Source organism: Acidovorax radicis, assembly GCF_020510705.1.
Taxonomy (GTDB): Bacteria; Pseudomonadota; Gammaproteobacteria; order Burkholderiales; family Burkholderiaceae_C; genus Acidovorax; species Acidovorax radicis_A.
Genome location: NZ_CP075184.1, coordinates 686,139 through 742,528, shown reverse-complemented (window position 1 = coordinate 742,528; position 56,390 = coordinate 686,139). Strand labels below are relative to the sequence as shown.

Here is a 56,390-nt window from a genome sequence, read left to right as displayed (position 1 = left end):
AATGCGTTTTCGGGCTTGATCGAGTTCTTCCTTTTGGCGCTCAAGACCCACCAGCCGTGCGTAACGGGGCTCCAATTGAGCCATCAAGCCTTTGGCCCAGCGATGCTTGTTGTACACATAGATGCCACCCGCGACCAAAGGCAGCAGGACCAGCAAAATAGAGATCCCCACGAACAGGGCATCGCGCGAGAGACGAACAGGTTTCACGGACGCCCTCCTGAGGCGGGGGTCACCCCAGCAAGAGGCGCACCAGGCGCGGAGGCGGGTGCAGCGGGCGCCGTAGCCTGCGGCGATTCAGCGGGCTTGCGACTCATATCAGATACCCCATAAGTCTGGGGATCCACCATAAATTCGATGCTGAAATTTTCCATCGCCGAATTGTTGACGCGGGTGGCCGCCGCAGGTGCCTTCACCTCACGGATGCCCGGTTGCTGGCCCAGCTTCTGCATCAAAGAAGCGGTATCGGAGGTCAGCCCATTCAAGGACACTTTTGCACCTGACAGATTCAGCACCTGAACCGCAGAATCATCAGGCAAGACTTGCGTGAGTGTGTCGATGACGCGCAAAGGGTCAATACGCTCACTCAAAATATCGGACAACGCATTCAGTTTGGTCGATGCCAACACCACCTGCTCGCGATCACGAACCACGGGGGCTGTGCGCTTTACCACCTCTTCATAGGCGCCTGCCGCTTGCAACGCCCGCATGCGCAGCTTCAACGTCGGTGTCACGGCAATCGCTAACAACAATGCCAGTGCACTCAATAACAACGCGTACCCAAGGTTGCGTTTTCGCCGTGTCGATTGCATACGGCGCTCCAATCCCCAGCCAGGCAACGCCGCGTAGCCCTGCGGCGAGACGGCAACCCAGAGCTCGGGAGTCGCGACCTGCGGGCCCTGATGAACACGCCAATCATTTAAATACTGATCAACCTGCTTGCGCGACGCCAATGCCAGCACGTGTCGTGTCGATGTCGAGAGGCTGTCGGGTGATATCTGTTTACCGATCCACACCATATCGCCGAGAGGAAATGGACTGAATGTGCGGGCCTGCAATGCCAGCGCATTTTCAATATCGTTGCTCGCCATGGCGGCAGGCAATTGCACGGTACGAACCAGCACCATCTCGGGCGGAAGCTCCAGTGCAGTGAATTCCACCTTCTGCAGCCGACCCGGTCCTTTTTGCACCGTCTCAGACGACTGATCGCCGCGGCGATGGGACTGACTTCCATCGGCATGGAACAAATGAACGGGCACCGAGGGCGTCAGCCAGGCGAACAATGGCCACCGCTGAGCGCGCTCCCAAGCCTTGCGGGTGTCATGCAACACAGTACTCAAATCAATCCCGAGGAACCGGGCATCAGACGAAAAAACAGGCATGTGAGTGTCTATATTCAATTCTCAGACGCCGTGGCCTGTATGCTGGTAGAGAGACTGTAGGTGGACCAGGGGGTGCCATCAGCCGTTGGCGTCATGACGTCGACATTGCGAGACACCAAAACAGACTTACCCGAACCCAACGGCACAAATGCCGTGACGTTGACCCGCGTTGAATAGGAATTGTCCGTCAGGCCGGCGTCCAGACCCGACATGTCAATGCCGGCCTCGCCGCTGAGTCGCTTTGCATGGATCATTTCGACCACACGCCTATCACCATTGGCCAGCACTAACAGTACGGGAACCGGAGCGGCATTCGCATTCACTTTGCTGGAGCCGCGTCCGTCAAGCGTGATAAGCGGCGCGAGTCTAGCATACAGGTCATAGTGAAGCCCAGGCACTTTCAAGAGATCCTCTGGTGCTTCAAAACGCATCAATCCGCCTTTGCTGTCACGTTGCTGCCGGGCATCGATAATAGTTTGGGCAAGCGCTACCGCTTCATTTGGCGCCAGTCCTCCGGCAACAAAAAGCAAGCGCGTAAGCAATGCAAGGTCGGCCCGATTGGGATCGATGAAGCCCGTAAGGGGCGTGATCTGCGCCACCATGGTTCGCCCTTCGTACGTCACGCTCGCCTGAGTCCAACGGTCCGGAACTCGATCTGCTGCGCGCAGCTTTTGCAGCATCAATTGCAACACCGCGTCGCCCACTGCCTGGGCCGCAACCAGGTCACGTCTGTCAGCCAGCGTTTTCGCCTCCTGACGGACACCGGCAGACAAGCTTGCGACCATGACGCTCAGCGCGGCCACAAGCCAGAGCACCGCAATCAGCGCCATTCCTCGGTGGTTTGATGGTGCACTGGAACGACGCCATTCACCACCCAGTGTGCAAGTTGACGAAATCGGGACGTTCATCGCGCGGAAAATGGGGTGACTCATTTGATATCACCGCCAAAAACGGGTCCCCGCGCCCGAGGATCGCTAGCCACCAACGGGCGTAATGCGATGACAAAATCTGGCAAGGGGCGTTGCCGGTCCTGTTCGCTGTACAAAGTGATTCGGATACGCTGGGGCACTTGATCAGGAATCATCCAGTGCGTCGTCCATGTCGGAGGCTCCGCCCGTGCATCCTGATACATAACTTGCCATTGATTGACGCCATTGAGCAGCACATTCGTACTGGCTTGCGCCCAGTCCGGTTCTGCAGAAGGGTCCGTCCAAGGCAAATATTGAAAGACCAAGGACTGCCCACCCTGCCCCGAGGCGGCCAACTGAAGCCGCATAAGGGTGCGCCCCCCCGTTGCATACCCTGCAGGCATGACCCCTAACCACGTCACCCGAGATTCTTCACCCTCAAAAAAGTACTGACTTCCGCCTTCTGCATAGGGGTAGGTTCTCTTTTGCAACGAGATACGACTTAGCGAAGACTGCAGAAAGCCCGAGACGATTCGAAGGTCATCAGAACGAGCAAGCGCATGATCTACGCGTTCGCTCGCCTGCGAAGTCGTTCGCAGGGCAGACGCCATCGCCACAACCAGCAACGACATCAGCGCCATGACCACAAGGAGCTCCAGCAATGTGAACCCTGCGCTGCGTTGCCGATTGCACGCACCAGTCGCCGTGAACCTGCCACCTGGGATATCACCAAACGAATCCATCATGGCCTGATACCTTGCGGGGGGTTCCGCTCTGGCCTCAGGGTACTCAGCGCCAACGTTCGCCCCCCCTGCCCGCGCTCATCACCCCAATGGATGGCAATGGAGATTTGATAAAGAGGCGGTATTTTCGGCCCCTGCACGTCCGTGCCATACGGCTGAGACTGGATTACCCAGTGGTAACCGGCGCTATTTCCCTCCTCGTTCCAGCCACCTGCGGGTACGGAATCTCTCAGTGCCAGGAGCGATTGAGCCAGAACAACAGCACCTTGATAGCGTTGCACTTGGTCAATCGACTTAACACTACCCCCCAATGCGCGATAGAACATGCCCAGTGCGAGCGCCATGATAGAAAAAGCGACCAGAAGCTCCAAGAGCGTAAAACCAGAAACGGATCGCACTGCCCTCCCGCGACGGGAACACGGTGCATGTCTGGCACGGCGAACGCACAAACTCATGGCAACAAGGCCTCTTGGGTAACGCGTCCTGACAACCAATCCACCCGCAATCGAACGCCACTTCCGGTATTGCGAATGATTTCGACACTCCCGCCCGACGACCCGCCCGACGGTAGAAACCGAATGAGCAGTCGCCCGTGGGATTGCTCGCCTTCTAGTGCGGCCACCACAGCCTTCATTTGCAACGACTCAGGCACTGCGACCAACGGGCTGGCGTCAAGCCCATATCTGCGCTGAGGCAGATCAATGACGAAATATGCGCCTCGCCCAGAGGTGACGGCTTGATCGCGAGCAGCCTTCAACTGGCTCAACGCAGTACGCACGGTGTCTCGATATTGGGCACTCTCCCGCATGCGGTCCATAGCCACGGGCACCAGCCCCACGACCAGCGCCATGATGGCAAAAACGACCAACAATTCGATCAGAGTGAATCCGCTGACGCGGCGTACACGGCCCGTCATCGGCGTAGCCCTCTATCGATGCACCCCGGCACGGATGCCCGAAAGAACGTCACGCGAGCACTAAATGCTATTTGGTGTTGCGTACATCTGCCGCTTCACCTTCACCACCCGCCGCATTGTCTGAGCCGAGCGACAGAATCTCGACTCCGGTGGGTGTATTGTTGTAACGGTATGGGTTGCCCCACGGATCAGCGGGCAGCCCCCCCTTTAGGTAGGGGCCATTCCAGCCGTTGGCGGATTGCGGCTTTGTCACCAACGCGCCCAATCCTTCTTCGTTGCTTGGGTAACGCCCCACGTCGAGCTTGAACAACTCCAGCGATTTATCAAGATCGGAAATCTGCACGCCTGCAGTTTTAGATTTGGCCCCTCCTAGAGAATTGAGTACTTTTGGCCCGACCAACCCCGCAAGCATGGTGAGAATCGCCAAAACCACCAACAGCTCGATGAGCGTAAAACCTTTAACTTTGGCCTTGTTGCATATATTGCCCGGCAGAGACAGGCGTCGATCTGCGCGAGCACGGTGTTGGGACATTGACTTACCTCCAGAATCAAAAAAATTATACGGCCAAGTCATTTACAGACAGGATCCCCAAAAGGATGGACACGATGATTGCGGCGATCAAAACACCCAGCACCAAAATGAGTACCGGCTCCACCAACGTGAGCAGCCGCTTGATGCCGATTTCCACTTCGCGGTTCAGTATGTGCGCGAGTTCCAGCATCATGGGGCCAATACGCCCCGTCTCTTCTCCGACACGAATCAGATTGATGGCCAAGGGTTCAAAAATTCCCGTTGAGGTAATGGCTTGCACAACCTTGCCCCCCTCTTTCACAATGGGCGCCACACTCGCAAGGGCCTGCTGAAGCACGGTATTCCCCACTGTCTCGGTTGCGATATGCAGAGCGGTCAGCATAGGAACGCCGTTCCCCAACAGAGTTCCTAGCGAACGGGAAAAAAGGGTGAGTTCGTATTTGAGCGCAAGACGGCCAACCAACGGCATCTTCAACAGCTGCGCCTGCCACCATTGCCGACCGCGGGGTGAACGAAACCAGCGCATGAGCAACGAGCCGACCCCAAACGCCACCAACGCGATGACCAAGCCGTAGCTCTTGAATGCATGGCCCAATGCCATCACCCATTGCGTGGGGAGCGGCAAGGCATCCCCCATATCGGTAAAGAGCTTCTCAAACTGAGGGACAACAAAGCCCAGCATTGCCACGAGAGACAGCACCGCCACACCGAGCAAAATGGCAGGATAGATAGTGGCCGAGACGACACTTTCGCGCAGAGCGCGTTGGCGCTCCATATGTTCAACGAGTCGCTCCAACACTGCGGACATTTGGCCACTGGCTTCACCGGAGCGAATCATGTTGATGTAAAAATCGCCGAACAGTTCGCGATGCGCAGTCAACGCACGGCTCAGAGGCGTACCGCCCTTGACTGCATCTAAAACACCTTGCAGCAACTTGGCAACACTGGGTTTGTAGCTCATGTCGATAAGCACACGCAGAGCATTGTCCAATGCCAAGCCGGCCCTCAGCATGATTGACAACTCAGAAGTCAGAGCCAGTACATCGGAGGTTTTAACCGGGCCCTTGGCGACCCGCGACTTGGGCTTCGCCAGCATGGCAGCAACAGGGCCTCTCGCCCCCGGCCCTTTCGCTGCCACGTTCGCGGCGCCCTCATTGATCTCAAGCGGTGTCAAACCCTGCTCGCGCAACTGTTTCAGTACCGCAGACTCAGTGTTTGCACTCGAATGCCCCTCAACGGCTTTTCCGTCAGCCGAAATCGCGCGCCATACGTAATCAGGCATCGGATTGATCCTGGGTCACCCGAGCGATTTCATCCAGCGTGGTCACTCCGGCCGCGACCTTTCGCAAACCATCTTCGTGGAGGCTGACCATGCCGCCTTGTGCGGCAAGCGCATTCAGCGCATTGGCATCAAGGCCATCAATAATTGCGCGGCGCATCGGCTCATCGAGCGTCAATAGCTCATGGATGCCCGTGCGTCCGCGATAACCCGTATCGCGACATTGGTCGCACCCTCGCGCACGATAGATGGGCTTTCCCGGCACAGCAAAACGCAGCAGACCTGTTCGCTCCAGCACCTCCGCGTCCGGCTCATACGGTTCCTTGCAATGAGAACACAAGGTGCGAACCAGGCGTTGTGCCAACACGCCATTGACAGACGAGGTGATCAAATAGCTCTCGACCCCCATGTCCTGCATCCGGATCACAGCGCCAGCCGCCGTATTCGTATGCAACGTAGACAACACAAGATGGCCCGTCAACGCAGACTGCACAGCAATTTGCGCAGTTTCTCCGTCACGCATTTCACCAATCATGATGATGTCGGGGTCTTGCCGGAGGATGGACCGCAGCGCATTCGCAAAGGTCAGATTGATTTGCGGATGCACCTGAATCTGGTTGATACCCTCGAGCTGGTATTCCACCGGGTCTTCGACGGTGATGATTTTCTGAGCCGAGGCGTCGATCTTGGCGAGCGCGGCATACAGCGTCGTGGTCTTGCCCGAGCCGGTAGGCCCTGTGACCAGCAGGATGCCGTGCGGACGCGCCAAGAGGGCGTTGAATCTCGTCAGCGTGTCCTTCTCAAACCCCATTTTTTCCAACTCAAGACGCACACTGGCACGATCAAGCACGCGCATGACCACGCTTTCACCGTGCACGGTGGGCACGGTGGAGACCCGCAGGTCCAGTTCGCGCCCCTTGACACGGGTCTTGATGCGCCCGTCTTGCGGCAGGCGGCGCTCCGCAATGTCCAGGTGCGCCAGCAGCTTGACTCGCGAGTTGACGGCGGCGGACAGGCGCGGCGGGACCAACTCCCCAGGATGGATCACACCATCAACGCGGTAACGCACATGCAGGCCATCATCGAACGGCTCCAGATGGATGTCGGAGGCCCGCAGGTCGATCACGCGGCCAATGATGGTGTTGACCAGGCGAATGACAGGGGCCTCGCTGGCCAGGTCTTTAAGGTGTTCAACAAAGTCGCCGCCGTCAGAGCCATCGCCGAAGCCGTCGTCTTCATCATCAGTGGCTTCTTCGACCGGCTCCGCCAGGGCTTTTTCGATGTCGCTTTCAAGCGCCAGGTGCGGCCGGATGACGCAGCCGGTAGCCAAGTGCAAGGCCTTGACTACGAAGGCGTCCTGCGGCACGGCCATGGCCACGTGCAACTCGCCGTTTACCAAGCGCAGCGGATAGATGGAATTGGCCTGCAAAAACTCGGGCAGCAGCCCTTCGACCTCTGGCATCAGGTCCGGAAAACCAGCGGCCGGTACCAAAGGAATACCCAGCTGAACAGACAGCGCCTGCGCCACGTCAGCATCCGATACAAGCCCCAGGCGCACGAGCACCCGGCCAAGCATGCTGCCCATTTCTTGCTGTGCAGACAGCGCGCGGTCCAGATCGCGCGCGCTGAGCTTGCCGGCCTGCACCAGCAGCTCGCCGATCTGAGGGCGCAGTGCAGCGTTGTCGCCCCATGGCTCAGCCACGGCCGAAATTGTGTTTGTCGTCATGAATTGTCTGAGTACGGGCCTGTGTTGCGCGCGCCGGCACTATATGGGGACGGCATGGCGCGCCACAGCGGCCTGCCATGAATGGGCGTGAGTGTAGCCCGGGCGGTCGGAGGCGGTCGGCACCGTCGCGTACCGTCCCTCGACAGGCGTAAAAAAATCCTTTGCAGGGCGCCCATTTTGCTATCATTTTTATAACAATAGCGCTTGCACCGTAAGCGCCATTGGCACATTTCATTCATTCCTTCGCTACAAACCAACCACCCCGCCAAAAACTCCAAGCGACTGCGGGACTGGGGCTTTGCCATACATTCGCCCATTCTCACTTCACGTCACCAGACTGCATCACCTGCCATGACCCAACGAGCCACGCAACGAAAAGTCAATATCGCCATCGCTATCGCCGCCTGTGGTGTGCTGACTGCAGGCGGCGCCGGGCTGGTGTTTTTGCACGGTCACGACAATACGAAAGCCCGTGCCCACGCGCCCCTGTTGCTCGCACCCATGATCGGCGTGATCGACTCGTGTGTTCTTAAACAAGAAGGTGCGCCTTCACAAAACCCGGCCGATCTGCAGACCGCCTGCACGGGCCCCAACGGCTCTGCCGCAGCACTAGTGGAATCCACACTCTCGCAGTTGCAGCCTCACGGCAGCGATCCTGGCCCCTACCCGCTGGGTTACACGTTACCGGTGCCTCTGTTGCAGCTTTTTCGGCAAGACCCTCAAGGCTGGGTCATTGATAGCAATATCGTCGCTCGGCTGGTGCGCACCGTGCGGGATACAGACCGGCCGCTGATCCTGTATTTGTTTTCCACGCACTTCGCCACCGACGCACCGCTGGAGAAAGCCCTGGCACAGGACCCGGCCAACCTGGCACAGACACGCGATGGTCCACTTGCGCAAGGCCGCTACTACGACGCGGCCATCAACAACTGGAGCTTCGCCAGCACCCAGACCGAATTGACCCAGCGCCGCGTGCAGGCCACGCAGGCGTTGCTCGGTGCGATGTGCCACCTGCCCGCCAACGACATTGCAAAGATCAAGGGCGTCACACTGCTCGGTGAACTGCATCATCTGTTCCCCGGCTTTGAGTCTGGAATGGGGTTCGGCATGCCCTACCGCGTGACCGATTACAGCCCGCAGTCCATCGCAGGCTTCCGGCAGTTTTTGCAAAAGGACTTTCGGCGCATTGAGCAACTCAACCGCGTGTTGGGGTCGAACTACGCGTCGTTCGAAGAAGTGCAGCCCCCGTCGCGAGACATTCGGACAGAACCCTTGCAACGTTTTACCGAACATATCGACTCTTTTGCCCACGGCAGTTTTCCCGTTGCGGGGTGGGTGTATATCAAACAGCCCCCCGGAGCGGCGCCCGCCTGGGTTCATGTCTACCGCGATGGCGTATTTGCAGGTAAAACCAAAGTCAACCAGGGGCGGCAGGATGTGCTCGCGGCCAAACCAGAGTTTGGCGATGCCAACACTGGCTGGCGACTGGACCTGGACTTCCGCAATCTCCCCACTGGCCTGCACCGCATTGACGTGTTTCTGGAACAACGCCCCGGCCAATTGACCCCCCTGGGAACACGCCAGATTGCCATCATGGATCGGCAGCAGAGCACGCCCCACCTGCTGCCCCAAAAGCCTCTGCCACCCACCACCGCACCTGACCCGACGTTACAGGCCCACATTGACATGCCGACCGATCAGGCTGCGTATTACTACAACCCATTGGTGCCTCTATGGCACGCCTTTAGGCAGCAGCAGGTGGTGGACTATCTGAAGTTCTTTAACGGCGTGGTCAACGAATCGTGCTTGGTCGGCACGCCGCATTACACACACCAGATCATCCCGTTCACCAACCCCAGTTGGGACGCCAACAAATATGCCATTCAGGCATCGCTGCAACCCATGGGGGATATCCGACTGGGGGTCAGCCTATATGGTGATGCCACGTACGGCACCACTTTCTCGCAGTGGTATCAAACCGCTGCGCACCACGGCTATGGGGTGACGGAGTTCCACCCGCTTAGAGCCATGGGCACAGCTGCCATGCAGCGGATGCTCGAAGAACATGCGAAGCAAGGGGCGGAATTCCTGTCATTTTTTGTGGAACCGCGCTGGCAAGGAAAGCTCGTAGCGCGTGATCACAATTTGTTTTCTCTGGATCCTGACAATGAAAAATTCGGATCGGATCACCTGTACCGGTCTATGCAAAACATCATGACCCATACCCGGCCATAGCGAGAGGCATGGCGACCGTAGCCCATCAGGAGAACAGATCAGCCTTCGCCAAGCCAAGCCCTTGCGCATCTTTGATCGACAGGTTGGGTGTGCCTTCGAAGTGCCAATCAATCGCCAGCGTTGCGTCATCCCACGCGATGCAACGCTCATGCACCGGCGCGTAGTAATCGGTGGTCTTGTACAAAAACTCCGCTGTTTCGCTGAGCACAACGAAGCCATGCGCAAACCCAGGCGGCACCCAGAGCTGGCGGTGGTTGTCGGCGCTTAGCACCTCCCCAACCCACTTGCCAAAAGTTGGGGAGCTTTTGCGAATATCGACCGCCACGTCGAACACGGCGCCCTGCGCCACGCGCACCAGCTTGCCTTGCGGTTGCTGGATCTGGTAGTGCAGGCCCCGCAGCACGCCCTGTCTGCTGCGGCTGTGGTTGTCCTGCACAAACTGGTGGTTGGTGCCAGTGGCTTCGTTGAAGGCTTTCTGGTTGAAGCTCTCAAAGAAGAAGCCGCGTTCGTCACCGAACACTTTGGGCTCGATCAGGACGACATCGGGAATGGCAAGGCGGGTGGCTTTCATGCGGGATTTCAGTAGATTTTTTCTTGAACGATTCGCAGCAGATACTGCCCATAGCCGTTTTTGGCCAAAGGCTGTGCCAGGCGCACCAGCTGCTCGCTGTCGATCCAGCGCTGGCGCCAGGCGATTTCCTCGGGGCAGGCGATTTTCAGGCCCTGGCGCCGTTCCAGCGTGGCGATGAACTGACCCGCCTCCAGCAGGCTGTCGTGGGTGCCCGTGTCCAGCCAAGCGTAGCCACGGCCCATGATCTCGACGCCGAGTTGGTCTTGCTCCAGATACAGGCGGTTGAGATCGGTGATCTCCAGCTCGCCCCGTGGCGATGGCTGCAGGCTCTTGGCCATGTCGACCACATGCCGGTCGTAAAAATACAGGCCGGTGACGGCATAGCTGCTCTTGGGGTGGGTCGGCTTTTCTTCGAGTGACAGCACCTTGCCACGGGCATCGAACTGCGCGACACCATAGCGCTCTGGATCATGCACGTGGTAGGCGAACACGCTCGCCCCCTCCGTGCGTTGCATGGCACTTTCGAGGAGCTCGTGAAAGTCGTGGCCGTAGAAGATGTTGTCGCCCAGCACCAAGGCACTGGGGGAGCCGCTCAGGAATTTTTCGCCAATGAGGAAGGCCTGCGCCAGGCCGTCGGGGCTGGGCTGGACGGCGTACTGCAGGTGGATGCCCCATTGGCTGCCGTCGCCCAGCAGTTGTTCAAAGCGCGGTGTGTCCTGCGGGGTGCTGATGATGAGGATGTCGCGGATGCCCGCCAGCATCAGGGTGCTGAGCGGGTAATAGATCATGGGCTTGTCGTACACCGGCAGCAGCTGTTTGCTGATCGCCAGGGTGGCCGGGTGCAGGCGGGAGCCGGAGCCTCCGGCGAGGATGATGCCCTTGCGGGCTGCTGCTGTGCTTGCTGTCATGGAGTTGCCGTCAGAGGATTTCGGTGAGCATGCGCGCCACCCCTTCGCGCCAGTGCGGAAGGCGCAGGCCGAAGGTGGTTTGCAGACGGGTCACATCCAGGCGCGAGTTGTGCGGTCGCACAGCGGGCGTGGGGAAGGCACTGGTGGGCACGGGAGCGACCTCCGTTGCTTTTAATTTGATAGCTGGTTGCGCTTGCGCAGCAAGCACCAGCACCTCTTTTGCATACAAATGCCAGTTGGTCTCACCGGCTGCGACGCAGTGGTACAGGCCGCCGTCTTGCGGGTGGCGCTGCAGGTGACGCAAGGCGTGGGCGGTGACATCGGCCAGCAGGTCGGCACCGGTGGGGGCGCCCCACTGGTCGTCGATGACGGTCAGGCGCTCGCGCTCTTGTGCCAGACGCAGCATGGTCTTGGCGAAATTTCCGCCACGGGCGGCGTAGACCCAACTGGTGCGCAGGATGAGGTGTTGAGCACCCGATTGCGCGATCAACTGCTCACCTTCGAGCTTGGTGCGGCCGTAGACGCTCAGCGGGGCGGGCGTATCGGTCTCCACCCAGGGGCGGCTGCCGCTGCCGTCAAAGACATAGTCGGTGCTGTAGTGCACCAGCCACGCACCCAATGCTGCGGCCTCCTGCGCAATGGCGCCCGGCGTGGTGGCGTTCAGCGTGCGGGCCAGCTCAGGCTCACCCTCGGCCTTGTCCACGGCGGTGTGGGCGGCAGCATTGACGATGATGTCGGGCCTCAAGCTGCGCACCGTGTTGGCCACGCCCGCCGGGTTGGCAAAGTCGCCACAGTGCTCAGCGCTGTCGAAATCGAGCGCGGTGACCGCGCCCAGCACCGAGAGGCTGCGCTGCAGTTCCCAGCCGACCTGACCGTTTTTTCCAAAGAGCAGGATGTTCATGCGCTGGCGCCCGCTACAGCGGTGGCGGTCGCCTCTTGCGCGTACTGGGCCTGTACCCAGTCGCGGTAGGCCCCGGTCTGGACATTGGCGACCCACTCCGGGTGGCCCAAGTACCACAACACTGTCTTGCGGATGCCGGTATCGAAGGTCTCGGCGGGCTTCCAGCCCAGCTCGCGCTCGATCTTGCTGGCATCGATGGCGTAGCGGCGGTCGTGGCCCGGGCGGTCCTTCACGTAGGTGATCTGGGTTTTATAGCTCTGACCGTCGGCACGGGGGCGCAGCTCGTCGAGCAAGCTGCAGACCATGTTCACGATCTCGATGTTGGGCTTCTCGTTCCAGCCGCCCACGTTGTAGGTCTGGCCGGGCGCACCGGCCTCCAGCACGCGGCGGATGGCGCTGCAGTGGTCCTTCACGTAGAGCCAGTCGCGCACCTGCATGCCATCGCCGTACACCGGCAAAGGCTTGCCCGCCATGGCGTTGACGATCATCAGCGGGATCAGCTTCTCGGGGAAGTGGTAGGGCCCGTAGTTGTTGCTGCAGTTGGTGGTGAGCACCGGCAGGCCGTAGGTGTGGTGCCAGGCGCGCACCAGGTGGTCGCTGGCGGCCTTGCTGGCGCTGTAGGGGCTGTTGGGCTCGAAGCTGCGGGTTTCGGCAAAGGCAGGATCAGTGGGGGAGAGCGAACCGTACACTTCGTCGGTCGAGACGTGCAGGAAGCGGAAGGCGGCGCGCTCGCCCTCGGGCAGCGCGCTCCAGTAGGCCCGCACGGCCTCCAGCAGCCGGAAGGACCCCACGATATTGGTCTGGATGAAATCCTCAGGGCCGTGAATGGAGCGGTCCACGTGCGATTCGGCCGCGAAGTTCACCACGGCGCGGGGCTTGTGCTCGGCCAGCAGGCGGGCCACCAGCGCGGCGTCGCCGATGTCGCCCTGCACGAAGGTGTGGCGCGGGTCGCCCTGGACACTGTCTAGGTTGTGCACATTGCCCGCATAGGTGAGTTTGTCGAGGTTGACCACGGGCTCGCTGGAGGCGGCAAGCCAGTCAAGAACGAAGTTGGCGCCGATAAAACCCGCGCCGCCAGTAACCAGAATCATAGGGAGGGCCGTGTGAAGTGCCTGCTCGGCAGAACCCGCGATTATCCCACCCCACCCGCCCCCGGCGTAACAGAGTTCAACACGGGCGATAGACGTGCGGCCAGCGGTCCTCAGAAGTGAATCCCGCGCATCATCTGCTGCAGCGCCACGGCCTCCGCCGACAATTGGGGCTTGGCGTTTTTATCGCCCTTGGCGGCCGTGGAATCCGGGAACATGCGAAAACTCGTGTTCATGGTGATCTGTGCCACGCGGGGAACCAGCGCGTGCAGCAACTGCCCGGTGATGCCCAGGCGCGTGGCGATGCGCACGGGCTTGAAGATGCAGGCCTGCGCAATCATGTCGGCCGCCTCTTCGGGCGCGAGCGTGGGCACGTTGTTGTAGATCTTGGTCGGCGCGATCATGGGGGTGCGCACCAGCGGCATGTTGATGGTGGTGAAGGTGATGCCCTGATCGGCAAACTCGCTCGATGCGCAGCGCGTCCAGGCGTCCAGGGCCGCCTTGCTGGCCACGTAGGCCGAAAAACGCGGCGCATTGGTCAGCACGCCGATGGAGCTAATGTTGACCACGTGGCCCTTGCGCCGATCCACCATGCCCGGCAAAAAGCCCATGGTCACGCGCAGGCAGCCAAAGTAGTTCAGCTGCATGGTGCGCTCATAGTCGTGAAAGCGGTCGTAGCTTGACTCGATGGCACGGCGGATAGAGCGGCCTGCGTTATTGATCAAAAAGTCCACGCCGCCATGGTTGTCGACAAGCAGTTGCACGAAGCGGTCGCAATCGGCCATGTCGGCAATGTCGGCCGAATAGGCGATGAACGCATAGCCCTTGGCCTTGGCCTCAGCGCAGGCCTCGTCCAGCTTGTCCTGATCGCGCCCGCAGATGATGGTGGTGGCGCCCGCCTCCGCAAACTTGTGCGCAGCGGCCAGGCCGATGCCGGACGAGCCCCCGGTGATCAGCACAACCCTGCCGCCCACCGTGCCCTTGAGCGTGCGGTCGATGAACAGTTCGGGGTCCAGATGGCGCTCCCAATAGTCCCACAGGCGCCAGGCGTAGTCCTTGAGGTTGGGGCAGGCCACGCCCGAGCCTTTGAGCGCCGCCAGGGTCTCACGGCAATCAAAGCGCGTGGGGTAGTTCACGAAGGTCAGCATGTCTTCGGGCAGGCCCAGGTCCTTCATGACGGCATTGCGCACGCGGCGCACGGGCGCCATGGCCATCAGGCTTTTCTTGATGCCCTTGGGGATAAAGCCCAGCAACGCAGCATTCACAAACAGGTTCATGCGCGGCGCATGGGCGGCGCGGCTGAAGATGTCCAGCACGTCACCCACACGGTAGCCTACCGGGTCCACCAGGTGGAAGCATTTCTTGGCGATGTGCGGCTGGTGGCTGATGACGTTGAGCGCGTTGACCACGAAATCCACCGGCACGATATTCACGCGCCCGCCTTCCAGCCCCACGGCGGGCAGCCAGGGCGGCAGCAGTTGGCGCAGCCGCTGGATGAGCTTGAAGAAGTAATACGGCCCGTCGATCTTGTCCATCTCCCCCGTTGTGCTGTCGCCCACCACCATGGCGGGGCGGTACACCGTCCACGGCACCTTGCAGTCGTGGCGCACTATTTTTTCGCTCTCGTGTTTGGTCTGAAAGTACGGGTGGTCCAGCCCTTCGGCCTCTGCAAACATGTCTTCGCGGAACACGCCTTCATACAGGCCTGCGGCAGCGATCGACGAGACGTGGTGGAAATGCCCCGCGTTGACGGCCTTGGCCAGCTCGACCGTATTGCGCGTGCCTTCGATGTTCACGGCCACCTGGGTCTCTTCGTCAGCGCCCAAGTCGTACACGGCTGCCAGGTGGTAGAAATGATCGACTTGGCCCTTGAGTTTTTTGATGTCTTCGCCCGCAACGCCCAGCTTCTTGGCCGTCAGATCGCCAAACACCGGGACGGCGCGGGCCGCCCCCACGCCCCAGAAGCCACGCAGATCGGCCACCTTGTCGGCGCTCTCCTTGCGGATCAGGAAGTGCACCACGGTGCCTTTGCGCCCCAGCAACTTCTTGACCAGCCGCTTGCCAATGAACCCCGTTGCCCCCGTCACGAAATACTGCATGGAAAACTCCTCTGAGAGAATTTCATTCTTGCCCAAGGCCTGCATGCGCCGATTCAGCACAAACCCGCGCCGATACTGGGTGTGCGCGTGCGCACCAAAGCGCCGAGGAGCCTGTCGGACTTGGAGCGTCGAAAGCGAAAATGGACCCCAGCGAGGACAGTTTTTGCCGGATTTGCAGCCCCATAGCCCGGCTATGGGGCAAGAAGACGGTGAAAAATGGACCGCTGCGGTCCATTTGCAGCCGACGATTTCCAAGTCCGACAGGCTCCTAGATGTCACGCTCTACGTTTTTTAGAAGCCCGTGCCTAAACCTTCTGCGCGGCGCGGCGTAAAGTGCATCCACGAGTCAGGGCAACCCGCGCTGACCGACCGACCCAACCGCATCACGGAGGCCCCATGGTCAAGAAACTGCAGAAACTCAGCGCCGACAACAAGAAAAAGAGCAACGCCCAACTGTCCAGCACCGTCAAGGACTCGGCCCAGCAGATCTGGCTGGCAGGCCTGGGCGCGTTCTCCAAGGCGCAGGAAGAAGGCGGCAAGGTGTTTGAAGCCCTGGTCAAGGAAGGCCTGACCATCCAGCGCAAGACCCAGGCCGTGGCCGAAGAAAAGATCACCGAAGCCACCAGCCGCGTGACCACCATGGCCACGGATATTGGCTCGAAGGCACAGGGCCAATGGGACAAGCTGGAGAACATTTTCGAAGACCGTGTCGCCAAGGCCCTGTCGAAACTCGGCGTGCCATCCGCCCGCGATCTTGAGGCGCTGAGCGCCCGCGTAGATGCCCTCGGCAGGGGAGCCAAGGCGGCAGCAGCAAAACCTGCACCCAAGGCCGCTGCTCCGACCAAGAAAGCACCTGCCAAGAAGGCCGCCCCGGCCAAGGCTGCAGCAAAGCCCGCCGCCAAGGCCGCACCACCCAAAAAAGCGGCCGCAAAGAAGCCCGTCGCACGGGCCGCAGCCAACACTCCATCAGCCAACTGATTACCCGCCGCCGACAAGCGGGTCCCTGCCTCTGATGCAAGCGGCCAATGCGCGACAGCGTGTTGGCCGCTTTTTTGTTGGCGAAGTCCGTGAGCCGCGCTAGCAGCAGCCCAGGGGGTTGCACACAGCGGCAGGCCCCCCGCGGCATGCTGCATGCCGCACTGCAGCATGACCGCGTGGGGTAGAGTAGGCCTGAGAGCCTGTTTAAAGCCAACGAAACAACGACGCCAAACAACGCGAGGGGGCCTGCACACATGGTGAAGAAAGCGCCGCGCCGCACCGCAGAACGCATTCTGGAGGTGACCCTGGAGCTGTTCAACCGGTTCGGCGAACCCAACGTCTCCACCACCCTGATCTCGGCCGAGCTGCGCATCAGCCCCGGCAATCTCTATTACCACTACCCTGCCAAAGATGAGCTGATCAACACGCTGTTTGATCGGTATGAAAGCGCGCTCGCCGAACTGCTGGCCGCCGCCGACGGCGTGCGCAATGTGGAGGACGCCTGGTTCTTCATGCACACCCTGTTCGAGCTGATCTGGCAGTACCGCTTTCTGTACCGCGACCTCAATGATCTGCTGTCCAAGAACCGGCGCCTGGAGACCCACTTCCAGACCATTCTGAAGAACAAGACGCGCGCAGTGCGGGAGATGCTGGACGGCATGGGCCGTGCCGGTGCGCTGCACATCGACGCCCGAGAACTGGAGGCCACCGCGACCAGCATGGTGGTGGTGCTCACGTACTGGCTCAGTTTTGAATACGTGCGCGACCCACGCCGGGCACTGGAACCCGAGAGCGCACAGGCGGCATTGATGCGCGGGGCACACCATGTGCTGAACCTGCTCATGCCTTATCTGCACAGCGACCAGCGCGCCCACCTGCTGGAACTGGTGGGTGCGTACACAACGGCACCTGGCTGACCGCACCCATCGGCAAACGCGATCCCATCCCGCTCCCGAGCCCCCAGGCCGCCACACCCAGACCCCAGACACTTGCGCCCCGAACAATAACCAAGGAGACACACACCATGGCCAAATGGACCCCTTTCCCGCACGCGGGTGACTACAGCTTCGACGCGGCGAGTGTCAAGAAACAATGGGCACGCCTGCATGGCGGTGACGCGGAGCCCTGCCCCAAAGACGCCGCGGTGCTCGACGCCTGGGCGCTTTTCCACAACGGCGATTTTCACCAGGCCAATGAGGCCGGCATCGCTGCCGGGGGCGCGGGCATCACGGTGGCCAACAAAGCCACCGCGATCTACGCGAACTATCTGGAACCCAAAGAGAAGACGCGGCTGGACCTGTTCACCCAGGTGGCGGAGCGCGCCGCCGCGCAGGCGGCCGAGGAGCCCAACAACGCCAATGCCTGGTATTGGCACGCCTACGCACTGGGCCGCTACAGCCAGGGCATCAGTGTGGCCAAGGCCCTGGCGCAGGGGCTGGGCGGCAAGGTCAAGGACTCGCTGGAAAAAGCCATTGTGTTGTCACCCCAACACGCCGACGCACACATTGCGCTCGGGGCCTTTCATGCCGAAGTGATCGACAAAGTGGGCTCTCTGATCGGCGGGATGACTTACGGCGCCAAAAAAGACACCGGCCTCAAGCTGTTTCAGGAGGCGCTCAAGCTCAACCCGGGCTCTGCCATCTGCATGGTCGAATATGCCAATGCGCTGGTCATGCTGGAGGGTGACAAGCGCATGAAGGAAGCCACTGAGCTCTATGAAAAAGCCGCCGCCACCACGCCCGTCGACGCCATGGAGCGGCTGGATGTAGAGATGGCGAAGACGGAACTGGAGGAATAACCCCCCTGTGGCGCTCTGCGCCTTGGTATCCGCCGCCAGCACGGCAGCTCTGACGCGGGCCGCCGCGCCAGTTTCACGACCCGCAGACCGCGCGCAGCGCCCTGGGGGACCAGGCTGCGATCTGATTACCCGCCAAAGCGGCGAAAGGCGATTTCCAGAAGGCCATCGAAGATCAGGTTGTCCACCAGCTCGAAGGGACGGGTCATGCTGGGCGACATCTTCCAGCCCGCGCCCCCCGTCATGAGGCACGCAGGCTCTTCGCCACAGTGCTGCAAAACATGCTGCACCATGCGCTCCACGGCGCCTGCAATGGCATAGGTGCCGCCGCTGGTGAGTGCATCGCTGGTGTTGGACGGGAACAGGCGCACCTCGCCCGTGGGCACATGCAGCCCAGCGGTGCCGGACTCCAGGGCGCGCAGCATGATGCCGTGGCCCGGCAGGATGAGCCCCCCCAGAAAATGCCCTTGCGCATCCACACATTCCACCGTGACCGCCGTGCCCACCATCACCAGCACCAGCGGGCGTGCCGGGCCCTGCGCCAGCACATGGTGGCGCGCACCGATCATGGCCACCCAGCGGTCTGACCCCAGGCGCGAGGGGTGGTCGTAGCCATTGGTCAGCCCGGCCTCCTGTGCGGACGAAACCACCCAGGAAGGCGTGACGTCCCACAGCTCCATTTGCTCTTGCACGCGGCGTTTGACCGCATCGCCGGCCACCACGCAACCGAGCATGCGATCCGGCGGCGGCAACGAGGCCCAGCTTCCCTCTGCGAGCTTGTCGATGTTGTCCAGAAACTCGGCGCCGTGGGCCAGCAGTGCGGCCCCGGGGCGGGGGGCGTCATACAACGCCCATTTGAGACGGGTGTTGCCGACGTCGATGGCCATGAAAGTCATGCGGCGGATTATCCCGAGTTTTGCCCGGCCTGCGGTGCAGGGGCTGCGGCGGCCTTCACCACGCGGTTTGACGGAGATGCCCGCAGGGCTCCGCCAATTCGCGGGGGGAACAGGCGCCTGCCGAGTGATTCCGACAAGATCTGTGCGGGCCAGAAGCTGCACACTTCGCCGCCGAACACATCAATACCCGCTTCGACAAAAATAGCGGGGAGCGTTTATCCATCAAGCGCCAACAGCTATATTTTCAGGAGCAAACAGAAACCGATGGCCCGGCCATCAGCCCTGCCGCCACGGCAGGCCCTGAAAACGCCAGCCCCCGCGTTGGCCGCGGTGGCCCTGTGCGTCGGCGTCGCCCTCGAAACCCTCCAGGATGTTGTAGGCCTTGTAGCCCAGTTCGGTCGCCCGGCGTGCCGCCGCGATGGAGCGCACACCACTGCGGCACAACATCACCAGCGTGGCGCCCTCGGGCGCTGCCATGTGCAGCTGGGCGTCGAAATGGGGGTTCATGGCCATGCCGGGCCATTGTTTCCACGCCACGGCCGCCGCGCCCGGCACCACGCCCACCCAGTCACGCTCCGCATCGCTGCGCACGTCCACCAGCACGGCCTGGCCAGCCTGCACCCACTGCCACGCCAGTGGCGCCGGGACGTCGCCCGCATAGCCGTCAACGGCGGGGTTTGCTTGTTGTGCGGTCATCCCAAGTTCCTTTCATGGCGAACAGGCCCTGCCGCCATCATGTCCACAGCGGCGCGGGTTCGTCGCGCAAATGGTTGCGCAGCTGCGCGTAGTCGGGCACCACCGTGGCGACGGTGTCCCAAAAGCGCGGGCTGTGGTCCATCACGCGCAGGTGGGCCAGCTCGTGGGCCACCACATAGTCGATAACGGCCGGGCGGTAATGCAGCAGGCGCCAGTTCAGCCGGATGGAGCCGTCGGCCTTGGCGCTGCCCCAGCGGGTGTTGGCGCTCGACAGACGCAGACTGGCCCAGCGCACGCCCAGCAGGGGCGCAAAGTGGTCCAACCGGGTGGTGAAGTGGCGCCGTGCATCGCGCATCAACCAGGCCTGCACGGCATCGCGGATCTGCGTTGCACTGGCACTGTGGGGCAAGCCAACGTGCAAGCTGGGCGCTGCGGCCGTGGCACCCACATCGCCGTGCGCCAAAGCGGCCACCAGTGCCCCGCCCTTGCCCGCAAAGCCATGGCTAGGGTCCAGCACCAGCCTCAGCGGCTCGCCCAGATAGGGCAGCACAGCCCCATTGGCCCACACGATGCGGCCACCCTCCATGCGCTGCTGGCGCTCGCGGGCTTCGGCCAGCTTGCGCACGATCCATCCGGATTTCTCGCGCAGGGCAGCGTCCACTGCGCCCAAGGTCACCCAACTGGGCGCACGCACCGACAGGCCGTCCGCCCCCACGGTAAACCCGATGGTGCGACGCCGCGCGCGCTGCAAGGCATAGGCCACCACCGCGTCGCCCAGCAGCACCTCGCGGCTGGCCTGCGGGTGGCGGAATTCAGCCGGTGTCATCACCGAGGGCAGAGACACAGGTGCAGGCACATGGGCAGGCGCATGGGCAGGCATGCCTGCATTTGCTACAACTTCAGGAGCATCTTGCGCTTGATGGGCAAGCGCAGGCGGTGTTTTTGGCTGAATTTTTGGCTGGCGCCCAGCCTGCAACACGGGCGGCTCACCGGGCGTGGGCGGCGCAACCGGTGTATCGAAAAGGTCGAGTGCAAGCTGCACAAGCCGCTGCATCACGGTGGGCTTACTTTCCAGCGGCTGCGTCTTGCGATGCCTCGCCAGACGCCGCGGGCGTCACTGCCGACGAGGGCGCACCAGCCGGCACTGCGTTGGCAGGGGCGGGGGTTGGGTAGGCGTCCGGGTCCAGGCGCCGCATCTCGGCTTCGATCCAGGCCTGCACCTCACGCATCAGCTCGTCGGGCTGTCGGCCCACACTGGAGATGGGTTTGCCAATGGACACGTCCACCACCCCGGGTCGCTTGATGAAGGCCTTGCGCGGCCAGACGCGCGCCGACGTCACGGCAATCGGCACCACCGGCACGCCGGTGTCGATGGCCAGGCGGGTGCCGCCGCTTTTGTATTTGCCCTGCTGGCCACGGTCGATGCGCGTGCCTTCGGGGAACATGATGATCCAGATACCCTTGGCCAGCAGGTCCTTGCCCTGTTGCACCACCTTGTTGAACGCCGCCGTGGTCTGGCGGCGGTCGATGTGGATCATGTCCAGACGACCAATGGACCAGCCAAAGAACGGCACGCGCAACAGTTCTTTCTTGAACACATAGGCCAACGGGCGGGGCATGATGGCCGGCATCAGAAAGGTCTCGTAGGTGGACTGGTGCTTGACCAGCAGCACCGCCCCCTCGTTCTCGCCCTGCGGCAGGTTTTCCATGCCGATCACATGGGTCTTGATACCCAGGATCACCCGCGCCCCACTGATCGACAGCGACAGCCACGCCCGCGCGATGCGGTACACCGGCCGCCCCCGCATGCCAAACAATGTGCACAGCATGATGGCCAGCGTGTAGGGCACCACGGTAATGCCCATCCACAAAAGATGAATGACGGAACGGATGAAAGCCATGTTTAGAGTCTTTTTGGCCACTAGCGCTTATATACAAAGCGCCACCAGCTATTAATTAGATAGCATCAAGCAGAAAAGATACCCTGCCCTGGCAATGGTAAGGGCGCGGAGGATGTAGCGACGGGCGTCACCAAAGGCGAGCCGCTTTGCAGCACCGGCAACACTGGCAGCAGTTGGTCCACAAAATCACCAAGGCTGGCGTGCACGCGCGTGCCCGGTGCCACCCCGGCTGGCAACGGCCCACCCGGCGTCAGGTGGGCCGACTCCCCCGTGCACACCAGATGCACCTGCGCACCCAACGCCTCACCCGCCTGCACATGGGCCACGCAGTTGCCCACCACGTGTACATCGGGGCGCTCGACGCCATATCGGTCGCAGATCTGTTCCAGCAAGCCGGGCGCTGGCTTGCGGCACCCGCAGTCTTCGTCGGCCGCATGGGGGCAATAAAACACCGCATCGATGCGCCCCCCCACAGCGGCGAGGTGCCGGTGCATCTTGGCGTGAATGGCATTGAGCGCCATCACGTCAAACAGGCCACGACCCAGCCCGGGCTGGTTGGTGGCCACCACCACATGCCAGCCCGCGTGGTTCAGCCGGGCCACGGCTTCAAGCGCGCCGGGCACGGGGATCCACTCGTCGGCGCAGGTGATGTAGTCCCCCCCCATCAGGTTGAGGGTGCCGTCGCGGTCAAGGATGGCAAGTTTCATGGGCGGTGTTTCCCTGGTGAGCGCAGCAGCCAGCCTATCAGGTCGGGCGATCGCGTCAAACGGCCAAGCGCGAGAGATCGGCCACGCGGTTCATCGCCAGGTGCAGGCTCTTAAGCAGGCCCTGGCGGTTCAGGCGCAGATCGAGTTGCTCGGCGTTGACCATCACGTCGTCAAAAAACGCATCCACCGGCGCACGCAACACAGCCAGCGTTTGCAGCGATGCGGTGAAATCACCGGCTTCGAATTGCGCATTGGCCTCGGGCACAAAACGCTGCAGCGCGGCGTACAGGTCCTGCTCGGCGCTTTCCTGCAGCAGCTGGGGGTTGACGTGGGGGTCGACCGCACCTTCGGCCTCGGCTTTTTTCAGGATGTTGCCGATGCGCTTGTTGGCAGCGGCCAGGGCCGGGCTTTCGGGCAAGGCGGCAAAGGCACGCACGGCCGCGAGCTGTTTTTCGACCAGCGCCAGACGCTGCGGGCGCAGGGCCAGCACGGCGTCCACCTCTTGGGCGCTGAAGCCCTGCTCGCGCAGGCTGCCGGCGAGGCGGTCGTAGATGAAGTCGGCCAGCGCCGCCGATGCGTCGGTGATCTTGTCGCCAAACGCGGGCACGGCACCGGCCAGCAGCGCGTTCAAATCCAGCGGCAGGTCTTTTTCGACCAGCATGCGGATCACGCCCAGCGCATGGCGGCGCAGCGCAAACGGATCGCGGTCACCCGTGGGCAGGTTGCCAATGCCGAACATCCCCACCAGGGTTTCCAGTTTGTCGGCCAGCGCCACCACCACACCAGCGGTGTTGCGGGGCAGTGCGTCGCCCGCAAAACGGGGCTTGTAGTGGTCTTCAATGGCGTAGGCCACGGTCTCGCCCAGGCCATCGTTGAGCGCGTAGTAGCCGCCCATGGTGCCTTGCAGCTCGGGGAACTCGCCCACCATATCGGTCACGAGGTCGGTCTTGGCCAGTTGTGCTGCCAAGTCGGCATCTGCCACCAAAGCGGCATCGCCCAGCTGCGTGGCAATGGCTTTGGCTATTGACCTAACGCGCTCCACGCGCTCGCCCTGCGTGCCCAGCTTGTTGTGGTACACGACCTTGCCCAGGCCTTCGACGCGCGAGGCCAGGGTCTTCTTGCGGTCTTGGTCAAAGAAGAACTTGGCATCGGCCAGGCGCGGGCGCACCACGCGCTCGTTGCCACCGGTCACAAAGCTGGTGTCTTCAGGGCTGATGTTGCTGACCACCAGGAACTTGTTGGTCAGCTTGCCTGCGGCGTCCAGCAGCGGGAAGTATTTCTGGTTGGCCTTCATCGTGAGGATGAGGCACTCTTGCGGCACGCCCAGGAACTGCTCTTCAAACTGGCAGATGACCACGTTGGGCCGTTCGACCAGCGCGGTCACTTCGTCCAGCAGGGCCTCGTCTTCGATGGGGCGGGCGCCGTTACCCACCTTCGCAGCGGCCGCAGCCAGCTGGCGTGCGATCTCGGCCTTGCGCTCGGCAAACGATGCGATCACCGCGCCGTCTTTTCGCAGCGTGGCGGCGTAGCTGTCGGCGTCGGCCAGCACCACGGGCGACACGGCGGCTTCAAAACGGTGGCCGGTAGTGCTGTTGCCAGCCGTCAGGCCCAGCGCCTTGACGGGCACCACGGTGCTGCCATGCAGCGCCACTAGGCCGTGTGCGGGGCGCACAAAGTTCACGCTGGTCCAGCCGGGCAGCTCGCAGTCGGTTTCGAGCTGGTAGCTCATGACCTTGGGGATGGGGAGCTTGGCAATGGCTTCATCCAGCGCCTTTTGCAAACCGGCCTGCAGGGTGGCACCGGGCACCACGCTGTCGTAGAACAGGGCTTCGGCCTTGCCGTCCTGCGCGCGCTTCAAGGCGGCCACGGCGGCTGCGGGGTTGGACACATCGGCGCCCAGCGCCTGCAGCTTTTTGAACAATGCAGGAGACGCGTTGCCCGAGGCATCGAGCCCCACCGACACCGGCATTAGCTTTTGCTGCACGGCCCTGTCAGCCGCCTGGGGCAGCACAGCCGCCACATGGGCCGCCAGACGGCGCGGCGCGGCATAGGCCGTTACCACAGCATCAGCGGCGGCCAGACCCTGGGCCTTGAGCTGGTCGGCCAGCACCGTGGCAAAGGCATCGCCCAGCTTCTGAAGCGCCTTGGGGGGCAGTTCTTCGACAAACAGTTCAACGAGGAGGTTTTGGGTTGTCATCGTCATTTCTCTCACGCTGCCTTTTTGACCATCTGTTCCACCCACTCGCGCGGTGCCATGGGGAAACCCAGGCGCTCGCGGCTTTCGTAGTAGCTTTGCGCCACAGCGCGGGCCAGGTTGCGGATGCGGCCGATGTAGGCAGCGCGCTCGGTCACGCTGATGGCGCCGCGCGCATCCAGCAGGTTGAAGCTGTGCGCGGCCTTGAGCACTTGCTCATAGGCGGGCAGCGCCAGTTGCTGCTCCATCAGGTGCTTGGCCTGCTTTTCATGCGCGTTGAACGCGGTGAACAAAAAGTCCGCGTCGCTGTGCTCGAAGTTGTAGGTGGACTGTTCCACCTCGTTTTGCTTGTACACATCACCATAGGTGAGCTTGGAGCCGTCGGCGCGCTCGGTCCAAGTCAGGTTGTAGACGTTGTCCACACCCTGCAGGTACATGGCCAGGCGTTCCAGACCGTAAGTGATCTCGCCCGTGGCGGGCTTGCAGTCGATGCCGCCCACTTGCTGGAAGTAGGTGAACTGCGTCACCTCCATGCCGTTGAGCCAAACTTCCCAGCCCAGGCCCCAGGCGCCGAGCGTGGGGTTCTCCCAGTCGTCCTCGACGAAGCGGATGTCGTTCTTTTTGAGGTCAAAGCCCAGGGCTTCGAGCGAGCCGAGGTACAGCTCCAGGATGTTGGCCGGCGCGGGCTTCAAGACCACCTGGTACTGGTAGTAGTGCTGCAGGCGGTTGGGGTTCTCGCCATAGCGGCCGTCCTTGGGGCGGCGGCTGGGCTGCACGTAGGCAGCCTTCCAGGGCTCGGGCCCGATGGCGCGCAGGAAGGTGGCGGTGTGCGAGGTGCCTGCGCCCACTTCCATGTCATAGGGTTGCAAAAGGGCGCAACCCTGCGCGTCCCAATAGGACTGCAACTTCAGGATGATTTGCTGGAATGTCAACATGGCGTCTGTGGCTGGGGCACTGGCAAGCCAGGGCCGGGCAAGTAAGGGGGACAAGAAGAAAACGCGGTGCGTGCGCCAAACCCAACGCCCGCCGCCCCAAAAGGCAACAAGGGCGGGCATCGCGCGCGAAACCAGTGATTTTACGGCGCGCAGCCGCAGGTGCTGCGGCAGCACCAGCAACATCGGCCCGCACCCATGAAAAAAGGCCGGAGCCCTTTTGGAGCCCCAGCCTTCCCAACCAGTCACGCGAGCTATAAGCCGGTGCGTGCCGGTGACCACCTTTGCGGGCAGCCCGTCGGCGCACATATGGTGCGCCAAGTCTTATCTGAAATAGCCTATCGCTACGCAGTTCGCCACCCGTCGAAACTGTCGCGAACCAGGCCAGCGCCCCCGCGCAAGAGCCGCCCCGCCGCGCTGGGGGCGTCCCCCTTCAGGGGGAAGGCGCGAAGCGACTCAGGGGGTCTTCTTAATACTCCCAGAAAATGCGCTGCAGCTCTTTGCTGTCATTGGTCTTGGTCAGGGCGACCATGGCCAGAATGCGGGCCTTTTGGGGGCGCAGGTCATGGGCCACCACCCAGTCGTACTTGTCGTCGGGTTGTTCGGCATTGCGCAGCACAAAGCCATCCGGCACGCGGGCCGAGCGGATGATCTGCACGCCCTGGCCGCGCAGGGCCTTGAGCGAATCCACGGCCTGCGCTGCCACCGAGCCGTTGCCCGTGCCGGCATGGATCAGTGCCTTGACGCCAGCCTTGCCATAGGCTTCGATGCCTGTGGTGTTCATGTTGCCGTAGCCGTACACGATGTCCACGGCGGGCAGCGCCTTGATATCGTCGATGTTGAACTCGGAGTTGGTCGTGTGGCGCTTGACCGGGGCGCGGAACCAGTAGTTCTTGCCCTCCACCACCATGCCCAGCGGGCCCCACTGGCTCTTGAAGGCCTCGGTCTTGATGTTGATGGTCTTGCTCACGTCGCGACCGCTCTGGATCTCGTCGTTCATCGTGACGAGCACGCCCTTGCCAGCGGCGTCCTTGCTGGCGGCCACGGTCACGGCGTCGTACAGGTTCAGCGCGCCGTCGGCCGACAGGGCCGTACCAGGGCGCATGGAGCCCACCACCACGATGGGCTTGGTGGTGTGCACCACCAGGTTCAGGAAGTACGCGGTTTCTTCGAGCGTGTCGGTGCCGTGGGTGATGACGATACCGTCCACATCGGCCTGCTTGGCCAGGGCCGAGACGCGTCGGCCGAGTTGGAGCAAATGCTCATTGGTGAAGCTCTCGGACGCGATCTGGAACACCTGTTCACCCGAGACGCGGGCCACGCTGGAGAGTTCGGGCAGGCCCGCCAACAGCTTGTCCACCGGCACCTTGGCGGCGGCGTAGGTGGCACTGTTGGCCGCCGAGGCGCCAGCGCCTGCAATGGTGCCGCCGGTGGCCAGCACGACCACGTTGGGCTTGGCCGCCTGGGCCAGGGCCACGACAGAGGCAGCGGACAGCAGCAGGCCGGCAAGCCAGCGGTGCACAGGTTGGGAAATGCGCATGACAGAAATCTCCAGACAGTTGTTTTGAAGAGGGCCTTCAGCGGTGTGTGCTGGGGCCCCTACCCGCTCGTTGGCGGTGCCGGATGGTATGAGAAAGTCAGACACACCGATAGGGAATAATCAGCCACCCCCTGTGAATTGAACTCACACCCCCCACCTACGGACCTTGCAATGAACCTGCGGCAACTTGAGGTGTTCCAGGCTGTTCTGCAAACCGGCAACATGAGCGCTGCCGCGCGGCTGCTGTGCATTACTCCGTCGGCCGTGAGCAAGGCCGTGGCGCACACTGAGCTGCAGCTCGGCTACCGCCTGTTCGTGCGCACACCGGCAGGACTGACCCCAACGCCCGAGGCGCAGGTGCTCGCCACCGAGTCCACAGGCATCCACCGCCAGCTCGAAGCCCTGCGCCGCACGGCACGCAACCTGGGCGCCAATGACTCCGGGAGTGTGCGGCTGGCGGCCATTCCCTCCATCACGCACGAATTCCTGCCCCTGGTGCTGCAAGAACACGCGCAGCGCTACCCGCAGGTGGGCGTGGAAGTGCGCACCATTCACCAGGACCAGATGACACAGGCCCTGCTCACGCGCAGCGTGGACTTTTGCCTCGGCTTCTACAAGCACCCGCACCCGCAGATCCGCAGCGACCTGCTGGTCAGCGGGCGCATGTACCTGGCCGTGGCGCAGTCGGTGTGGGCGCGCGCGCCGCGCGCCGTGACACCCGGCGCCCGGCTGGCCCAGGTGCCAGTGATTCGGCTGGTGGGGGACGACCCCATGCGCCTGTCCATCGACGACCTCGCCCAGCGCCTGGGCACGCCCGCAGGGCCAAGCCTGCAAGTGCAGACTTCACGGCTGGCGCTGGAGCTGGTGCGCCGGAGCATGGGCTGGACGGTGGTCGACTTTCTGACAGCCACCCAGCTCGACCCGCAGGCCATCATGGCGGTGGAACTGCACGAGTTGCCGCCTATGTCGTTGTACTGCTACCACGCACGCACGCTGCCACCGGGGCTGCAGGCCACGCGCATACTGGCGATGCTGCCGGGGCTGTTGCACCAAGCGCTGTCATCCGGGCCCGCGCACTGATCGGGCGGTGACTTGAGGCGACCCCGCTGCGGTGGCGGGGCCCCCTTCCCTCTCGCGCAGTAGCGGCCAGAGGGAAAAACGGAAAGACGCAATGCGCCCCAGAGGGTTGCGTCAATCGTTCCAGCGGCGCAGCACCAGGCTGGCGTTGGTGCCCCCAAACCCGAAACTGTTGGACAGCACGGTCGTGAGCTGCGCATCGCGCGAGGTGCGCACGATGGGCATGCCTTCGGCAGCCGGGTCGAGGTTTTCGATGTGGGCCGAGCCGGCGACAAAGCCTTCCTGCAACATGTAGAGGCAATAAATCGCCTCCTGCACGCCCGTCGCACCTTGCGAGTGGCCGGTGAGCGACTTGGTCGATGAAAACGGTGGCACCGCATCGCCAAACACTTCACGCAGCGCGCGCAGCTCGGGCAGGTCGCCCACGGGGGTCGAGGTGCCGTGGGTGTTCACGTAATCAATGGTGGCGCCGCCTGCGTCGGCAATCGCCTGGCGCATGCAGTTGATCGCGCCGTCACCGGACGGTGCGACCATGTCTTCGCCGTCGGACGACAGGCCAAAGCCCACGACCTCGGCCAGGATGTGGGCGCCGCGTGCCTGCGCGTGTTCGAGGCTTTCGAGCACCAGCGCACCACCGCCACCGGCGATGACAAAGCCGTCGCGGTCTGCGTCATAGGGGCGCGAGGCTTTTTCGGGCGTGTCGTTGTATTTGCTGGACATGGCACCCATGCCGTCAAACAGCAGCGCGAGGCCCCACGAGAGCTCTTCGCCGCCGCCCGCGAACATCACGTCCTGCAGGCCAAAGGCGATCTGCTGCGCGGCCATGCCCACACAATGGGCAGAGGTGCTGCAGGCCGAAGTGATCGAAAAATTGATGCCCTTGATGGCAAACGCCGTGGACAGATTGGCCGACACCGTCGAGCCCATGCAGCGCGTGACCTGGTACGGCCCCACGCGGCGAATGCCCTTGCTGCGCAGCGTGTCTGCAGCCTCGATCTGGTTGGCCGGCGAGCCGCCGCCCGAACCCATGATGAGGCCGGTGCGCGGGTGCGACACCTGCGCGGGCGTGAGGCCGGACTGCGCGATGGCGTCTTTCAACGACACATAGGCATAGGCCGCGGCATCCCCCATGAAGCGGCGCAGCTTGCGGTCAATCAGTGCGTCCAGATCAATCTGCGGCACGCCCGCCACCTGGCTGCGCAAACCGAGCTCGGCAAACTCGGGCATCGCGCGGATGCCGGACTTGCCTTCGCGCAGCGATTGGGTGACGGCCTGCTGGTCATTGCCGATGCACGAGACGATGCCCGCACCTGTGATGACAACACGCTTTTTCGAGATCATGCCGAGGCTCCCTCCGTGGGTGCTCCGACCGTTGCGTCGTCGCGTTTGAAGAGGCCCACCCGCAGGTCGTTGGCCACATAAATTTCCTTGCCATCGGCCAGCAGGCGGGCATCGCCAATGGCCATGACCAGCTTGCGCTTGATGACACGCTTGATGTCGATTTCGTAAGTGACCAATTTCACGTCAGGCCCCACTTCACCAGTGAACTTGACCTCGCCGGCGCCCAGCGCTCGGCCCTTGCCCGGCAGTTGCAGCCAGGTCAGGTAAAAACCGATGAGCTGCCACATGGCGTCGAGCCCCAGGCAACCGGGCATGACCGGGTCACCCTGGAAGTGGCAGGCAAAAAACCACAAATCGGGTTTGATGTCCAGCTCTGCGCGGATTTTTCCTAGCCCGTGTGCGCCCCCATCGCTGTCGATGTGCGTGATGCGATCGAACATCAGCATGGGTGGCAGCGGCAGACGCCCGCTGTCAGCGCCGAACAGCCGGCCCTCGCCCGAGGCGATCAGTTGTTCGTAGGAAAAGGAATCTGCCATTTTCAGTCGTGCTCCAGAACAGCGGTTGCACCGCTTCAAACCATCGTTATACGCAACACAAGCCCCCGCGTGCGACCCTCTATTATCAAGGCATAGGATGACACCATCCGGTTTTGGCCGCCAAGCCCGCGCGACCGCCGCCAAAACACCTGACGTGGATCAATTGCCACGCGCCGCCCGCAAGCGGATTGCCACCAGTGCCCACACCAGCGCCAAGCCACCAAAACCCCAGAGCGGCCCCAGCCCCCAGCGAGAAACCCACCACGCGTAAGGGGTGATTGCCCAGCCACTTTGGGCGTCCAGCCCCCGGCCCTGCACCTCGCCTCGCAACACCCCACGGGTGTAGCGCGCCAGTTGGTGGGTCACCACGCCGCGGTGATCGATGATGGCGGTGGCCCCCGTGTTGGTGGCCCGCACCATGGGCCGCTCGAACTCCAGCGCCCGCATGCGGCTGATCTGCAAATGCTGGTCAATCGCCACGGTGTCGCCAAACCAGCCGATATTGCTCAGGTTGACAAACACCGTGGGGGCTTTAGCCGGGTCCCGAAACCGCGCGCCCAGCTCTTCGCCAAAAAGGTCTTCGTAGCAGATATTGGGAGCCACGCGCTGGCCCGCCCAGACCAACGAGGGCTGGCCAACCGCGCCGCGGTTGAAATCGCCCAGCGGAATATTCATCATCTCGGTAAACCACCTGAAAAACGGCGGGATGAACTCGCCGAACGGCACCAGGTGGTGTTTGTCATACCGATAGGGCTCGTTCACGGTGGCGGGGCTGAAACCCACCGCCGAGTTGGTGTAGCCCAGTGTCTCGTCTCCGAGCGGTATACCCAGCAACGCCGCTTGTTGGCCGTGGGCATAGCGCTGCTCAATGCCGTCAAGGTAACCAGGGATAAGTTGCTGGGGCAACAGCGGGATCGCGGTCTCTGGCGCCACCACGAGGTCGGCGCGCGCATCCCGCAGGGCCTGCGCGTACCACGCCAGCGCCACCGGCACGCCGCTGCCCGACTGGAACTTTTCATCCTGCGCGATGTTGCCCTGAAGCAACTCAAGGCTCAGGGCAGGCGCCGGGGGTTGCACTGGCGTGTGGCACATATCCACTGCGCAAAACCGATCCATCGTGGCGGCGGCAAGCGCCACCCCGACGGCCAACAAAAGGCCCCACAGGCGAGCGCTGCGCAGGTCGTCACGGCGCACCTGCACGGCCAACATCACCAGCATGGCCGCTACCGCGCTGATGCCATACACCCCCACGTAGCGCGCAAGAACGGCCAGCGGACCATCCACATGCGCGTAGCCGCCAGCGCCCCAAGGAAAACCCGTCCACCACACACCACGCGCCAATTCCGCCAAGAGCCAGAGCGCTCCGAAAAGAAGAGCACTTCGCGCTTTACCAACGGGCGCCAGACGGCAAAACAACGCTACAGCCGCTGCGTAATAGGTGGCAAGAAATGCAGCCAGCCCCAGTACGGCAGCTGCCGCCAGCGGCGCTGCGAGGCCGCCATACTGGTACATGGAAATGAAAAGCCACCAGAACGTGCCAGACAGCCATGCGGTGGCAAACATGCCGCCTATCCAGGCGCCGCGCCCCCATGAAACCGAGGGGCTCGAGGCCGCCGGGCGCACCAGCCAGGCCAGCACCGCTAACGATGCCAGTTGCAGCCACCACAGCGCATGGCCACTTCCGGGCCAGGCCAGCGAAGCCGCTTGCGCCAGGCCCGCCACCAAGGCCACAGGGATTTGTGTCACCAGCGACCGTCCCGCTGCCGGATGGGCGCGCAACATCAACCGGCAGCGTCGGTTTCTTCGACCCTGGAGACCTTGAACCAGCGCACCGCGCCACCCTTGGTGTGCAGCACGACAAATTGAAGGCCCGCAAGCTCCAGAAGCTCGCCGCGTTTGGGCATATGGCCGATCTCGTGGGCGATAAGCCCACCGATGGTGTCAAAGTGCTCGCCCGGATCGCTGCCGGTGATAGTGACTCCAAACGCTTCGGCAACGCGTTCGATCAGGGTGTCTCCGCTCACGCGGTAGGTGCGATCAGCCAGGCCGAAGATATCGCCGTCGTCTTCGGGGATATCGAACTCGTCCTCGATCTCGCCCACAATTTCTTCGAGCACGTCCTCAATGGTGACAAGGCCCGCCACACGGCCAAACTCGTCGATGACGATGGCCAGGTGATTGCGGTTGCCGCGGAATTCGCGCAACAGGTCGTTGAGCCCCTTGCTCTCCGGCACAAAAACCGTCGGCCGCAACAAAGCGCGGACATTCAGCGTGGGAGATCGCTGCAGCTTGAGCAGATCCTTGGCCATCAGGATGCCGATGATGTTCTCGCGCTCACCGTGGTACACCGGGAACCGCGAATGCGCGGTGTGGATGACCATGTTCATCAGCTCGTCAAACGGCGCATCGATGTTGATGAGATCCATGCGCGGGGCAGCCACCATCACGTCGCGCGCCGTCATGTCCGCCATGCGAATCACGCGCTCCAGCATCACGCGCGAGTCCGCGCCAATGACTTCGTTGTCTTCGGCTTCGGCCAGGGTTTCGATGAGCTCTTCCCGGGAATCGGGCCCCGGATGGATGAACTCGGCCACTTTTTGCAGGAAGGTGCGCTTGTCCTCCCTCTCGGGCGGTCGCCCGGGGTGCGCGGGGTGCGGGTCAGACACTGTCTGGAGTGCAGGACGTGCGGTAGTGAATCAGGCCCCTAGGATAGCGGATTGTCGTGAACGCCAGCCACCACCGGCGTCACGGCTTCGCCAGCTCACTCGGCCGACTGGTGGCGCGCGTGCTGAACGCCGCTGCGCACTTCCTGCACGTTGGCCAGAAAGTCCCAGAACTGCTTGGCCTGCTTCTTGATCTGGTAATCCACTTCGGCAAACTGCTGTTCGACGATTTCTGCCATGCGGGTGTCCAGGCTCGCGGGCTCAATCTGCAGGTAAGCCTCGGATTCAGAGCCGTCGCGGCGCACGGTGGCGCCCGCATTGCGCGCAATCTTGAGCATGGCCGTGTTTTCAGACAGTGCATGGATGAACACCATGCTCACACCTTCGTTGCGGGCGTGCATCACGGCACGCTCGAACAGCCGCGCGCCAAAGCCTCGGCCCCGGGCCTGCTTGAGCACCGACACGCCAAACTCTGCACAGTGTTTGTGATCGGGGTGCTCGGAGAAAGCCAGATGCGCCATCGCAATCAGCTCAAGGCGACGGTTGTAGATGCCAAAAATTTCGTCGCGGTCAAAGTTCAACTGCTCGGCATAGCGGCGGATCTGCTCGTCATTGGCCGCGTAGCCAAACCGAAGGTAACGGTCGGCAGGCTCCAACTGCAGCAGGTGCTGAGTGATTCGCTCGCGGTAGGTAGGGCCCAGCGCCCGGATAGGAACCATTACAGGCAGATGGATAGGCTGGTGGCCATCAGCAGACGGCATGGAGGGACGCGCCGTCACCGGGCGCAGGATGTCCCGCCCTGCGTCCCAGGATGCCTTGAGCCAGTCTTTGGTTGCGATCATGGCAATTAATGTAAGGGTTTTCCCTGATCATTTCCAGTGAAATTTGCTGCACCGCAACAAAATAGTGGCGCCACCCCAAAACACAGTAACAAAGAGGCTGTAACGCTTTATTCATGAGCACAAGCAGCTATACAAAAAATAGCAACACAAGCCACAAAAACGAATACCCTGTCGCCCGGATGACTGGCGATGCGCTATGGCGCCCCCACTCCAAGGCCGCCCCAAGGGTTGCCATGGCGCAAGCGTATAGCGGTCCGCCCAAAGCGGCAACACCCTGCGCCGCTGGCGCGTTTAGAACGTGTTCACGATCTCAGGCCGTTGCAGGGATCAGGCCCGCTCACACCGGCACGGCCGTCGTCGCCTTCACGCGGTCGAGCACAAAACTGGTCTTGCAGTCCTGCACGCTGGGGTGCTTGAGCAGCGTGTCCATGATGAAGCGGCTGTAGTGCGCCATGTCGGCCACCACCACGCGCAGCAGATAGTCCATCTCGCCGGTGAGCGATGCGCACTCCACCACCTCGGGCCAGGTCTGCACGCTGGCGCGAAACAGGTCCATGGGGTTGCGCTTGTGGCTTTCGGTGTGTTTTTCGAGCCGCACATTGAGGTAGGCCGTGAGCCCCAAACCCACAGCCTCGGGCGGCACCAAGGCCACATAGCGATCAATGACGCCGCTGTCTTCCAGGCGCTTGACGCGGCGCAGCACGGCGCTGGGCGACAGTCCCACCTGCTCGCCGATGACGTCATAGGTTTCTCTGCCGTTGTCTTGGAGACGGCGCAGGATGGCCCTGTCCAGCTTGTCGAGTGCGTTGAAACCAGTCATGACGCAGGATTTTACGAACGCGACACGGTTCCCGCCGAATCTTTTTGCGGTTGCGGGTATGTCCCGATAGTGACTGTGTGGGTGAAACACAAAAATTGATTCCGCAAAAACGCACGGTCGTTCGTTTTTGTGCATATAAAAAATCAATCAACGGAGACAAACACATGACCGGATTTTTCAGCCGCCTTTTGCGGCCACTGGTGCTCGCAGCCACGGCGGGGCTGCTGCTCATCGGCGCAGGGGCGCATGCGCAAAGCGGCTACACCCAGACCCGTTATCCCATCGTGCTGGTGCACGGGCTTTTTGGCTTTGATTCCGCCCTGGGCGTTGATTACTTCTATGGAATCCCCGACGCGCTGCGCCAGGGCGGCGCGCGGGTGTATGTGGCGCAGGTTTCTGCCGCCAACAGCACCGAGGTGCGCGGTGAGCAGTTGCTTGCGCAGGTCAAAACCATCATGGCGATGGCGGGCGCCGACAAGGTCAATCTGATTGGCCACTCCCACGGCGGCCCCACCACCCGCTATGTCGCGGGCGTGGCGCCACAACTCGTGGCGTCGGTCACCTCCATTGGCGGCGTGAACAAAGGCTCTCGCGTGGCCGACATTCTGCGAAGGGTTGCGCCGAAGGGCTCGGTGTCCGAGGCCGTGGCCAACAGCGCCGCCAAGGCCCTGGTGGGGCTCATCAACCTGGTGTCGGGAGGCACAAGCCTGCCCCAGATGCCCACGGCCGCGCTTGACGCGCTCACCACCGCAGGTCTCGCCGACTTCAACCGCCGCTTTCCGCAGGCGCTGCCCAGCCATTGCGGCAGCGGCGCCGAGCTGGTGAACGGCGTGCGCTACTACTCGTGGACGGGCACACAGCCGCTGACCAATGTGCTGGACGCCAGCGACGGCCTGCTCAGCGTACTGGGCCTGGTCTTTGGCGAAGCCAACGATGGCCTGGTGGCCGCCTGCTCGTCGCGCCTGGGCAAACACCTGGGCGACTACCGGCAAAACCACCTCGACGAAGTCAACCAATTGCTCGGCCTGCGCGACTGGTTTTCAACCGATCCCGTCACGCTGTACCGCCAGCACGCCAATCGCCTCAAGCTGATGGGCGTTTAAACCGTGCAAAGCGTCCGCCACCAAGGCCCCCCGGAGACGGCACAAGCCCGCGCACGCATCCACTTTTTGGGGCTGGCCGCCATAGCCGCAGGCATTGCGGCAGCCGCCGTGGCCTGGTGGCTGGGCGCATTCACCGTGCAGCCGGGCGCGCACACCCCCGCCCAGAAACCGCAGGCCACCGCGATGCTTGGCGGGGCCGTAGGCGCGTCCATCGCTGCGAGCGATGCCAACCGGCTCGGCACGTCACCCCACCCGGCGCAGTCGCCAGCATCGGGCAGCTCAGCCGACCCGCTGCTGACCGAAGGCCTGCGCGACCGACTGGAAGCCATGCTGATGGAAGCCGGCGATGTGGCCGACCCCCAGGCACTCAAACAACGGCTTGCCCAGCTAGTGGGGCAGCACTTTGCGCCCGACCTGGTCACGCGGGCACTGGCCCTGGCCGAGCGTTATGTGGACTATCGCGTGGCACTCGCAGGTCTGCACGCGCCTCAAGACCTGAACGACCCCAGCGCACTGCGCAACGCCCTGGAGGCTCGCCAGAAGGTGCGCTCACAGTTTTTTGACGACGCCGAATACGACGCCCTCTTTGCCCGTGAGGCAGAGCTGGACCGCTACACGCTCGCGCGCCTGGAGGTCACACGCAACACCCAGTTGTCGGCCGAGCAACGCACGCAGGCACTGCAGGACGCCGAAGCAGAGCTATCGCCACAGCGCCGCGCCGAGCGCAATGCCGCCACGGCACACATGGCGGCCGCAGAACAGACGGCCAGCTTCAACGCACAAAACACCGACGAGCGCACGCGCCACACCGTGCGCGCCGCCCAATATGGCGAACCGGCCGCCCAGGCCATGGCCCAACTGGACCGCGAAGAACAGAACTGGCAGCAGCGGCTGGCGCAATACAGCGAGGCCCGGGCACGGCAAGGCGAAGGGGCGGCGCTGCAACAACTTCGGCAGCAGCTTTTCTCGGCCGAAGAGCAGTTGCGCATTGATGCGGCCCTGGCGTTGCGCCGCCTGCAGCCCGCGGCGTCTGGCTCCTGAACCCAGCGCCCAGCGCAAATGCCGGGCGACAAAGCTCTTATGGGCGCGGTCGTCCTGCGCCCTTATTTGATCATTCACAAGATTCCTGCAAATCAAGCCCGATAGGGTCTTGATTTCGCCAGAAACATGAGGCATGCCGCACCTACAGTCCATGACATTCATCAACGAATGCCGGAGACAACCATGAACGCCCCCCTGCCGCAGCCCACCGCCGCCCAACTGGAGGCCTGGGACAACCCCATGGGCCTGACAGGCTTCGAATTCGTCGAATTCACCTCGCCCACGCCGGGCGTGCTGGAGGCGGTGTTTGAAAAGCTGGGCTTCACGCTGGTGGCCAAGCACCGGTCCAAGGACGTGGTGCTCTACCGCCAGAACAGCATCAACTTCATTCTCAACCGCGAACCCCACAGCCAGGCCGCCTACTTCGGCGCCGAGCACGGCCCCTCGGCCTGCGGCCTCGCCTTCCGCGTGAAAGACGCGCACAAGGCCTACAACCGTGCGCTGGAGCTGGGTGCCCAGCCCATCGAGATCCCCACCGGCCCCATGGAGCTGCGCCTGCCCGCCATCAAGGGCATTGGTGGCGCGCCGCTGTACCTGATCGACCGTTTTGAAGACGGCAAGTCGATCTACGACATCGACTTCGAGTTCATCGACGGCGTAGACCGCCGCCCCGTGGGCCATGGCCTCAATGAAATCGACCACCTCACGCACAACGTGTACCGGGGCCGCATGGGCTTTTGGGCCAACTTCTACGAGAAGCTGTTCAACTTCCGCGAGATCCGCTACTTCGACATCCAGGGCGAATACACGGGCCTGACCTCCAAGGCCATGACCGCGCCCGACGGCAAGATCCGCATCCCGCTGAACGAAGAATCCAAGCAGGGCGGCGGCCAGATCGAAGAGTTTCTGATGCAGTTCAACGGCGAAGGCATCCAGCACATCGCGCTGATCTGCGACAACCTCACCGAAGTGGTGGACAAGCTCGGCATGGCCGGTGTGCCCCTGGCCACGGCCCCCAACGACGTGTATTACGAAATGCTGGACACCCGCCTGCCCGGCCACGGCCAGCCCGTGTCCGAGTTGCAGGCGCGTGGCATCCTGCTGGACGGTTCTACGGCCGACGGCACGCCGCGCCTGCTGTTGCAAATCTTCTCCACGCCCCTGCTGGGACCGGTGTTTTTCGAGTTCATCCAGCGCAAGGGCGACTACCGCGACGGCTTCGGCGAAGGCAACTTCAAGGCGCTGTTCGAATCGCTGGAGCGCGACCAGATTCGTCGCGGGGTGCTGAAAGCCTGACCGCGGATGCCCCAACCACGCCAAGGGTTAAACGGGGACACGTGCCTATACTGCGCGCTCCCCGGAACACCCAAGGATCCCGATGTCGCTCCGTAGCAATCTCCTGTGCCTGTTCATTGCCAGCATGGCCACCGCCGCGTTGGCGCAGAACCCTTCTGCACCTCTCACCATCGTGGTGCCCTACCCTGCGGGCGGTCCGCTGGATACCTCGGCACACATCGTGGCTGATGGGGCCACACAGCTGGGCACCATCAAGGTGGAGAACAAGCCCGGCGCGGGGGGCACCACCGGCGCCAACGAGGTGGCCAAGGCCCCCAAAACCGGCAACCAGATCCTGATGGGCGCCGTGGCCACCCACGCCGTGAACCCGTGGCTGCAGAAGAACTTTCCTTACAACGCCCTCAAGGATTTCAAACCGATTGCGCTGGTGGCACGCACCCCCAACGTGCTGGTGATCAACGCAGACCAGGCCGCCAAGCTGGGGATTCGGACCACCCCCGACCTCGTGCAGTACCTCAAGAAAAACCCCGACCAGGTCAAGTATGGTTCGGGCGGCAACGGCAGCATCGGCCACATCTCGGCCGAGATGTTCAAGTCGCTCACCAACACCAAGATGGGCCACACGCCGTTCCAGGGCTCCAAGCCGGCCCTGGCCGCGCTGGAGTCGGGCCAGGTGCTGATGGTGTTTGACAACCTCGCCTCGGCGCTGCCACAGATCAAGTCAGGCAAGCTGCTGGCGCTGGGGGTGACCACGCTCAGCAGCGACGAGGCTCTGCCCAAAGTGCCCAGCATCAATGACAGCGTGCAAGGCTTCAACGTGTCGACGTGGTTCGGCCTGTTTGCCCCGGCTTCATTGCCTGACGCAGACGCACGGCGCTATGCCGCAGCATTCTCGTCGGCCATGCATTCACCCGCTGGCCTGGCGAAATTCAAGAAGATGGGCATCACACCCGAAGAGCTGACGCTTGACGGGTTTGCACAGTTTGTGCGCTCGGAAAACAGCAAATATGAGTTTCTGATCCGGGCCGCAAAAATCAAGATCGATTAACCGCCGTCGGGGCCAGTGCGCGCCAACCCTTCCAGGCGCGCTGACCATCCATCACGACGGCCAAGGAGCCAAAAATGGGACAAGCCCCCGTCGTCTATGGTCAATCCACCCGCCCACCCCGTGGCGACTACTCGCGCGCCAACGAGGACTACACCTGCCCGCAGGATTACGCAAGCTACACCGCCGCCGACCACGACACCTATCGCAGGCTCTACGAGCGCCAGCGCGCGCTGTTGCCGGGGCTGGCCAGCCAGGCGTTCATCGACGCCCTGCCGTCGCTGGGCGCGAGCGACCGCATCCCGCGCTTTGAAGAGGTGAACGAGCGCCTTTACAAGGCCACCGGCTGGGAGCTGGTGGGCGTGCCGGGGTTGATCCCCGAGGTGCCGTTCTTCACCCTGCTGGCCAACCGCAAGTTCCCGGTGACGGACTGGATCCGCAAGCCCGAGGAGTTCGAATACATCGTCGAGCCAGACATCTTCCACGACCTGTTCGGCCATGTGCCGCTGCTGTTCAACCCGGTGTTTGCCGACTATGTGCAGCGTTATGGGCAGGGTGGGCTCAAGGCGCAGGGACTGGGGTCGTGCGAGATGCTGAGCCGCCTGTACTGGTACACGATCGAGTTCGGGCTGATCCGCGAGGCGGGTCAGTTGCGGGCGTATGGCGCGGGCATTTTGAGTTCGTCGGGCGAGCTGGCGTACTCGGTGCAGAGCCCGGAGCCGCAGCGCATTGCGCTGCAACTGGAGCGCACCATGCGCACGCGCTACAAGATCGATACGTACCAGCAGACGTATTTTGTGATCGACAGTTTTGAGCAACTGTTTGAAATGACGGCGGCGGACTTTGCGCCGATCTATGAGCGGCTGCGGGGGTTGCAGGAGTTTGCTGCGGATGAGCGGGAAGCTCTGGCGGCTTGACTTTTTAATGAAATTGGGCTCTGGCGCCTATCCATAAAGCGCTGATAGCTATGGTTTTTGTAGTCGCACTGTGCCTGATTGAAGGGCGGAGGCCGGGATTTTGCCCCGGCGGGCGAGTAACTTTCTTTCGCGTCGCCGAAAGAAAGTCACCAAAGAAAGGGCGCCCCTACACGCTGCGTCCCTTCGCTTCGCTGCTGGCAACCTGCGGTGCTCGCGTCCAGCGGGGTCTCGCTCGAACTCGCTCCACTGCGTTGCGCTCAAACAATCGCGAGCCCTGATCCGCTGGCCGCTGCGCATCCTGAAGGGAGCCCGCAACCGGACATCCATACGGGCCATCGCTGCGCTCGGCCCGGAACGCGCAGGCGCTTCGCGCCGCGACCGCGAAGCCGAGCGCAGCGATGGCCCGTGTGGCTGCTTGGATGTTCGGCTGTCCACCCCCTGCTGGCTGCGCCTGCGTCGGGGCGGTTGCGGGGTGAGCATGGGCGTCGAAGCGCCCATGCCTCGTTGTCTAGCTCGCCGCGGTTGTCCGAGCGGCGCGCGCAGCGCAAAGCGAGTTCCACGGCGCACCCCGCAACCGCCCCGACGCAGGTTTGCCCCTTCGCCCAGCGAAGGGGTCGCAGACTGGGGGTCGCCTTTCTTTTGGGTACTTTTCTTTGGCGAAGCAAAGAAAAGTACCTCGCCCGCCGGGGCGACAACCCGGCCTCCGCCCTTCAATCAGGCACAGTGCGAACTACAAAAACCATAGCGACCAACGCTTGGCATACAAGCACCAGAGGTCAAAAACAGCAAAAAATCACCCCCACCCAATCTCCTCCAAACAAGCCCGCATCACCGCCGGATGCAAGGCCATTTGCACATGCGCCACCCCGTCCACCAGCCGGTTGTCCGCTCCCGCCAGCGCCGCCGTGCTCGCAGGGAAAACGATGTTGTCGCAGTTGGAATACCAGCACGTGAACAAGGCAGCACGCCCCGCCGGTTCGGCGCGCTGTAGCGCCACCACCCAGTCCCCTGCCAGGCTCATCTGCCGACCATTCACCGCCCGGCTGAAGCGCCCGAGCCACGTGCCCCCGTGGGGCGTGCCGAGCGTCAACACACGGTGGACATGGTCGTCCGCACCATGGGCCCGCAACCACGCGCGCACCGCCAAGCCGCCCATGCTGTGGCACACCAACACGGGCGGCACACCGGTGGCCGCCGTTACGCGCAACACAGCGTCTTCAATGGTGGTGCTGTAGGCATCGATCGAGCCCATCACCGGCTCCAGGTTCACGGCCACGTGGGCATGGCCGGCCTGGCGCAGCGGCGCAAACCAGGGCAGCCAGATGCCCCGGTTGCACATGAACCCATGCACCAGCACCACACCGCGCCGGCCCGTAGGCTCGGAGGGCAGCCAGTCAGGCGGCGAGCGGTGGCGAAAGGGCTGGCGCCAGCAAAACACCAGCAACGCGGAGCGCACCTCGGCCCACCAGGCGGCCACCACCTGCGCCGCGCGCGCGCGGGGTGCACCATCAGAGCGGTTGGTCACATGCATGACCACAAACTCCATGGTCATGACGAACAGGAACACCCCCAAAGGCACGGCCGCCCCCGCCAGCGCCCACACGGGCGATTGCGGCCACCACCACCACAACCAGGCGGCCATGGCGAGCAGTTGAAACAAGACAAAGGCCCTTTGGAAGCGCGCAATCATGGGGATGAGGGTTCCCAGTGGGGGTGTGATGAAATGAACAGGCCGCATTGTGCCGCCCGGTGCCCTGGGCGAGGCCTCCACACTACAGCGCCAGATACCGCCGTCTTGCAGACGATTGCAGACGTTTTGACAAGGAGAACGCCCCCCATGGATGCGGCCCACACCATTCGAGACTGCATTGCCACCGTCACCGCGCTGCGGTTGCACCGCACGGGCGACCCCTTGCTGGGAGCGGCGGTGGGCACCGTCAAAACCTTGCAGGCGCGGCGTTTCAGGGGCACGTATGCCGACATCATGGGCTCCCCCTCGTTCGGCCCGGCCGCGCGGTTTTTTCTCACTGAGCTCTACAGCGACAGCGATTACACCGATCGCGACCTGCAGTTCAGTCGCATCGCGGGCACGCTGCAAACCCTCTTCCCGCAACCCGTGGTAGCCACTGCCGTGGCGCTGGCCGAATTGCACGCGCAAACCGAGTCACTGGACCAGGACATGGGCCGCGCATGGGTGGCGCAATCACCCGCCCCTGCCCCGGTTTTCGCCCCCGCATCCCCGCCAACCTCTGATGCCGCCAGCGATGCGGCGCGCTACGCCGACGCATGGCGCGCGGTGGGCCAGCGCATGGCACGCCAGGCGCAGCTGGCGCGCGTGCTGGCCATGGGCCGTGATCTCGCGCGCCTGACCCGCACGCCGGGCCTGCGGATGATGCTGCGCATGATGCGAGCGCCCGCCCACGCCGCAGGCATGGGCGCGCTGCAGGACTTTCTGGAAGCGGGTTTCGACACGTTTGGCCAGCTGTCGCGCCAGCGCGGCGGCGTCGAGCAGTTTCTGGCCACCATCGAGACGCGCGAACGCGCGTTGATGGACCAGCTGTTTGATGCAGATCGTGTCACTTGCGAGACCCGGCTGGCCGCCACCCTAGGACAAGCCCGGTAACCCACAAGGCACACCTGCGCCCACAATCCGTGGCCCTTCACGATTCCCGTGAGGTGTTCCGCTCAGGTCGGAACATTCCCCCAGCGCGCACAAGGAAACATGCACATGGACAAGATCTGGCTCAAGAGCTACCCACCCGGTGTACCGCACGATGTGCAGCCCGAGCAGTACCGCTCCGTAGCCCACCTGCTGGAAGAGTCCTTCCGCAAAAACGCGTCCAACCCGTTTTCGGTCTGCATGGACCGCTGGATGACCTATGGCGAGCTCGACAGCCGCTCTGCCGCTCTCGGTGCCTACCTGCAAAGCCTGGGCCTCGCGCCCGGGGCTCGCGTGGCCATCATGCTGCCCAACATCCCGCAGTTTGGCGTGACCATGTCGGCCGTGCTTCGCGCGGGCTACACCTGCGTGAACGTGAACCCGCTGTACACCGCACGCGAGCTGGAGCACCAGCTCAAGGACTCCGGCGCCACCACCATCGTCATCCTGGAGAATTTCGCCCACACCCTGGCCGAAATCATCGACCACACCGCGATCAAACAGGTAGTGATGGCCTCGATGGGCGACCTGCTCGGCTTGTGGTTTGGGCAGTGGATCACCTTCGCCGTGCGCCACCTCGCCAAGATGGTGCCCGCCTACGATCTGCCACTGACAGGCGGCCGCAAGCTCGTCACCTTCAAGAAGGCGCTATCCCTGGGCGAGGGTAAGGCGCTCACACCCAGCCAGGCCACACTCGACTCCATTGCGTTTTTGCAATACACGGGCGGCACCACCGGGTTGTCCAAGGGCGCGGTGCTCACCCACCGCAACATCGTCGCCGCCACCTTGCAGGCCGAGGCCTGGTTCACCCCGGCACTGGCCAAGGTGGGCGACCTGAGCAAAGCCAACAGCATCGCCGCACTACCGCTGTACCACATCTTCGCGCTGACGCTGTGCCTGCTGGCCATCCGCCAGGGCTCCAGCCTCACGCTGATCCCCAACCCGCGCGATATCCCCAAGTTTGTGGCGGAGCTGAAAAAACGCCCCTTCCACATGCTGCCGGCCGTGAACACCTTGTTCAACGCGCTGCTGCAAAACCCGCAGTTCAAGACGCTCGATTTCTCGCACCTGTGCGTGTCGCAAGCTGGTGGCATGGCCGCCAGCGAAAGCACGGCCAAACAATGGCAAAAGGTGACAGGCAGCACCATGATCGAAGGCTGGGGCATGAGCGAGACCTGCGCCATCGGCACCAACAACCCCGTGAGCAACACGGAGTTCAGCGGCACCATTGGCCTGCCGCTGCCAGGCATCGATATCGCCATCAAGGATGACGAGGGCAACAGCCTGCCGCAGGGCCAATCGGGCGAAATCTGCATTCGCGGCCCCAACGTGATGGTGGGTTATTACAACCAGCCCGAAGAGAACGCCAAGGCGTTCACCCCCGACGGTTTCATGCGCACCGGCGACATCGGCATCATGGACCCGCAGGGCTACACCCGCATCATCGACCGCAAGAAGGACATGATTTTGGTGAGCGGCTTCAATGTGTTCCCCAACGAGCTGGAGCAGGTCATCAGCCTGTGCCCTGGCGTGGTCGAATGCGCCGCCATCGGCATCCCCGACGAAAAGCAGGGCGAAGCCATCAAGGTCTTCGTCATCCGCAACGACCCCGCGCTCACCGAGGACGACGTGGCCAAGTTCTGCCACGACAACCTCACCGGCTACAAGCGCCCCAAATACATCGAGTTCCGCGACGAACTGCCCAAGAGCAATGTGGGCAAGATCCTGCGGCGCGAGCTGCGTTCGCCGACGGCGTAGCGGGGCCATTGCAAGGCTTGCACGTGTCCTGCAAGCCTTCAAAATCTTGCGAGCCTTGCGGGCCCACCCTTCCTTCACACAGGCGCTTCGGCGCCTTTTTTTCCTTCCGGGCCTCGGCAATTTCCACCCGTGATGGTGTGCCCACAGCCCCCCGTTTCCACCAGCGAATTGCGGCGCCTCAACGGCTGCGCTGGCCCCTCTGCGCGCCGCTATAAGGCCATGCCGCTATAAGGCCATGCATTCGGCGCGTTTTGCCCCCTGCTTTGGGGTTTTTACCAATTAGCAAACGTTTGCGCAAACGTTTGCTTTCGCTATGATTCGCATCCGACACACCCGGCGCCGGGCGCGTGGGCAGGGCTTATGCCACCGCCTGGCGCGCTTTTTTGCGTGCCGCAGGGCTGTCGCCTTTGCAACCCTTCCAACTGGAGACAACATGCCATTTACCCGCCGCTCCCTTCAGACTGCTGCTGCCCTTGTCGTACTGGGAGGCATGCTGGCCAGCCCGGCCATGGCGCAGGACAAGCCCAAGGTCGCACTGGTCATGAAATCCCTGGCCAACGAGTTCTTCCGCACCATGGAAGACGGCGCCAAGGCCCACCAAAAGCAGCATGCCAGCCAATACACGCTGGTCGCCAACGGCATCAAGAACGAGACCGACACCGCCGCGCAGATCAAGATGATCGAGCAGGCCGTGGCCCAGAAGGCCAGCGCCATCGTGTTGGCCCCCGCAGACTCCAAGGCCCTGGTGCCGGCTGTCAAAGCCGCCATCGACAAGGGCATTCTGGTCGTCAACATCGATAACCAACTCGACGTCGATGCGCTGAAGGAAAAGAACATCACCGTGCCGTTTGTGGGTCCCGACAACCGCGCAGGCGCCAAGCTGGTGGGCGACTACCTGGCCAAGTTGCTCAAGGCGGGCGACAAGGTGGGCATCATTGAAGGCGTGTCCACCACGTTCAACGCGCAGCAGCGCACGCTGGGATACCAGGATGCGATGAAGGCCGCCAACATTACGGTGGTGGGGGTGCAGTCCGGCAACTGGGAAATCGAAAAGGGCAACACCGTGGCCGCAGGCATGATGCGCGAGCACCCTGACCTGGTGGCCCTGCTGGCTGGCAATGACAGCATGGCCCTGGGCGTGGTGGCTGCCGTCAAGGCCGCAGGCAAAACCGGCAAGGTGCAGGTGGTGGGCTATGACAACATCGGCGCCATCAAGCCGATGCTGGCCGATGGCCGCGTGCTGGCCACGGCCGACCAATATGCCGCCAAGCAAGCCGTTTTTGGCATCGAATTGGTGCTCAAGGCCCTGGCCGCCAAAACGCCGCAGGCCCAATTGCCTGCGCTGGTGAAAACCGACGTGGTGCTGGTCACCAAAGACAGCAAATAAGCCCCGGACCGCAGCAGTCCACCGCACAGCGGCTTCGTTCCCGACCGTTCACCCTGCGCCAGCCGAAAGGCGCAAAAGGCGCAGGGTGAACAGGGAGGAATGCCATGGCCCGTCACCCCGCTTTTCCACACCATGCCCCACACATCCTCCGCCTCCCAGGCCACGCCTTTGCTTGCCATCGAGGGCGTGGGCAAGGACTACAACGGCACCACCGTGCTCGATGGCGTGAATATGGCGCTGTTTGCGGGCGAGGTGCTGGCGCTGACCGGTGAAAACGGCGCGGGCAAAAGCACGCTGTCCAAAATCGTCTGCGGGCTCACCACGGCCACGCGCGGCAGCATGCGCCTGGGCGGGCAGCCTTTTGCCCCCACCACGCGCCGTGAAGCCGAGCAACACGGCGTGCGCATGGTCATGCAAGAGCTGGGGCTGGTGCCCACACTGACCGTGGCCGAAAACCTGCTGCTGGGCCGCATGCCGCACCGGGCGGGCTGGCTGCAGCGCGATGTGATGATCGCTGCGGCACGCACCCAGTTGGCCAAGATCGGGCTCGATCACATCGCCCCCAGCACGCCGGTGTCGCAGCTGGGCATCGGCCAGCAGCAGATGGTGGAGATCGCGCGCAACCTGCAGGACGACACGCGCATCCTGGTGCTCGACGAGCCCACGGCCATGCTCACGCCGCGCGAGACCACCTACCTGTTTGACCAGATCGCGCGCCTGACTGGGCGCGGTGTTTCCATCGTTTACGTGTCGCACCGGCTCGAAGAGCTGCGCCGCATTGCCGACCGCGTGGCCGTGCTGCGCGACGGGCAGCTGGTGGACGTGTGCCCCATGGCCGGGTTGTGTGAAGACGACCTAGTGCGCCGCATGGTGGGCCGCTCGGTGAGCGACCTGGAGAGCCGCCCACGCCGCGTGGCCGGCCCGGTGGTGATGCAGGTGGACAACATCGGGCGCGGCACCGCCGTGCAGGACGTGAGCCTCACGCTGCGCGCGGGCGAGGTCTTTGGCATCGCGGGCCTGGTGGGCTCGGGCCGCACGGAGCTGATTCGCCTGCTGTTTGGCGCTGACCGCGCAGACCGGGGCAGCATCACGTTGCACACTCACGAATTCAAGCAAGAACAGCCTGCAGCGCTTGATACACAAGCGCCAGTAGCTACCAAAACAGTAGCAAACATTTTCCCCCTGGGTTTTGCCTCACCGCTGCAGGCGATCCGCGCGGGCGTGGGCCTGGTGACGGAAGACCGCAAGTCACAAGGTCTGCTGCTGACCCAGCCGATCCGCATCAACGCCACGCTGTCCGACCTGGGCACCGTCTCGCGCGGTGGCTGGCTGCTGCGCGCGCGGGAGCACCGCCTGGTGCAAGCCCTGGTGCGCACGCTGAGCATTCGCTGCCGCAGCGGCGAGCAGCCCGTGGGCCAGCTGTCGGGCGGCAACCAGCAAAAAGTGGTGTTCGCGCGCTGGCTGCACCGGCCCGTGCGTGCACTGCTGCTGGACGAGCCCACGCGCGGCGTGGACGTGGGTGCACGCGCCGAGATCTACACCGAACTCGATCGCATGGCCGACGAAGGCCGCGCGCTACTGATGGTCTCGTCCGATCTGCGCGAACTCATGGCCATGGCAGACCGCATCGGCGTGATGAGTGCAGGCCGCCTGGTGGCCGTGTTCGAGCGCGGCGAATGGACCGAACAATCGCTGCTGGCCACGGCGTTCTCCGACATGGCCGGGCGCCACGCCGAAGCAACTGGCGCCGATGCCACGGCGTCGGCATCTGCTGGCACCCCCACCCCGGGCTCCGCCCCTTCGTCCCACCCTTCTTCTTCAACCACCGCATGACCGCCGCCGCACCATCGCCCCCCCCCTCTTCAGCGCCCCGCTCTGCCCCGATGTGGCGCAGCCAGCTGGGCACCTACCTGGGCCTCCTTGCCGTGCTGGCTGGCATGGTGGGGCTGTTCTCGTGGATGTCCGAATACTTCTGGAGCACCGAAACCTTCATCACCATCGCCAATGAAATTCCGGCGCTGGCGGTGATGGCCGTGGGCATGACGTTTGTACTCATCATCGCGGGCATCGACCTGTCCGTGGGCTCGGTCATGGCCCTGTCGGCGGCCACATCGGCCGCCGCCATCCTGCAATGGCACTGGTCGGTGCCCGCCGCTGCGGCGCTGGCGCTGGTCACAGGGCTGGTGTGCGGCACCATCACCGGGGCCATCTCGGTGGCGTGGCGGCTGCCGTCGTTCATCGTCTCGCTGGGCATGCTTGAAGCGGTGCGCGGCAGCGCCTACCTGGTGACCGATTCGCGCACGCAGTATGTGGGTGATGCCATCTCGTGGCTGTCCGCGCCGTTTTTTGGCGGCATTTCGGTGGCGTTCTTGATCGCGCTGGTGCTGGTGGTGGTGGCGCAGATGGTGCTCACACGCACCGTGTTTGGCCGCTCGGTGGTAGGCATCGGCACCAACGAAGAGGCCATGCGCCTGGCAGGGGTGGACCCACGGCCCGTGCGCATCATTGTGTTTGCCCTCACCGGCCTGATGGCCGGGCTGGCGGGCCTGATGCAATCGGCCCGGCTGGAAGCGGCCGACCCCAACGCCGGCACCGGCATGGAGCTGCAGGTGATCGCAGCCGTGGTGATTGGTGGCACCAGCCTGATGGGCGGGCGCGGCTCGGTCGTGACCACCGCGTTTGGCGTGCTCATCATCGCGGTGCTGGAGGCGGGCCTGGCGCAGGTGGGTGCCAGCGAGCCGTCCAAACGCATCATCACCGGCGCCGTGATCGTGGCGGCCGTCATCATCGATACGCTGCGCCAGCGGCGCGCCGTGGCCTGAGGCCGGGCCCCTTGCAGCCCGCCGCCACTTAGGCTCCATCGCTGCCCCGTCTCTCCATTTTCATCTTCCTCACCTTCACCACCTTCACCTTCGCATGGCCACTATCAAGGACGTTGCCCGCCACGCCGGTGTATCGGTCACCACGGTGTCGCACGTGGTCAACGGCACGCGGCATGTGAGCCCCGAGGGGCGCGAGCGGGTCGAAAAGGCCATTCGCGCGCTCGGCTATGTGCCCAGCGCCATCGCGCGCAGCTTGAAGAGCAACAACACGCGCACGCTGGGCATGCTGATCCCCAACAGCTCCAACCCCTACTTTGCCGAGATCGTTCACAGCGTGGAAGACCGCTGCTTTGGCGCGGGCTACAACCTTATCCTGTGCAACACCAACGACGAGGCCCACCGCCAGGGCACCTATCTGCAGGTGCTGGCCGAGCGGCGCATCGACGGGCTGATCGTCGTCTCTACCGGCCATGACGCCACGCTGCCCACGCAGCTGGCGGGCCTGTCCATCCCCACCGTATTGGTGGACCGCGAGATCGAACTGGCCGAGCAGCAGCCCTGCGACCTGGTGGAAACCGCCCACATGCAAGGTGGCCTGCTGGCCACGCAGCACCTTCTGTCGCTGGGCCACCGGCACATCGCCTGCATTGGCGGTCCCGCCGGCATTGCCCCCAGCGAGCAGCGCATTGCAGGCTGGCGCACAGCCCTGGCCGATGCAGGCTGCGGCACGGGTGAAGGCCTGTTGTGGCACGGCAACTTCACCAGCCAGGGCGGCTACGAAGCCATGCACGCCGTGCTGCGCGCGCCCCACCCGCCCACGGCAGTCTTCGTCTGCAACGACCTCATGGCCATGGGCGCGCTGTGCGCCGCGCACGAGCGCGATCTGCGCGTGCCCGAGGCCCTGTCCATCGTGGGATTTGACGACATCGAATTGACCGCCTTCACCAGCCCGCCGCTCACCACCGTGGCCCAGCCCAAGCAGCGCATTGGCGCGCTGGCGGTGGACATGCTGCTCGAACGCATCGACGGCAAGCGCCAGGACGCCCGCAAGGTGATGCTGCAACCAGAGCTGCGCGTGCGCTCATCCACCGCACCCGCCGTGCCGACACAACCATGAGCCCCACCACGACAACCACCACCGCCACCGCGAACGCAACCACCGCGCCCCCCTCGACAACAAGGCCCCGCATCGCGGTGGTAGGCAGTCTCAACATGGACCTGGTGCTGCCGGTCGCCCACGCACCCGAGGCCGGCGAAACCGTACTGGCCGAAGGTTTGCACCTCATTCCCGGCGGCAAAGGCGGCAACCAGGCTGTGGCATGCGCGCGCCAAGGGGCCCATGTGTCTCTTTTTGGCCGCGTGGGCGACGACGCCTATGGCCACACGCTGCGCGCCGGGCTCGACGCCGACGGCATTGACCACCGGGGCGTGCAGACCGATACCGACACCACCACCGGCGTGGCCGCGATCACGGTAGACGCCACCGCACAAAACCGCATCGTGGTCGTGCCGGGGGCCAATGGCCGTTTTGTGCTGGACGCCGCCGCGCTGGACGCCGCGCTGCAGGGCGCGCAGGGCCTGGTCCTGCAGTTCGAGATTCCGCTGCCCCAGGTGCTGGCCGCCGCACAGCGCGCGGGCGCCGCCCGTTGCCCGGTGCTGCTCAATCCCTCGCCCCTTCAGCCGCTACCCGAGGCGCTGTGGCCGCTGATCGACACGCTGGTGGTCAATGAGGTCGAGGCGGCCGCCCTGGCCGGTGTGGCCGTGGCCACCCCGCAAGATGCTGCTGCCGCCGCACAGGCCCTGCGCACCCGTGGCCCCGCCCAGGTGGTGGTGACGCTGGGCGCGGCGGGAGCGGTGGCGGCCGACGCCGCGGGCTGCCGCCATCACCCCGGCATGAAGGTGCGCGCCGTCGACACCACGGCGGCAGGCGATACCTTTCTGGGCGCGCTGACCGTGGCCCTGGCGCAGGGCGACCCCCTGGATGCCGCCGTGCGCAACGGCATACGTGCCGCAGCGCTGTGTGTCACGCAGCCGGGTGCCCAGCCCTCCATTCCCACCCGCGCAGCGGTTGCGCAAAGCCCCCAACCACCCGACTGGACCGCCCTGTGAAACGCACGACCTTGTTGCACGCCGAACTCTCGCACGCCATTGCCAGCCTGGGCCATGGCGACATGCTGGTGATCGGCGATGTGGGCCTGCCCATCCCGCCCGGCCCGCGCCGTATTGACCTGGCGCTCACGCCGGGCATCCCGTCCGTGGCCGATGTGCTGCGTGTGGTGCTGTCTGAAATGCAGGTGGAAAAGGCCGTCATTGCCACCGAAGCCGTGGAGCGCAGCGGGGGCCAGTTACCGACCTGGTGCGCGCTCCCCATGGAGCCCCAGACCGTGACCCACGACGATTTCAAGCGCCTCACCCAGCAGGCCCGCGTGATGGTGCGCACCGGCGAGTGCACGCCGTTTGCCAACGTGATTCTGGTGGCGGGCGTGACGTTCTGAGATCGTGAACACGTTCTGAGGCCCTGGCCGCCAGCGCGGCTTGAGGCCACGGCCGCCGCTGGGGCGATGACAGAGCCCATAGCGCACCCGGCCGGATAGGATTTCAGTCGGCGGCCAGGGGTGCCGCTTGCGGGTTTTGGATAAGTCCCGCGAGGTGGATCGTGGGTTACGCTGGCCTGTATGCCAGCCCGGCCGGCAGCACTGCCATAGAGCCTGCCCGCCGCCAGCCACCGAACCCTTCAGGCCATGTCCCACAGCACCGCGCACCACCACGACCTGCTTCCCCCCGAAATCACCGTGCTGGAGCGCGGCTGGCTCTCTGCCAACAATATCCTTTTTATCGGCCAGCGCGACACCGCCCTGGTGGACACCGGCTACTGCAGCCATGCCGGGCAGACCGTCTCGCTGGTGCAAAGCAGCCTGGGCGGGCGGCCACTCGATCGCATCCTCAACACCCATTTGCACAGCGACCACTGTGGCGGCAATGCGGCCCTGCAGCGCACCTGGCCGGCGCTGCGCACCGCCATCCCCCCCGGGCAGGCGCCCCATGTGCGCCACTGGGACCCCTACGCCCTGAGCTACACCCCAACCGGCCAGGAGTGCCCCGCATTTGGCTTTGACACCCTGCTGCAACCGGGCTCCAGCGTGCTGCTGGGCGACAAGCCATGGCAGGTACATGCCGCACCAGGACACGACCCCCACTCGGTGGTGCTTTTCGAGCCCCAGGGCCGCCTGCTGATCTCGGCCGACGCGCTCTGGGAAAACGGTTTTGGCGTGGTGTTCCCCGAGCTGGAAGGCGCTGACGCCTTTGGCGACGTGGCGGCGACGCTGGACGTGATCGAAGCGCTGGCCCCCCTGGTGGTGATACCCGGCCACGGGCCGGTGTTTGCCGATGCACCCCGCGCTATCGCCGGGGCTCGCCGCCGCCTGGACGGTTTTGTGCGCAACCCCGGCAAACACGCGCTGTATGCCGCCAAGGTGTTGCTCAAATACAAGCTGCTGGAATGGCAGCAGATCCGCTGGACCGAGCTGGTGGGCTGGGCACAGGCCACGCCGTACTTCGGCATGCTGCGCGAGCGCCACTTTGCGGGGCAGTCCGAGGCCGACTGGCTGGCCGCCCTGACCGACGACCTGGTGCGCTCGGGCGCCGCTACCCGCGAGGGTGACCTGCTGCACAACGCCTGAGACGGTGCGAACGGCGGCTGGCGCGCACGCTGCAAGCCCTGGCTTCGACGGGGCTCAGCCCAAACGGTTGGAGTGGTATCTGAGGGATGTAGCCAATAGAGATAAATCAGGCTCTAGCGCTTATGTATCAAGCGCTATACGCTCTGTTATCTATAGCAAACCGCATCCACCCGCGCCCTGGCGTGGCATCAAGGCAAATCCTTGTTCACCTCGGGCACCGACGCGTCGCGCGGGCCCACCGTGCCCAGGCGGTTTTTGAGCGACTGGGGCAGGCCTGTCAGCATGGCCGCGTAGTTGGTGGTGTTGGCCAGCACCTTTTTCACGTAGTCGCGGGTTTCGGTGAACGGCACGTTCTCGGCCCAGATGGCGGCATCGAGCACGGGCCCGTTGCGCCAGTTGCGCGGACGCCCAGGGCCGGCGTTGTAAGCGGCGGCGGCCAGCGCCATGGAGCCTGCAAAATCGTCCAGCGCAAGCTTCAGATAAGCAGTGCCGATGGTGATGTTGGTGTCACGGTCGGAGATCTGGTCCGCCGTGAAATTGGTCAGCCCGATTTTTTTGGCGGTCCAGCGCGCCGTGGCAGGCATCACCTGCATCAAGCCCGATGCGCCCACGCCCGAGCGGGCGTCCATGATGAAGCGGCTTTCCTGGCGGATGAGACCGTACACATAGGCAGGGTCCAGACCGATGCCATTGGCCCGCTCCACCACCGCACTGCGAAACGGGGTGGGGAAGCGCTGCGAGGTGTCGATGACGCTCTTGGTGCGCTCGCTGGTGTTGATGCAGCGGTCCCACACCTCGCGCTGGCACGCAAAATCGGCCGCCGCCAGCAGCTCACGGTCTGACATGCCCCCGCTTTGGTGCAGATTGGTGGCGTAGTTCCATTCGCGCACCCCTTCGCTGCGCAGGCCCAGCAAGATGGCATACAGCCCCCGGTTCAGCCCCGGGTTGGCGCGCGCGGCGGTTTTTTCCTCGGCGGTCAGCGGCGCAGGCGCGGGGGGCACGGCAACGCGCTGGCCCAGCTCTTCCAGGGCCAGCTGCTCGTAAAAACCGCGCGTGCCGGCAATCCCCTCCAGCAGCTGCCGCGCCTCGGCGCGCTCGGCGTCCCTGGGCTTGCCCGCCAGCAGCGCGCGTGCTTTCCAGTAAACCCAGGTGCTGTCCTGGCGTACGTCGGGGGCCATTGCGTCCACCGCCTTGTCCACGGTCTTCCACTGGCCAGCGCGCAGGGCGGCACGCACCTTCCAGCCCAGCATGTCGTCGGTGAGGTCGCTGTCCTTGGTGACCTTGGCGAAGTAACCGGGGGCGTCGTCCGAGAGCTTGAGCGCGGCAGACTTGCCAATAGCGCCCCAGGCCCAGTTGCGCTCTTCAGGCGACAGGTGCACGCCCCATTTGCTGTCCAGCTGGTAGGCCGCGCTCTCAGGATCGCTGCCCGCCAGCTTGATGAGCGCCAGGAGGACGAGCTCCTGGCGCATCTTGCCGCGTGCCGTGGCCTTGCTCAGCAGGAATTTGCTGGGCGCATCGAGCACCGACTTGAGCTCTTGCAGCGCATCGGGCGCGGCAATCTCCACCGCGTAGCGCACCACCCGCGCGCGGTTGGCGTCCACCGCGAGGCGTGCCTTGCGCCAGATATCCAGAGCGCTCAGTTTTTTGGCGCTGTAAAGCTCGCTGGCAGCGTGGGTGCACCCATCGTCCGCGTCGCGCAGCGCATACCAGTTGCGGCGCACCTCGTCGACCGCTGTGTCCGCAGCGCCTGTGAGCGAGCCCTTGATGTGATCAATCAGCAGGGCGTAACAGCGCACCTCGCGGTCGTCCGACATGCGGTAGCTGGGGTGCTGCTCGGCAAACCGTCCCCAGTCGCGCCGCTGGCCCAGCAACAGCAGCCAGTCGTTGCGCAGACGGTCTTCCTGGTAGGTGCCGGCATACCGCTGCAAAAAGGCCTCCACTTCTTGCGGCGTGGCCTCGGCGAGGCGCAGCTTCAGCTCCCAATACGCCGCCCAGGGCTCCAGCACATGGCCCCGCGCAGCAGGCAGGAGCTGTTCGAGCTTCTTGCGGTCGCCCTTGCGAAACGCCTGCTGCATCTCCAGCAGGGTGTCGTCGCCCCGGTTTTGCGCCTGGACAAGGGGCGCAGCAGTGGCCAGCGCAGCGGCGGCCACAAGGGGTGTCAGAATGGCTCTGAGTAATTGCATGGGGGAATTATCTGATGGACAAAGCAGCCCTTCGGCGCGCATTGATTGAAGAACGTCTCAACCTGCCCGATCGCCTACAGCGGGCCGACCTGTTACAACAAGTGATGCGCATCTGGCTGATCAACCGGCCCGACACGGTGATTGGCGCCTACTGGCCCATCAAGGGCGAATTTGACCCCCTGCCTGCCCTGCACCGCTGGAAGGAAGACGGCGAGCTGCTGGACGAGCCCCTGCGCCGGCGCATCGGCCTGCCGGTGGTCAACAAGCAGCACAAAACGCTCACTTTCCACGCCTGGTACCCCGGCTGCCCCATGGAAGAAGACGCCTACGGCATCCCCAAGCCCAAGGACACCGAGGTCATCGTGCCCACACTGCTGTTTGTGCCCTGCGTGGGCTACGCGCCGGGCGGCTACCGGCTGGGCTATGGCGGCGGTTTTTACGACCGCACGCTGGCCACCCTGCAGCCCAAACCCTTCACCGTGGGCCTGGGTTTCACCAACGGCTACCTGGACGACTTCGAGCCCGAGGAGTTCGATCTGCCGCTCGATGCCATCCTGAACGACAACGGCGTGGTCTGGCCGTTCTGACCCACTGGGCCATTACCCGTGATGCGTGATGCGCATCATTCAGGCCATGTTTTTGCATCGCTGGCGCGAACCACTGCCGCTAGCATGGCGAGCTGGCCTTCTTTTCTCTGATTTCCATCGGCAGGTGCCCCATGCTCAAGCTCTATATTGGCAACAAGAACTACTCGTCCTGGTCCATGCGCCCCTGGGTGCTGCTCAAGCAGGCGGGCATCGCGTTTGAAGAAGTGCGCGTGCGCTTCGACAGCTTTGACGCCGACTCGGAATTCAAGCGCACCATCGGGGCTGTGAGCCCCACGGCCAAGGTGCCCGTGCTGGTGGATGGCGACCTGGTGGTGTGGGACACCCTGGCGATTGCTGAATATGTGGCCGAAACCCACCCTGACAAAAAACTCTGGCCCACGGACGCCAAGGCCCGTGCGCGCGCCCGCAGCATCTGTGCCGAGATGCACAGCGGCTTCACCGCCCTGCGCGGCAACTGCCCCATGAACATCGAGGCGAATCTGGCCGACACCGGCGCGCTGATCTGGCGCGACAAGCCGGCCGTGCGCGCCGACGTGCAGCGCCTGGTCGAGATGTGGAGCGCGCTGCTCGAAGAGCACGGCGACCCCCTGCTGTTTGGCGAGTTCACGGTGGCCGACGCCTACTTCGCCCCGGTGTGCATGCGCCTGGCCGCCTACGCCCTGCCGGTGCCACCCCACATCGCCGCCTATGTGGACCGCGTGCGCGCCCTGCCCGGCGTGAAAGCCTGGATCGACGAGGCCCTGGCCGAGAAGGACTTTCTGGACTTCGAAGAGCCCTACCGCCTGCGCCACACGCAAGGCTGAGCACCGTCATGGCCGTCACCGTCTATCTGCGCTACGTGCTCAACACCAGCAAGCTCCAGGAGTTCGAGCACTACGGCAAGCTGTGGATCCCGCTGGTCGAGAAATTCGGCGGCCAGCACCACGGCTACTTCATGCCCAGCGAGGGCGCCAACAACATCGCGCTGGCGCTGTTCACGTTCGCCAGCCTCGCGGCCTACGAGGTGTACCGCCAGCAGTCGATGCAGGATGCGGACTGCCTGGCGGCGTTTCGCTATGCGGAGGAAACGGGCTGCATCGTGAGCTACGAGCGGAGTTTTTTCAGGCCGGTGTTTGGCTGAACGGGCGCGGGCAGCCCGGTTTCGCTACCGGAACTGCTTGCGCAAAAACGGCTTGTGCCGCGCAATGTGCGCCAACTGGGCGGGTGCGACGGTGCCGCCCAGGTCTTCGTCTTCGTCTTCGACATTGAGCACCTGGTTGGCGTAGGCCATGGCGCGGGCCACCACCTCTTCTTCGCTCACGCCCTGCGTGGCCGCCAAGTCCATGGCAACGCGGCGCATGGCGCGCTGCGACAGCATCCACATCGCGCCGAACGAATCCCACGCGGCGGCGGCCTCCTTGGCCTTGTCGTGCTCAGCCAATATCTCGTTCAGCGGTTTGGCCAGGATCTCCTGCAGCCCCTCCACTTGGGCCTTTAGGGCCTCGAACTGCGCCTGGCGCTGCAGGGCTTCGGCCGCCGCGTTGGCAGCGGCGTCGGACGCCGTGGGCACGGGCGCGCGGCCGTCGGGGTTGAGCTGGGCAATGGTGAAGTCGGAAAGTTCAGACGATGGGGACATGGTGGGCTGGAATATACGGCCGGGGGCTCGTCCTAAACTACGGCGATGCAAATCTACATGGTGGGCGGCGCCG

General features: G+C 63.6%; 54 protein-coding genes (2 of these 54 cut by a window edge). 23 read left to right on the top strand and 31 right to left on the bottom strand.

The window, feature by feature from the left end:
- The 9 genes from gspM to gspE form a co-directional block, all read right to left on the bottom strand.
- Positions 1-207, bottom strand: partial view of a type II secretion system protein GspM gene (gene gspM / locus KI609_RS03365; RefSeq protein ID WP_226447108.1) — the start only. It extends 357 nt beyond the left edge of the window; only the first 207 of its 564 coding nucleotides appear in the window; it begins with the start codon at positions 205-207; its stop codon lies beyond the left edge, outside the window.
- Positions 204-1,379, bottom strand: a complete 1,176-nt coding sequence (locus KI609_RS03360; RefSeq protein WP_226447106.1) for a PilN domain-containing protein — start codon at positions 1,377-1,379, stop codon at positions 204-206. Before KI609_RS03360 ends, gspM begins: the two co-directional genes overlap by 4 nt.
- Positions 1,380-1,393: 14 nt before the next feature.
- Complete coding sequence (locus tag KI609_RS03355; RefSeq protein WP_226447105.1) at positions 1,394-2,311, bottom strand: general secretion pathway protein GspK; 918 nt, start codon at positions 2,309-2,311, stop codon at positions 1,394-1,396.
- Positions 2,308-3,033 (bottom strand): prepilin-type N-terminal cleavage/methylation domain-containing protein, encoded by a 726-nt coding sequence (locus KI609_RS03350; protein WP_226447104.1) that lies wholly within the window; start codon positions 3,031-3,033, stop codon positions 2,308-2,310. The genes KI609_RS03355 and KI609_RS03350 overlap by 4 nt, the downstream gene beginning before the upstream one ends.
- Positions 3,030-3,485 (bottom strand): type II secretion system protein J, encoded by a 456-nt coding sequence (locus KI609_RS03345; protein WP_226447103.1) that lies wholly within the window; start codon positions 3,483-3,485, stop codon positions 3,030-3,032. The genes KI609_RS03350 and KI609_RS03345 overlap by 4 nt, the downstream gene beginning before the upstream one ends.
- Complete coding sequence (locus KI609_RS03340) at positions 3,482-3,946, bottom strand: Tfp pilus assembly protein FimT/FimU (protein WP_226447097.1); 465 nt, start codon at positions 3,944-3,946, stop codon at positions 3,482-3,484. Before KI609_RS03340 ends, KI609_RS03345 begins: the two co-directional genes overlap by 4 nt.
- Positions 3,947-4,013: 67 nt before the next feature.
- Positions 4,014-4,478 (bottom strand): type II secretion system major pseudopilin GspG, encoded by a 465-nt coding sequence (gene gspG, locus KI609_RS03335; protein ID WP_226447095.1) that lies wholly within the window; start codon positions 4,476-4,478, stop codon positions 4,014-4,016.
- Positions 4,479-4,503: 25 nt separating this feature from the next.
- Positions 4,504-5,760: a type II secretion system F family protein gene (locus KI609_RS03330; RefSeq protein WP_226447092.1), complete on the bottom strand. Its 1,257-nt coding sequence runs from the start codon at positions 5,758-5,760 to the stop codon at positions 4,504-4,506.
- Positions 5,753-7,483: a type II secretion system ATPase GspE gene (gspE, locus tag KI609_RS03325; RefSeq protein WP_226447090.1), complete on the bottom strand. Its 1,731-nt coding sequence runs from the start codon at positions 7,481-7,483 to the stop codon at positions 5,753-5,755. The genes KI609_RS03330 and gspE overlap by 8 nt, the downstream gene beginning before the upstream one ends.
- A 351-nt stretch (positions 7,484-7,834) precedes the next feature.
- On the opposite strand from gspE, the gene KI609_RS03320 reads away from it, so the two are divergent.
- The gene (locus KI609_RS03320) at positions 7,835-9,718 is read left to right on the top strand and encodes a hypothetical protein (protein WP_226447088.1); all 1,884 of its coding nucleotides are present in this window, start codon (positions 7,835-7,837) and stop codon (positions 9,716-9,718) included.
- Positions 9,719-9,743: 25 nt separating this feature from the next.
- Here KI609_RS03320 and rfbC read toward each other — a convergent pair whose 3' ends face one another.
- The 5 genes from rfbC to KI609_RS03295 all read right to left on the bottom strand — a co-directional run bounded on the left by rfbC (position 9,744) and on the right by KI609_RS03295 (position 15,285).
- Complete coding sequence (gene rfbC / locus KI609_RS03315) at positions 9,744-10,289, bottom strand: dTDP-4-dehydrorhamnose 3,5-epimerase (RefSeq protein WP_226447086.1); 546 nt, start codon at positions 10,287-10,289, stop codon at positions 9,744-9,746.
- An 8-nt stretch (positions 10,290-10,297) separates the two neighbouring features.
- Entirely contained in the window at positions 10,298-11,197 is a 900-nt protein-coding gene (gene rfbA / locus KI609_RS03310) for a glucose-1-phosphate thymidylyltransferase RfbA (RefSeq protein ID WP_226447083.1), read from the bottom strand.
- A gap of 10 nt (positions 11,198-11,207) precedes the next feature.
- Complete coding sequence (rfbD, locus tag KI609_RS03305) at positions 11,208-12,098, bottom strand: dTDP-4-dehydrorhamnose reductase (protein ID WP_226447081.1); 891 nt, start codon at positions 12,096-12,098, stop codon at positions 11,208-11,210.
- On the bottom strand, positions 12,095-13,189 hold the full coding sequence (rfbB, locus tag KI609_RS03300) for a dTDP-glucose 4,6-dehydratase (RefSeq protein WP_226447079.1): 1,095 nt from the start codon (positions 13,187-13,189) through the stop codon (positions 12,095-12,097). The genes rfbD and rfbB overlap by 4 nt, the downstream gene beginning before the upstream one ends.
- A gap of 110 nt (positions 13,190-13,299) precedes the next feature.
- Positions 13,300-15,285, bottom strand: coding sequence for an SDR family oxidoreductase (locus tag KI609_RS03295; RefSeq protein ID WP_226447076.1), 1,986 nt, complete (start codon positions 15,283-15,285; stop codon positions 13,300-13,302).
- A 396-nt stretch (positions 15,286-15,681) separates the two neighbouring features.
- Between KI609_RS03295 and KI609_RS03290 the strand changes: the two genes are divergently transcribed.
- From KI609_RS03290 to KI609_RS03280, 3 genes are all read left to right on the top strand, one after another.
- Entirely contained in the window at positions 15,682-16,263 is a 582-nt protein-coding gene (locus tag KI609_RS03290) for a phasin family protein (protein ID WP_226447074.1), read from the top strand.
- 254 nt (positions 16,264-16,517) lie between these two features.
- Positions 16,518-17,180, top strand: a complete 663-nt coding sequence (locus tag KI609_RS03285) for a TetR/AcrR family transcriptional regulator (protein WP_226447072.1) — start codon at positions 16,518-16,520, stop codon at positions 17,178-17,180.
- Between the two features lie 107 nt (positions 17,181-17,287).
- Positions 17,288-18,061 (top strand): hypothetical protein, encoded by a 774-nt coding sequence (locus KI609_RS03280; RefSeq protein ID WP_226447070.1) that lies wholly within the window; start codon positions 17,288-17,290, stop codon positions 18,059-18,061.
- Positions 18,062-18,186: 125 nt separating this feature from the next.
- Here KI609_RS03280 and KI609_RS03275 read toward each other — a convergent pair whose 3' ends face one another.
- From KI609_RS03275 to KI609_RS03240, 8 genes are all read right to left on the bottom strand, one after another.
- Entirely contained in the window at positions 18,187-18,954 is a 768-nt protein-coding gene (locus KI609_RS03275) for a type III pantothenate kinase (protein WP_226447068.1), read from the bottom strand.
- Positions 18,955-19,230: 276 nt separating this feature from the next.
- Complete coding sequence (locus KI609_RS03270) at positions 19,231-19,650, bottom strand: rhodanese-like domain-containing protein (RefSeq protein ID WP_226447066.1); 420 nt, start codon at positions 19,648-19,650, stop codon at positions 19,231-19,233.
- A 37-nt stretch (positions 19,651-19,687) separates the two neighbouring features.
- Entirely contained in the window at positions 19,688-20,704 is a 1,017-nt protein-coding gene (locus KI609_RS03265) for a M48 family metallopeptidase (protein ID WP_226450164.1), read from the bottom strand.
- A 10-nt stretch (positions 20,705-20,714) separates the two neighbouring features.
- Positions 20,715-21,551 (bottom strand): lysophospholipid acyltransferase family protein, encoded by an 837-nt coding sequence (locus tag KI609_RS03260; RefSeq protein WP_226447063.1) that lies wholly within the window; start codon positions 21,549-21,551, stop codon positions 20,715-20,717.
- Between the two features lie 65 nt (positions 21,552-21,616).
- A complete protein-coding gene (gene gmhB, locus KI609_RS03255) occupies positions 21,617-22,258 on the bottom strand; it encodes a D-glycero-beta-D-manno-heptose 1,7-bisphosphate 7-phosphatase (RefSeq protein ID WP_226447061.1) in 642 nt (213 codons plus the stop codon).
- A 55-nt stretch (positions 22,259-22,313) separates the two neighbouring features.
- Entirely contained in the window at positions 22,314-24,455 is a 2,142-nt protein-coding gene (gene glyS, locus KI609_RS03250; RefSeq protein ID WP_226447058.1) for a glycine--tRNA ligase subunit beta, read from the bottom strand.
- Positions 24,456-24,466: 11 nt separating this feature from the next.
- Complete coding sequence (gene glyQ, locus KI609_RS03245; protein ID WP_226447056.1) at positions 24,467-25,387, bottom strand: glycine--tRNA ligase subunit alpha; 921 nt, start codon at positions 25,385-25,387, stop codon at positions 24,467-24,469.
- Positions 25,388-25,853: 466 nt separating this feature from the next.
- Positions 25,854-26,924 (bottom strand): type II asparaginase, encoded by a 1,071-nt coding sequence (locus tag KI609_RS03240; RefSeq protein ID WP_226447054.1) that lies wholly within the window; start codon positions 26,922-26,924, stop codon positions 25,854-25,856.
- Positions 26,925-27,095: 171 nt separating this feature from the next.
- On the opposite strand from KI609_RS03240, the gene KI609_RS03235 reads away from it, so the two are divergent.
- The gene (locus KI609_RS03235; protein ID WP_226447052.1) at positions 27,096-28,004 is read left to right on the top strand and encodes a LysR family transcriptional regulator; all 909 of its coding nucleotides are present in this window, start codon (positions 27,096-27,098) and stop codon (positions 28,002-28,004) included.
- Positions 28,005-28,115: 111 nt separating this feature from the next.
- On the opposite strand, the gene fabB is transcribed toward KI609_RS03235, so the two are convergent.
- The 6 genes from fabB to KI609_RS03205 form a co-directional block, all read right to left on the bottom strand.
- Positions 28,116-29,339 (bottom strand): beta-ketoacyl-ACP synthase I, encoded by a 1,224-nt coding sequence (fabB, locus tag KI609_RS03230; protein ID WP_226450162.1) that lies wholly within the window; start codon positions 29,337-29,339, stop codon positions 28,116-28,118.
- Positions 29,339-29,878: a 3-hydroxyacyl-[acyl-carrier-protein] dehydratase FabA gene (gene fabA / locus KI609_RS03225; protein ID WP_226447050.1), complete on the bottom strand. Its 540-nt coding sequence runs from the start codon at positions 29,876-29,878 to the stop codon at positions 29,339-29,341. The genes fabB and fabA overlap by 1 nt, the downstream gene beginning before the upstream one ends.
- Positions 29,879-30,037: 159 nt before the next feature.
- Positions 30,038-31,660: an apolipoprotein N-acyltransferase gene (gene lnt / locus KI609_RS03220; RefSeq protein ID WP_226447048.1), complete on the bottom strand. Its 1,623-nt coding sequence runs from the start codon at positions 31,658-31,660 to the stop codon at positions 30,038-30,040.
- Complete coding sequence (locus tag KI609_RS03215; protein WP_226447046.1) at positions 31,660-32,544, bottom strand: HlyC/CorC family transporter; 885 nt, start codon at positions 32,542-32,544, stop codon at positions 31,660-31,662. Before KI609_RS03215 ends, lnt begins: the two co-directional genes overlap by 1 nt.
- Positions 32,545-32,639: 95 nt before the next feature.
- Positions 32,640-33,383, bottom strand: coding sequence for a GNAT family N-acetyltransferase (locus KI609_RS03210; protein WP_226447035.1), 744 nt, complete (start codon positions 33,381-33,383; stop codon positions 32,640-32,642).
- A 337-nt stretch (positions 33,384-33,720) separates the two neighbouring features.
- The gene (locus KI609_RS03205; RefSeq protein WP_226447033.1) at positions 33,721-34,203 is read right to left on the bottom strand and encodes an Lrp/AsnC family transcriptional regulator; all 483 of its coding nucleotides are present in this window, start codon (positions 34,201-34,203) and stop codon (positions 33,721-33,723) included.
- Positions 34,204-34,367: 164 nt separating this feature from the next.
- Between KI609_RS03205 and KI609_RS03200 the strand changes: the two genes are divergently transcribed.
- From KI609_RS03200 to phhA, 5 genes are all read left to right on the top strand, one after another.
- Positions 34,368-35,306 (top strand): esterase/lipase family protein, encoded by a 939-nt coding sequence (locus tag KI609_RS03200; RefSeq protein ID WP_226447031.1) that lies wholly within the window; start codon positions 34,368-34,370, stop codon positions 35,304-35,306.
- A 3-nt stretch (positions 35,307-35,309) separates the two neighbouring features.
- A complete protein-coding gene (locus KI609_RS03195; RefSeq protein ID WP_226447029.1) occupies positions 35,310-36,347 on the top strand; it encodes a lipase secretion chaperone in 1,038 nt (345 codons plus the stop codon).
- A 183-nt stretch (positions 36,348-36,530) separates the two neighbouring features.
- Positions 36,531-37,643: a 4-hydroxyphenylpyruvate dioxygenase gene (hppD, locus tag KI609_RS03190; RefSeq protein ID WP_226447027.1), complete on the top strand. Its 1,113-nt coding sequence runs from the start codon at positions 36,531-36,533 to the stop codon at positions 37,641-37,643.
- An 82-nt stretch (positions 37,644-37,725) separates the two neighbouring features.
- The gene (locus KI609_RS03185; protein ID WP_226447025.1) at positions 37,726-38,691 is read left to right on the top strand and encodes a Bug family tripartite tricarboxylate transporter substrate binding protein; all 966 of its coding nucleotides are present in this window, start codon (positions 37,726-37,728) and stop codon (positions 38,689-38,691) included.
- A 74-nt stretch (positions 38,692-38,765) separates the two neighbouring features.
- A complete protein-coding gene (gene phhA, locus KI609_RS03180) occupies positions 38,766-39,605 on the top strand; it encodes a phenylalanine 4-monooxygenase (protein ID WP_226447014.1) in 840 nt (279 codons plus the stop codon).
- A gap of 793 nt (positions 39,606-40,398) precedes the next feature.
- On the opposite strand, the gene KI609_RS03175 is transcribed toward phhA, so the two are convergent.
- Positions 40,399-41,295, bottom strand: a complete 897-nt coding sequence (locus KI609_RS03175; RefSeq protein WP_226447012.1) for an esterase/lipase family protein — start codon at positions 41,293-41,295, stop codon at positions 40,399-40,401.
- Between the two features lie 147 nt (positions 41,296-41,442).
- Between KI609_RS03175 and KI609_RS03170 the strand changes: the two genes are divergently transcribed.
- The 9 genes from KI609_RS03170 to KI609_RS03130 all read left to right on the top strand — a co-directional run bounded on the left by KI609_RS03170 (position 41,443) and on the right by KI609_RS03130 (position 51,911).
- Positions 41,443-42,228 carry an FFLEELY motif protein gene (locus KI609_RS03170; RefSeq protein ID WP_226447010.1) on the top strand — a complete coding sequence of 262 codons (786 nt, stop codon included), beginning with the start codon at positions 41,443-41,445 and terminating at the stop codon, positions 42,226-42,228.
- A gap of 105 nt (positions 42,229-42,333) precedes the next feature.
- The gene (locus tag KI609_RS03165) at positions 42,334-44,022 is read left to right on the top strand and encodes an AMP-binding protein (RefSeq protein WP_226447008.1); all 1,689 of its coding nucleotides are present in this window, start codon (positions 42,334-42,336) and stop codon (positions 44,020-44,022) included.
- Positions 44,023-44,455: 433 nt separating this feature from the next.
- Positions 44,456-45,409, top strand: a complete 954-nt coding sequence (locus tag KI609_RS03160; protein WP_226447006.1) for a sugar ABC transporter substrate-binding protein — start codon at positions 44,456-44,458, stop codon at positions 45,407-45,409.
- Positions 45,410-45,541: 132 nt separating this feature from the next.
- Positions 45,542-47,242: a sugar ABC transporter ATP-binding protein gene (locus KI609_RS03155; protein ID WP_226447004.1), complete on the top strand. Its 1,701-nt coding sequence runs from the start codon at positions 45,542-45,544 to the stop codon at positions 47,240-47,242.
- A complete protein-coding gene (locus KI609_RS03150) occupies positions 47,239-48,231 on the top strand; it encodes an ABC transporter permease (RefSeq protein WP_226447002.1) in 993 nt (330 codons plus the stop codon). The genes KI609_RS03155 and KI609_RS03150 overlap by 4 nt, the downstream gene beginning before the upstream one ends.
- Positions 48,232-48,325: 94 nt before the next feature.
- Positions 48,326-49,348, top strand: a complete 1,023-nt coding sequence (locus tag KI609_RS03145) for a LacI family DNA-binding transcriptional regulator (RefSeq protein WP_226447000.1) — start codon at positions 48,326-48,328, stop codon at positions 49,346-49,348.
- Positions 49,349-49,443: 95 nt separating this feature from the next.
- Complete coding sequence (locus KI609_RS03140) at positions 49,444-50,340, top strand: ribokinase (protein ID WP_413463412.1); 897 nt, start codon at positions 49,444-49,446, stop codon at positions 50,338-50,340.
- Positions 50,337-50,726 (top strand): D-ribose pyranase, encoded by a 390-nt coding sequence (gene rbsD / locus KI609_RS03135; RefSeq protein WP_226446996.1) that lies wholly within the window; start codon positions 50,337-50,339, stop codon positions 50,724-50,726. The genes KI609_RS03140 and rbsD overlap by 4 nt, the downstream gene beginning before the upstream one ends.
- A gap of 246 nt (positions 50,727-50,972) precedes the next feature.
- Positions 50,973-51,911: an MBL fold metallo-hydrolase gene (locus KI609_RS03130; protein ID WP_226446994.1), complete on the top strand. Its 939-nt coding sequence runs from the start codon at positions 50,973-50,975 to the stop codon at positions 51,909-51,911.
- 188 nt (positions 51,912-52,099) lie between these two features.
- Here KI609_RS03130 and KI609_RS03125 read toward each other — a convergent pair whose 3' ends face one another.
- On the bottom strand, positions 52,100-54,094 hold the full coding sequence (locus KI609_RS03125; protein WP_226446992.1) for a lytic transglycosylase domain-containing protein: 1,995 nt from the start codon (positions 54,092-54,094) through the stop codon (positions 52,100-52,102).
- Positions 54,095-54,108: 14 nt separating this feature from the next.
- Here KI609_RS03125 and KI609_RS03120 point away from each other — a divergent pair, with 14 nt between their 5' ends.
- The 3 genes from KI609_RS03120 to KI609_RS03110 all read left to right on the top strand — a co-directional run bounded on the left by KI609_RS03120 (position 54,109) and on the right by KI609_RS03110 (position 55,822).
- Positions 54,109-54,681: a 5-formyltetrahydrofolate cyclo-ligase gene (locus KI609_RS03120; RefSeq protein ID WP_226446990.1), complete on the top strand. Its 573-nt coding sequence runs from the start codon at positions 54,109-54,111 to the stop codon at positions 54,679-54,681.
- A 131-nt stretch (positions 54,682-54,812) separates the two neighbouring features.
- On the top strand, positions 54,813-55,505 hold the full coding sequence (locus KI609_RS03115; RefSeq protein ID WP_226446988.1) for a glutathione S-transferase family protein: 693 nt from the start codon (positions 54,813-54,815) through the stop codon (positions 55,503-55,505).
- An 8-nt stretch (positions 55,506-55,513) separates the two neighbouring features.
- Entirely contained in the window at positions 55,514-55,822 is a 309-nt protein-coding gene (locus KI609_RS03110) for an NIPSNAP family protein (protein ID WP_226446986.1), read from the top strand.
- A 24-nt stretch (positions 55,823-55,846) separates the two neighbouring features.
- Here the strand turns inward: KI609_RS03110 and KI609_RS03105 are convergent, their stop codons facing one another.
- Positions 55,847-56,317 (bottom strand): hypothetical protein, encoded by a 471-nt coding sequence (locus KI609_RS03105; RefSeq protein WP_226446984.1) that lies wholly within the window; start codon positions 56,315-56,317, stop codon positions 55,847-55,849.
- Positions 56,318-56,362: 45 nt separating this feature from the next.
- On the opposite strand from KI609_RS03105, the gene KI609_RS03100 reads away from it, so the two are divergent.
- Positions 56,363-56,390, top strand: partial view of a multifunctional CCA addition/repair protein gene (locus KI609_RS03100; protein WP_226446982.1) — the 5' end (the start) only. The gene runs 1,223 nt beyond the window's last position; 28 of the gene's 1,251 nt are visible here — the first part of the coding sequence; the start codon lies at positions 56,363-56,365; the stop codon falls past the right edge of the window.

What these genes read in the sequence shown, in the direction of transcription:
- KI609_RS03355 (WP_226447105.1), bottom strand. Translation starts at nt 2,311, where the DNA reads ATGAGTCACCCCATTTTCCGCGCGATGAACGTCCCGATTTCGTCAACT.
- KI609_RS03170 (WP_226447010.1), top strand. Translation starts at nt 41,443, where the DNA reads ATGGATGCGGCCCACACCATTCGAGACTGCATTGCCACCGTCACCGCG.
- KI609_RS03235 (WP_226447052.1), top strand. Translation starts at nt 27,096, where the DNA reads ATGAACCTGCGGCAACTTGAGGTGTTCCAGGCTGTTCTGCAAACCGGC.
- gspG (WP_226447095.1), bottom strand. Translation starts at nt 4,478, where the DNA reads ATGTCCCAACACCGTGCTCGCGCAGATCGACGCCTGTCTCTGCCGGGC.
- KI609_RS03320 (WP_226447088.1), top strand. Translation starts at nt 7,835, where the DNA reads ATGACCCAACGAGCCACGCAACGAAAAGTCAATATCGCCATCGCTATC.
- KI609_RS03290 (WP_226447074.1), top strand. Translation starts at nt 15,682, where the DNA reads ATGGTCAAGAAACTGCAGAAACTCAGCGCCGACAACAAGAAAAAGAGC.
- KI609_RS03270 (WP_226447066.1), bottom strand. Translation starts at nt 19,650, where the DNA reads ATGACCGCACAACAAGCAAACCCCGCCGTTGACGGCTATGCGGGCGAC.
- rfbA (WP_226447083.1), bottom strand. Translation starts at nt 11,197, where the DNA reads ATGACAGCAAGCACAGCAGCAGCCCGCAAGGGCATCATCCTCGCCGGA.
- KI609_RS03275 (WP_226447068.1), bottom strand. Translation starts at nt 18,954, where the DNA reads ATGACTTTCATGGCCATCGACGTCGGCAACACCCGTCTCAAATGGGCG.
- rfbB (WP_226447079.1), bottom strand. Translation starts at nt 13,189, where the DNA reads ATGATTCTGGTTACTGGCGGCGCGGGTTTTATCGGCGCCAACTTCGTT.
- rfbC (WP_226447086.1), bottom strand. Translation starts at nt 10,289, where the DNA reads ATGAAAGCCACCCGCCTTGCCATTCCCGATGTCGTCCTGATCGAGCCC.
- KI609_RS03285 (WP_226447072.1), top strand. Translation starts at nt 16,518, where the DNA reads ATGGTGAAGAAAGCGCCGCGCCGCACCGCAGAACGCATTCTGGAGGTG.
- KI609_RS03130 (WP_226446994.1), top strand. Translation starts at nt 50,973, where the DNA reads ATGTCCCACAGCACCGCGCACCACCACGACCTGCTTCCCCCCGAAATC.
- fabA (WP_226447050.1), bottom strand. Translation starts at nt 29,878, where the DNA reads ATGGCAGATTCCTTTTCCTACGAACAACTGATCGCCTCGGGCGAGGGC.
- rfbD (WP_226447081.1), bottom strand. Translation starts at nt 12,098, where the DNA reads ATGAACATCCTGCTCTTTGGAAAAAACGGTCAGGTCGGCTGGGAACTG.
- KI609_RS03260 (WP_226447063.1), bottom strand. Translation starts at nt 21,551, where the DNA reads ATGGCTTTCATCCGTTCCGTCATTCATCTTTTGTGGATGGGCATTACC.
- glyQ (WP_226447056.1), bottom strand. Translation starts at nt 25,387, where the DNA reads ATGTTGACATTCCAGCAAATCATCCTGAAGTTGCAGTCCTATTGGGAC.
- lnt (WP_226447048.1), bottom strand. Translation starts at nt 31,660, where the DNA reads ATGTTGCGCGCCCATCCGGCAGCGGGACGGTCGCTGGTGACACAAATC.
- gspE (WP_226447090.1), bottom strand. Translation starts at nt 7,483, where the DNA reads ATGACGACAAACACAATTTCGGCCGTGGCTGAGCCATGGGGCGACAAC.
- KI609_RS03105 (WP_226446984.1), bottom strand. Translation starts at nt 56,317, where the DNA reads ATGTCCCCATCGTCTGAACTTTCCGACTTCACCATTGCCCAGCTCAAC.
- glyS (WP_226447058.1), bottom strand. Translation starts at nt 24,455, where the DNA reads ATGACAACCCAAAACCTCCTCGTTGAACTGTTTGTCGAAGAACTGCCC.
- KI609_RS03110 (WP_226446986.1), top strand. Translation starts at nt 55,514, where the DNA reads ATGGCCGTCACCGTCTATCTGCGCTACGTGCTCAACACCAGCAAGCTC.
- KI609_RS03345 (WP_226447103.1), bottom strand. Translation starts at nt 3,485, where the DNA reads ATGAGTTTGTGCGTTCGCCGTGCCAGACATGCACCGTGTTCCCGTCGC.
- KI609_RS03210 (WP_226447035.1), bottom strand. Translation starts at nt 33,383, where the DNA reads ATGATCGCAACCAAAGACTGGCTCAAGGCATCCTGGGACGCAGGGCGG.
- KI609_RS03165 (WP_226447008.1), top strand. Translation starts at nt 42,334, where the DNA reads ATGGACAAGATCTGGCTCAAGAGCTACCCACCCGGTGTACCGCACGAT.
- KI609_RS03115 (WP_226446988.1), top strand. Translation starts at nt 54,813, where the DNA reads ATGCTCAAGCTCTATATTGGCAACAAGAACTACTCGTCCTGGTCCATG.
- KI609_RS03350 (WP_226447104.1), bottom strand. Translation starts at nt 3,033, where the DNA reads ATGATGGATTCGTTTGGTGATATCCCAGGTGGCAGGTTCACGGCGACT.
- hppD (WP_226447027.1), top strand. Translation starts at nt 36,531, where the DNA reads ATGAACGCCCCCCTGCCGCAGCCCACCGCCGCCCAACTGGAGGCCTGG.
- phhA (WP_226447014.1), top strand. Translation starts at nt 38,766, where the DNA reads ATGGGACAAGCCCCCGTCGTCTATGGTCAATCCACCCGCCCACCCCGT.
- KI609_RS03140 (WP_413463412.1), top strand. Translation starts at nt 49,444, where the DNA reads ATGGACCTGGTGCTGCCGGTCGCCCACGCACCCGAGGCCGGCGAAACC.
- KI609_RS03330 (WP_226447092.1), bottom strand. Translation starts at nt 5,760, where the DNA reads ATGCCTGATTACGTATGGCGCGCGATTTCGGCTGACGGAAAAGCCGTT.
- KI609_RS03155 (WP_226447004.1), top strand. Translation starts at nt 45,542, where the DNA reads ATGCCCCACACATCCTCCGCCTCCCAGGCCACGCCTTTGCTTGCCATC.
- KI609_RS03200 (WP_226447031.1), top strand. Translation starts at nt 34,368, where the DNA reads ATGACCGGATTTTTCAGCCGCCTTTTGCGGCCACTGGTGCTCGCAGCC.
- KI609_RS03145 (WP_226447000.1), top strand. Translation starts at nt 48,326, where the DNA reads ATGGCCACTATCAAGGACGTTGCCCGCCACGCCGGTGTATCGGTCACC.
- KI609_RS03295 (WP_226447076.1), bottom strand. Translation starts at nt 15,285, where the DNA reads ATGCAGTATTTCGTGACGGGGGCAACGGGGTTCATTGGCAAGCGGCTG.
- KI609_RS03150 (WP_226447002.1), top strand. Translation starts at nt 47,239, where the DNA reads ATGACCGCCGCCGCACCATCGCCCCCCCCCTCTTCAGCGCCCCGCTCT.
- KI609_RS03265 (WP_226450164.1), bottom strand. Translation starts at nt 20,704, where the DNA reads ATGCAGCGGCTTGTGCAGCTTGCACTCGACCTTTTCGATACACCGGTT.
- KI609_RS03120 (WP_226446990.1), top strand. Translation starts at nt 54,109, where the DNA reads ATGGACAAAGCAGCCCTTCGGCGCGCATTGATTGAAGAACGTCTCAAC.
- KI609_RS03240 (WP_226447054.1), bottom strand. Translation starts at nt 26,924, where the DNA reads ATGCGCATTTCCCAACCTGTGCACCGCTGGCTTGCCGGCCTGCTGCTG.
- KI609_RS03280 (WP_226447070.1), top strand. Translation starts at nt 17,288, where the DNA reads ATGGCCAAATGGACCCCTTTCCCGCACGCGGGTGACTACAGCTTCGAC.
- KI609_RS03160 (WP_226447006.1), top strand. Translation starts at nt 44,456, where the DNA reads ATGCCATTTACCCGCCGCTCCCTTCAGACTGCTGCTGCCCTTGTCGTA.
- gmhB (WP_226447061.1), bottom strand. Translation starts at nt 22,258, where the DNA reads ATGAAACTTGCCATCCTTGACCGCGACGGCACCCTCAACCTGATGGGG.
- KI609_RS03125 (WP_226446992.1), bottom strand. Translation starts at nt 54,094, where the DNA reads ATGCAATTACTCAGAGCCATTCTGACACCCCTTGTGGCCGCCGCTGCG.
- KI609_RS03175 (WP_226447012.1), bottom strand. Translation starts at nt 41,295, where the DNA reads ATGATTGCGCGCTTCCAAAGGGCCTTTGTCTTGTTTCAACTGCTCGCC.
- KI609_RS03185 (WP_226447025.1), top strand. Translation starts at nt 37,726, where the DNA reads ATGTCGCTCCGTAGCAATCTCCTGTGCCTGTTCATTGCCAGCATGGCC.
- KI609_RS03205 (WP_226447033.1), bottom strand. Translation starts at nt 34,203, where the DNA reads ATGACTGGTTTCAACGCACTCGACAAGCTGGACAGGGCCATCCTGCGC.
- KI609_RS03340 (WP_226447097.1), bottom strand. Translation starts at nt 3,946, where the DNA reads ATGACGGGCCGTGTACGCCGCGTCAGCGGATTCACTCTGATCGAATTG.
- KI609_RS03360 (WP_226447106.1), bottom strand. Translation starts at nt 1,379, where the DNA reads ATGCCTGTTTTTTCGTCTGATGCCCGGTTCCTCGGGATTGATTTGAGT.